This window comes from Pararhodobacter sp. SW119 (genome assembly GCF_017811755.1).
Classification (GTDB): domain Bacteria; phylum Pseudomonadota; class Alphaproteobacteria; order Rhodobacterales; family Rhodobacteraceae; genus Pararhodobacter.
Genome location: NZ_JADDJF010000020.1, coordinates 1 through 57,671, shown reverse-complemented (window position 1 = coordinate 57,671; position 57,671 = coordinate 1). Strand labels below are relative to the sequence as shown.

40 protein-coding genes, 1 tRNA gene and 4 pseudogenes (1 of these 45 running past the window's edge) are annotated in these 57,671 nt (G+C 64.0%); 20 read left to right on the top strand and 25 right to left on the bottom strand.

What is annotated here, in order from left to right; all coding sequences use genetic code 11:
- The 7 genes from IM708_RS12765 to IM708_RS12735 form a co-directional block, all read left to right on the top strand.
- Positions 1–15,072, top strand: the 3' portion of a protein-coding gene (locus IM708_RS12765) for an LEPR-XLL domain-containing protein (RefSeq protein ID WP_209426956.1). 9,879 nt of this gene lie to the left of the window's left edge; only the last 15,072 of its 24,951 coding nucleotides appear in the window; the start codon falls outside the window, past its left edge; it ends in the stop codon at positions 15,070–15,072.
- Between the two features lie 109 nt (positions 15,073–15,181).
- Positions 15,182–15,586 carry a DUF3467 domain-containing protein gene (locus IM708_RS12760; protein ID WP_209426955.1) on the top strand — a complete coding sequence of 135 codons (405 nt, stop codon included), beginning with the start codon at positions 15,182–15,184 and terminating at the stop codon, positions 15,584–15,586.
- Between the two features lie 33 nt (positions 15,587–15,619).
- The gene (locus IM708_RS12755) at positions 15,620–17,518 is read left to right on the top strand and encodes an HlyD family efflux transporter periplasmic adaptor subunit (protein WP_209426954.1); all 1,899 of its coding nucleotides are present in this window, start codon (positions 15,620–15,622) and stop codon (positions 17,516–17,518) included.
- 21 nt (positions 17,519–17,539) lie between these two features.
- Positions 17,540–19,675 (top strand): peptidase M50, encoded by a 2,136-nt coding sequence (locus IM708_RS12750; protein ID WP_245243170.1) that lies wholly within the window; start codon positions 17,540–17,542, stop codon positions 19,673–19,675.
- Complete coding sequence (locus tag IM708_RS12745; protein WP_348524969.1) at positions 19,587–21,668, top strand: preprotein translocase subunit SecA; 2,082 nt, start codon at positions 19,587–19,589, stop codon at positions 21,666–21,668. The genes IM708_RS12750 and IM708_RS12745 overlap by 89 nt, the downstream gene beginning before the upstream one ends.
- Positions 21,669–21,700: 32 nt before the next feature.
- A complete protein-coding gene (locus IM708_RS12740) occupies positions 21,701–22,570 on the top strand; it encodes an efflux RND transporter periplasmic adaptor subunit (RefSeq protein WP_209426952.1) in 870 nt (289 codons plus the stop codon).
- Positions 22,571–23,114: 544 nt separating this feature from the next.
- The gene (locus tag IM708_RS12735; RefSeq protein ID WP_209426951.1) at positions 23,115–23,633 is read left to right on the top strand and encodes a DUF3489 domain-containing protein; all 519 of its coding nucleotides are present in this window, start codon (positions 23,115–23,117) and stop codon (positions 23,631–23,633) included.
- A gap of 49 nt (positions 23,634–23,682) precedes the next feature.
- Here IM708_RS12735 and IM708_RS12730 read toward each other — a convergent pair whose 3' ends face one another.
- Positions 23,683–23,907, bottom strand: a complete 225-nt coding sequence (locus tag IM708_RS12730) for a hypothetical protein (protein WP_209426950.1) — start codon at positions 23,905–23,907, stop codon at positions 23,683–23,685.
- A 53-nt stretch (positions 23,908–23,960) separates the two neighbouring features.
- Between IM708_RS12730 and IM708_RS12725 the strand changes: the two are divergent.
- Together IM708_RS12725 and IM708_RS12720 are read left to right on the top strand one after the other, a co-directional pair.
- Positions 23,961–24,173: pseudogene (locus IM708_RS12725) on the top strand (transcriptional repressor); the annotation flags it as partial.
- A gap of 206 nt (positions 24,174–24,379) precedes the next feature.
- Positions 24,380–24,958: a VPLPA-CTERM sorting domain-containing protein gene (locus tag IM708_RS12720; protein ID WP_209426949.1), complete on the top strand. Its 579-nt coding sequence runs from the start codon at positions 24,380–24,382 to the stop codon at positions 24,956–24,958.
- Positions 24,959–25,096: 138 nt separating this feature from the next.
- On the opposite strand, the gene IM708_RS12715 is transcribed toward IM708_RS12720, so the two are convergent.
- On the bottom strand, positions 25,097–26,473 hold the full coding sequence (locus IM708_RS12715; RefSeq protein ID WP_209426948.1) for a ParB N-terminal domain-containing protein: 1,377 nt from the start codon (positions 26,471–26,473) through the stop codon (positions 25,097–25,099).
- 108 nt (positions 26,474–26,581) lie between these two features.
- Here IM708_RS12715 and IM708_RS12710 point away from each other — a divergent pair, with 108 nt between their 5' ends.
- Positions 26,582–26,872, top strand: a complete 291-nt coding sequence (locus IM708_RS12710; protein ID WP_209426947.1) for a DUF1330 domain-containing protein — start codon at positions 26,582–26,584, stop codon at positions 26,870–26,872.
- Positions 26,873–27,006: 134 nt separating this feature from the next.
- On the opposite strand, the gene IM708_RS12705 is transcribed toward IM708_RS12710, so the two are convergent.
- The 21 genes and pseudogenes from IM708_RS12705 to IM708_RS12605 form a co-directional block, all read right to left on the bottom strand.
- Positions 27,007–27,720: a hypothetical protein gene (locus IM708_RS12705; protein ID WP_209426946.1), complete on the bottom strand. Its 714-nt coding sequence runs from the start codon at positions 27,718–27,720 to the stop codon at positions 27,007–27,009.
- Between the two features lie 150 nt (positions 27,721–27,870).
- A pseudogene (locus IM708_RS12700) lies at positions 27,871–28,024 on the bottom strand (DNA methylase); the annotation flags it as partial.
- 31 nt (positions 28,025–28,055) lie between these two features.
- Positions 28,056–28,937 carry a DMT family transporter gene (locus IM708_RS12695; protein ID WP_209426945.1) on the bottom strand — a complete coding sequence of 294 codons (882 nt, stop codon included), beginning with the start codon at positions 28,935–28,937 and terminating at the stop codon, positions 28,056–28,058.
- 606 nt (positions 28,938–29,543) lie between these two features.
- Positions 29,544–30,332, bottom strand: a complete 789-nt coding sequence (locus tag IM708_RS12690) for an alpha/beta fold hydrolase (RefSeq protein WP_209426944.1) — start codon at positions 30,330–30,332, stop codon at positions 29,544–29,546.
- Positions 30,333–30,435: 103 nt separating this feature from the next.
- Entirely contained in the window at positions 30,436–30,864 is a 429-nt protein-coding gene (locus tag IM708_RS12685; RefSeq protein WP_209426943.1) for a DUF6362 family protein, read from the bottom strand.
- Positions 30,857–31,051: a hypothetical protein gene (locus IM708_RS12680; RefSeq protein WP_209426959.1), complete on the bottom strand. Its 195-nt coding sequence runs from the start codon at positions 31,049–31,051 to the stop codon at positions 30,857–30,859. Before IM708_RS12680 ends, IM708_RS12685 begins: the two co-directional genes overlap by 8 nt.
- Positions 31,052–31,056: 5 nt before the next feature.
- On the bottom strand, positions 31,057–31,578 hold the full coding sequence (locus tag IM708_RS12675; RefSeq protein WP_209426942.1) for a hypothetical protein: 522 nt from the start codon (positions 31,576–31,578) through the stop codon (positions 31,057–31,059).
- A gap of 614 nt (positions 31,579–32,192) precedes the next feature.
- Positions 32,193–34,718 (bottom strand): S8 family peptidase, encoded by a 2,526-nt coding sequence (locus IM708_RS12670; protein ID WP_209426941.1) that lies wholly within the window; start codon positions 34,716–34,718, stop codon positions 32,193–32,195.
- A complete protein-coding gene (locus tag IM708_RS12665; protein WP_209426940.1) occupies positions 34,669–35,700 on the bottom strand; it encodes an ATP-binding protein in 1,032 nt (343 codons plus the stop codon). The genes IM708_RS12670 and IM708_RS12665 overlap by 50 nt, the downstream gene beginning before the upstream one ends.
- A gap of 211 nt (positions 35,701–35,911) precedes the next feature.
- On the bottom strand, positions 35,912–38,500 hold the full coding sequence (locus IM708_RS12660) for a VapE domain-containing protein (RefSeq protein WP_209426939.1): 2,589 nt from the start codon (positions 38,498–38,500) through the stop codon (positions 35,912–35,914).
- A gap of 9 nt (positions 38,501–38,509) precedes the next feature.
- Positions 38,510–39,829 carry an AAA family ATPase gene (locus tag IM708_RS12655; RefSeq protein ID WP_209426938.1) on the bottom strand — a complete coding sequence of 440 codons (1,320 nt, stop codon included), beginning with the start codon at positions 39,827–39,829 and terminating at the stop codon, positions 38,510–38,512.
- Positions 39,830–39,872: 43 nt separating this feature from the next.
- Positions 39,873–40,670, bottom strand: a complete 798-nt coding sequence (locus tag IM708_RS21290; protein ID WP_245243168.1) for a hypothetical protein — start codon at positions 40,668–40,670, stop codon at positions 39,873–39,875.
- Positions 40,667–41,089 (bottom strand): HNH endonuclease signature motif containing protein, encoded by a 423-nt coding sequence (locus IM708_RS12645; RefSeq protein ID WP_209426937.1) that lies wholly within the window; start codon positions 41,087–41,089, stop codon positions 40,667–40,669. Before IM708_RS12645 ends, IM708_RS21290 begins: the two co-directional genes overlap by 4 nt.
- 11 nt (positions 41,090–41,100) lie before the next feature.
- Positions 41,101–41,328 (bottom strand): DUF6511 domain-containing protein, encoded by a 228-nt coding sequence (locus IM708_RS12640; protein WP_209426936.1) that lies wholly within the window; start codon positions 41,326–41,328, stop codon positions 41,101–41,103.
- 152 nt (positions 41,329–41,480) lie between these two features.
- Positions 41,481–41,708, bottom strand: a complete 228-nt coding sequence (locus tag IM708_RS12635; protein ID WP_209426935.1) for a hypothetical protein — start codon at positions 41,706–41,708, stop codon at positions 41,481–41,483.
- Between the two features lie 4 nt (positions 41,709–41,712).
- Complete coding sequence (locus IM708_RS12630) at positions 41,713–42,426, bottom strand: hypothetical protein (protein ID WP_209426934.1); 714 nt, start codon at positions 42,424–42,426, stop codon at positions 41,713–41,715.
- A 20-nt stretch (positions 42,427–42,446) separates the two neighbouring features.
- Positions 42,447–43,307 (bottom strand): ATP-binding protein, encoded by an 861-nt coding sequence (locus IM708_RS12625; protein ID WP_209426933.1) that lies wholly within the window; start codon positions 43,305–43,307, stop codon positions 42,447–42,449.
- A gap of 103 nt (positions 43,308–43,410) precedes the next feature.
- Positions 43,411–43,896, bottom strand: coding sequence for a hypothetical protein (locus IM708_RS12620; protein WP_209426932.1), 486 nt, complete (start codon positions 43,894–43,896; stop codon positions 43,411–43,413).
- Between the two features lie 44 nt (positions 43,897–43,940).
- Positions 43,941–44,294 (bottom strand): hypothetical protein, encoded by a 354-nt coding sequence (locus IM708_RS12615; RefSeq protein ID WP_245243167.1) that lies wholly within the window; start codon positions 44,292–44,294, stop codon positions 43,941–43,943.
- A complete protein-coding gene (locus tag IM708_RS21285) occupies positions 44,285–44,545 on the bottom strand; it encodes a helix-turn-helix domain-containing protein (RefSeq protein WP_245243166.1) in 261 nt (86 codons plus the stop codon). The genes IM708_RS12615 and IM708_RS21285 overlap by 10 nt, the downstream gene beginning before the upstream one ends.
- Positions 44,546–44,715: 170 nt before the next feature.
- Positions 44,716–45,453: a hypothetical protein gene (locus IM708_RS12605; protein WP_209426931.1), complete on the bottom strand. Its 738-nt coding sequence runs from the start codon at positions 45,451–45,453 to the stop codon at positions 44,716–44,718.
- A gap of 389 nt (positions 45,454–45,842) precedes the next feature.
- Here IM708_RS12605 and IM708_RS12600 point away from each other — a divergent pair, with 389 nt between their 5' ends.
- The 3 genes from IM708_RS12600 to IM708_RS12590 are packed head-to-tail and all read left to right on the top strand — an operon-like array spanning position 45,843 to position 48,006.
- Positions 45,843–46,298, top strand: coding sequence for a DUF2924 domain-containing protein (locus IM708_RS12600; RefSeq protein ID WP_209426930.1), 456 nt, complete (start codon positions 45,843–45,845; stop codon positions 46,296–46,298).
- Positions 46,295–47,620: a recombinase family protein gene (locus IM708_RS12595; protein WP_209426929.1), complete on the top strand. Its 1,326-nt coding sequence runs from the start codon at positions 46,295–46,297 to the stop codon at positions 47,618–47,620. Before IM708_RS12600 ends, IM708_RS12595 begins: the two co-directional genes overlap by 4 nt.
- Positions 47,617–48,006 (top strand): hypothetical protein, encoded by a 390-nt coding sequence (locus IM708_RS12590; RefSeq protein ID WP_209426928.1) that lies wholly within the window; start codon positions 47,617–47,619, stop codon positions 48,004–48,006. Before IM708_RS12595 ends, IM708_RS12590 begins: the two co-directional genes overlap by 4 nt.
- Before the next feature lie 15 nt (positions 48,007–48,021).
- Here IM708_RS12590 and IM708_RS12585 read toward each other — a convergent pair whose 3' ends face one another.
- Positions 48,022–48,405 carry a hypothetical protein gene (locus IM708_RS12585; RefSeq protein WP_209426927.1) on the bottom strand — a complete coding sequence of 128 codons (384 nt, stop codon included), beginning with the start codon at positions 48,403–48,405 and terminating at the stop codon, positions 48,022–48,024.
- A 236-nt stretch (positions 48,406–48,641) separates the two neighbouring features.
- Between IM708_RS12585 and IM708_RS12580 the strand changes: the two are divergent.
- The 6 genes and pseudogenes from IM708_RS12580 to IM708_RS12555 form a co-directional block, all read left to right on the top strand.
- Positions 48,642–48,848 (top strand): annotated as a pseudogene (locus IM708_RS12580) (recombinase family protein); the annotation flags it as partial.
- A complete protein-coding gene (locus IM708_RS12575) occupies positions 48,845–49,240 on the top strand; it encodes a hypothetical protein (protein ID WP_209426926.1) in 396 nt (131 codons plus the stop codon). The pseudogene IM708_RS12580 and the gene IM708_RS12575, both read left to right, overlap by 4 nt.
- Before the next feature lie 58 nt (positions 49,241–49,298).
- On the top strand, positions 49,299–52,265 hold the full coding sequence (locus IM708_RS12570) for a type I restriction endonuclease subunit R (RefSeq protein ID WP_209426925.1): 2,967 nt from the start codon (positions 49,299–49,301) through the stop codon (positions 52,263–52,265).
- Positions 52,255–53,433: a restriction endonuclease subunit S gene (locus tag IM708_RS12565; protein ID WP_209426924.1), complete on the top strand. Its 1,179-nt coding sequence runs from the start codon at positions 52,255–52,257 to the stop codon at positions 53,431–53,433. Before IM708_RS12570 ends, IM708_RS12565 begins: the two co-directional genes overlap by 11 nt.
- 3 nt (positions 53,434–53,436) lie before the next feature.
- Entirely contained in the window at positions 53,437–54,576 is a 1,140-nt protein-coding gene (locus IM708_RS12560; protein WP_209426923.1) for a hypothetical protein, read from the top strand.
- Complete coding sequence (locus tag IM708_RS12555; protein ID WP_209426922.1) at positions 54,573–56,207, top strand: type I restriction-modification system subunit M; 1,635 nt, start codon at positions 54,573–54,575, stop codon at positions 56,205–56,207. Before IM708_RS12560 ends, IM708_RS12555 begins: the two co-directional genes overlap by 4 nt.
- Before the next feature lie 356 nt (positions 56,208–56,563).
- Here IM708_RS12555 and IM708_RS12550 read toward each other — a convergent pair.
- A tRNA-Ser gene (locus IM708_RS12550) sits at positions 56,564–56,653 on the bottom strand.
- A 183-nt stretch (positions 56,654–56,836) separates the two neighbouring features.
- Here IM708_RS12550 and IM708_RS12545 point away from each other — a divergent pair.
- Positions 56,837–57,314 (top strand): annotated as a pseudogene (locus IM708_RS12545) (transposase); the annotation flags it as partial.
- Between the last annotated feature and the right edge of the window lie 357 nt (positions 57,315–57,671).

Below are 57,671 nucleotides of genomic sequence, written 5' to 3'. Positions count from 1 at the left end.
TCACTTTACCGGTTCGACAACGTGTCGAAGATCATCGTCGATGGTGGTGCCGGCAACGACGTTATCGATCTCAGCGGCGTCACCCATTCCGGCATTCATGCCATCGTGCGCGGCGGGGCGGGCGACGACACCATCAAGGGCACCGCCAATGCCGATCAGCTGTTCGGCGGCGCCGGAAACAACACCATTCATGGCATCGGCGGCGACAACGAGATCTTCGGTGGTCCCGGCAACGATACCATCCACGCGGGTATCGGAAACGACACGATCTTCTCCGGCGCCGGCAACGACACGATCAATCTGAGCCTCGGCGGCGACAACGTTGTCGATGCCGGTCCCGGCAACAACACCATCACGGGCGGTTCCGACCAGGACGTCTACGACCTCGCCGGCTTCGGCAGCGAAATGGTCATCAATGCAGACGGGACGCTCGACAAGATCGATGCCTCAAAGGTCAGCAAGAACCTCACCTACTTCCTCGTCGGCGACAAGATCTACATCGGTGCCGACCAGACCGGCTCGCTGCCTGCTGATTTCGGCAGCCTTTCGGTGCCATTCCATGAGACAGACCACTTTACAAATGTTTTCGACAGCCGGGTCATCGTCAATAACGCGGGAAGCATCAGCGAGATCATTGGTGGCAGTCTGACCGACGTCTTCCATGTGTTCCAAACGAGTGCCATCAACCTGGATGGCGGCAAGGGCGACGACAGGTATATCTTCTGGCAGGACCACGGGACGATCAACGCCACGGTCGACGACTCCAGCGATACGTGGAATTCCGATCTCATCGAGGTGATGGGCACCGACGGCGGCGACACGTTTACGCTCACCGATTCTGACATCATCTTCGGCTCCAGCACGGTCACCTATGCCCCGCCCGCGGCCGGCGGCAGCATGCTGCAGATCAAGCTCAAGACCCGCGGCGGCGGCGACAACATTACCATCGAGAGCACGGCGGCGACCGTGCCGGTGCGCGTCGACGCGGGCGCCGGCGACGACACGGTCACCGTGGGCACCGGATTGGTCGACAATATCAGGGGCACGTCGCTGCCGGGCGAAAACGCGCCCTTCGGCCTTGGGCCGCTGGTGCTGGTCGGCGGCACCGGCCATGACGCGCTGATCATCGACGACAGCGCCGATACCGTGGCCAACGACGGCAACATCACCGCCTTCATGGAAACGCGGGTCGGCGTCGAAGATCCGGTCGAGGTCGGCGTGGTGAGCGGTCTCGGCATGACGCTCAACGTGTTCGGCGAAGCGATGGAGGGCCGCGTCGAGTTCGAGGGCTTCGGCGCCGTGGACGTGCGCCTCGGCTCCGGCGACGACCTGTTCACCGTCGGCGGCGAGCGCGGCTTTGTGACCGAGACCGAGATCGAGGTCACCACGCAGACCGACGGCGCGAGCGGCACTAACGAGGTCCAGATTGTCCTCATCACCAGCCCCGAGCCGCGCTTCTTCAAGCTGAAATACGGCGAGGAGTCGACGGACCCGATCCTGCACACGGCCCCGGCGGCCGACGTGAAGGCGGCGCTCGTCGATATAGGGATCGACCCGAACGACATCAGCGTGAGCAAGAGCGTCAGCGGGAACGAGATCACCCTTACCGTCACCTTCGAGGGCAATCTTGCAGAAACGGACGTGTCCGAGCTCAGGGCGTTCGATCTCGGCCTGTTCCCGCCCGAGCGGCTGGAGAACATCGGGCCCTTCGTTCACACGATCTCCGGTATGACGATGATTTCCGGCGGCGCCGGCGACGACGAGATCAACATCATCGCCACCAACGAGATCGACAGCGCCATCGAGCTCGCCAACTTCTCGGCCACGTCACTGGAGACGATCGAGAGCGATCTGGTCACCGTCACGACGACCACGGACGGCGTCCGGGGCGTCACGAGCGAGGTCGTAACCCTCCAGATCGACGCCGACATCGGCTACTTCACCCTGCAGTTCGCCGACCCCGACGGCACCGAGACGGTGCCGGGCGCCGAGCAGACGGTGCCCTTGCCCTTCGATGTCTCGGCTGCGGATCTCAAGGCGGCGATCGAGGCACTGAGGCTCGTCGGCAGCGGCTTTATCGACGAGGTGAGCAAGGTCGGTGACGTGTTCACCATCACCTTCAACAATCTGCTCGGCAACCTGCCCGACCTCGTTGCCGTCGACCTGCCGATGTATATCGACGCCGGCGCCGGCAACGACACCTTCAACGTCCAGTCGATCAACGCCCAGACTTTCCTGTTCGGCGGCGAGGGCGACGACACGACCAACCTCAATGTGGAACTCACACCGCTCGGGCGGATCGCCGGCCTCACGACCATCGACCGCATGCCGGGCTCGCGCCCCACGCAGGTCAAACCGGAAGACGGCGGCATCAACGACCTCATCACCATCGACGGCGCCGGCGGCAGCGATCACTATTTCATGTATCTCTTCGGCGGCGACGCCAACTCGCTGATCAACGCCTTCGACAGCGGCGCGGCCAATGACGGCTTCGACACCCTGGAGATCGTCGGCACGCCGGACGCCAACCTGTTCCTGCTGCGCGCCGCGGTGGCCCTCGACGGGCTCGCCTTCGTGTCGATGCTCAAGCCCGCCATCGTCCCCGAGCCGGGCGAAGAGGTGGCAGCTGCCTTGAATCAGCCGCAACACGACGTGGAGCGCATCAACTACGATACCAACCTGGAATCGATCACCATCTTCGCCCTGGGCGGCGACAACCAGTTCATGATCGACGACACCCGCGCCGCCATCACCATCTTCGGCGGCGACGGCGACGACTTCTTCCAGGTTGGCCAGCTCTACAAGTCGCAGCGCACGCCGGCCGCGGGCGTGCCCAACGCCGACGTGTTCGCCACCCTGGAGACGACGCGCGGCTTCCTGTCGAACGGCGTCTCGGCGCCGATGCAGATCTTCGGCGGCGCCGGCGACGACGAGTTCGTCATCTACCACAACCTCGCCCCGCTGCAGCTGTTCGGCGAGGCGGATAACGACTTCTTCCTGATCCGCGCCTTCGCGCTCATCGGTTCCTCCGACAATCTGCGCGAGCGCACCGACGTCAGCACCGGCGCCGGCGCCAACACCGTCATGTACGCCGTCAATGCCCCGGTGAAGATCGACGGCGGCACCGGCTTCAATACGCTGATCGTCATCGGCACCGAGTTCAACGACGACTTCGTCATCACCGAGGACGGCATCTACGGCGCCGGGATCAACGTCGAGTACATCAACATCCAGTCGATCGAGGTCGACGGGGCGGAAGGCGACGACCGCTTCTTCATCCTCGGCACCGCCGAAGGGACCGTGACCAAGATCACCGGCGGACTGGGCAGCGACACCTTCTTCGTCAACGGCGAGACGCCGCCGGTCATCAGCAACGACCTGCTGGGCCACAGCGGCCTGATCTCGCACTACATCGACAGTTTGATTGGCGAGGAGCAGGGCTCGTTCGCCGGCACCAAGGTCAACGGCATTTCGGCCAATGTCGCCGACGACGACGAGCCGGCCATCCGCATCCTCCAGCCGGGCGGGGAGTCGATCGTCTCCCAGGCGCGCGGCGATACCGCCAGCTACCACATCGTGCTCACCCGCAAGCCGGAGAACGATGCCGAGGTGGTGGTCAACGCCGTCGCACCGCAGGGCATCAAGCTGCTCGACAATGGTGATCTAGTCGACGGCCTGGCACTGACCTTTACCGCGGCCAACTGGGATGTTCCCCAGCAGGTGCAGTTCAAGGCCGGCCAGCAGGGCTCCGCCGAAATCGCCACCAGCCGCGATGGCGGCACCGGCGAGACCGAGGTCCAGCTCTTGTCGATCAACGCCACCAAGGGATCGTTCAGCCTCACCTTCGACGGCAACACAACCGGCACCATCATCTTCGATCCCCACAACCTGAACCAGGTCCGGCAGGACATTGAGGATAAACTCAACGGACTGGCGCCGATCAATGTCGAGGTGAGCCGGACGGGCACGACCTTCCGCATCGAGTTCCTCGGAACTGAGGCGACGAACGTCTCGGAACTCGCGGCGAACTTCGAGCTCACGGCGGACGGCAGCTTCGGCCTGTTCGCCTTCGACATCGAGGGCAGCGTCGGCAACTTCATCAGCCATCGCGTCCAGGTCCAGGAAGGCGTGGCAGGGCAGGGCACCGACACCATCGCCGGCCTGTTCGTGGCCGCCGAAGTGCCCGCGGGCGAACGCACGCTGTCGCTGGCGGGGGCCGGGCTGCCCGGCTTCATCCTGGCCCAGGGCGACGACGCGCTGCGCGGCGCGACGGTCAAGATCATCGCCGGCTCCGGCATCGGCCAGACGCGCGTCGTGATCGCAAATGACGGCAACAAGCTCACGGTCAGCGAGTCCTGGTTCACCGGTCTTGACGAGACCAGCCGCATCGAGATCCTGCGCTATGCCGGGGTGATGCTGCCGTCGCTCGCCGTCACCATCGTCGGCGACGACGCGCCCGCCCTAGACGTGCGCGAGACCGGCGGCGGCACCTGGGCCGTCGAGGCCGACGAGATCCATGGGTTCTTCACCGACGGTCAGACGGATGCGCTTCGCCTGGTCGACAGCATCACCGTCTCGCTCGCCGCCGCGCCGACTGGGAACGTTACCGTCGATCTGTCCGCACTGGACGGGTTCGGCACGGAGCAGCTGTACTTCGTCGTGCCGGATGGCGCCAACTTCAACATCGTCGACAGCCTGACCTTCACCTCGACCAACTGGAAAGACGCCCAAACCCTCTATGTCATGGGCGTCGACGATGACCTGACCGAGGGCTTCCACCGTCAGCGCATGACGCTGTCGGCCAGCGGCGGCGGCTACGGCGGCGTCACCTCGTCGCTCGTCGTCGACATCTGGGACAATGAAGTGCCGATGGCGCTGGTGCTGGAGTCGGACGGCTCGACCAATGTCATCGAGACCGGCGACGGCAACTTCGACGGCGCGGGCGCGACGGACGCGCCGCCGGAATGGATCGCCAACGACGACTACCAGGTGGTGCTGACGCGGGCACCAGAGGCGGGCGAGGTCGTGACGGTGGCGCTCATCGCCGACCCTACCCGCACCGACCGCGGCGGCGGCCTGCTCGGCATCCGCAGCCTCACCCAGCAGGTCGAGCTTCGCATCGACGGCGGGGTTTGGGGCTTCATGCAGGAGCTCACGTTCGACATCGACAACTGGTTCACGCCACAGACCGTGCAGGTCCGCGCGGCGGACGACGACCGGGTGGACGGCGGCGATTCGAAGTCGTTCGCTACCCAGCTCGATCTCGCCAACGCCATCCAGGGGCCGCTGATCATCAACGGCGGCCCGAGCGAGGACCGCTCGGCCGATCTTGAGCGCGAGCCGGCGATGCTGCCGGGCGAAACCAACTTCAAGCCATCGATCGGCGAGGTGACCGATGCCTCGTCCTTCACGGTCACCATCGACATGAGCGCAAATGTTGCCGGCACCACGTCGGTGAGTACCGCGGTCCAGGGAGGGTCCGCCGGCAGCGCCAGCGTGACCGAGAACACCAAGGGCGATGCGGGCAGCAACACCGATGAAATCCAGGTGCTCACCGTCGACGCCCGCATCGGAACGTTCAAGCTGCAGGTCGGCTCCGATGCCACTACGCTGACGGGCGAGATCGATTTCGATGCAGATGATCCGGACGGCGTCGCCACGCAGATCGAAGACGAATTGAATGGCCAGTTGACGGGCAACCCCGTCTCCGTCGTGGCCGCCGGCTCGACGTTCTTCATCACCTTCGACTCCAGCCTGGACGATGTGGCGCTGCTTCAGGTCGTCGACAGCAGCCTGCGCAAGGTCAACGCCTATGTGACGACCGAGGAGGAAGGCGGCGCTGGCGACAACGAAATCCAGCACCTGACGATCCGTGGCGCCACCGGAGGCACGTTCAAGCTTGAGTTCGATGGCCAGTTTACAGGGGACATCGCCTTCGACCGCGACGATACCGATACGGTGGCCGCTGCGATCCAAACAGCGCTCGCGGGTCTCGACTTTGGCGAGAGCGAGCCTGGCGTTCCCATCACCGCGTCAGTGGTTGCCGAGGGCACGACCTTCATCATCACGTTCAGCGACACGACCGACGTCAATATTGACCAGCTCACGGTCGACTTCTCGGGGCTGGAGATCAACGAGACGCAGCGCCTGAGGATCGAGGCGAGCTCGGGCACCTTCAAGCTCGCCCTTCAGGACCCGAACATCAACGGCGGCGTCCCGCTGACCACCGGCGAAATCACCTTCAGTCAGGATCTCGGGACGCTCGAAACCAACATCGCCGCGGCGCTGGCGGCGCTTGGCGGCATTACCGCGGGCGACGTGGAGGTGAAGGCGGAAGATGGCGGCGCGCTCGGCGTGTTCGTCGACATCACCTTCATCGGCAGCCTGTCGGACACCAACACTGCCCAGCTCCAGGTGGTCGACTCGTCGCTCGAGCGGACCGTCACGGAGGCCATCGAGGCGAAGTTCGGCAGCGAACTCACGGACGAGACGCTCGACCAGCTCATCGACTTGACGGTGGAAATCACCCAGGGCCCCGGCAAGAACAAGCAGCGCATCATCACCGGGGTCGAAGGCACTGTCGCCGGAGAGATCATTCTGGCACTGGCGCGGCCGTGGGAAGGCGGATTCGTCGTCGACGCACTGCCGATCGGACCGGACAACGAGTTCAATCGGGACCCCAGCCAGTTCACGCTCGAGGCCACCCACCCCAACCTGCTGGTGGACGAGAACGAGGAGACCGATTTCCTCATCCTCAACGATACCGACAGCGTGGTCTCGTTCGACGGCAACCCGGGCGGCGTCGAGCTTCCCGCCGGCGCGCTCACGGTGACGGAAGACCGGCTCTACGGCCTCGGCATGACGGCCGGCGAAGACCAGGTGGCGATCGGGTCGGGTGCCGACCAGATCACCGTCAATGGCGGGATCACCTATTTCGGCCTCGACGAGATCTTCATCAATCTCGGCAGCGGCGACAACCGCATCACCATCGAGGACACCCACGCCGGGTCCACCACGATCAATGCCGGCGACGGCGACGACGAGTTCTTCGTCCATGCCGTCTCGGGCCAGACCTATCTCAATGGCGGGGCGGGCGCCGACGCGTTCACGGTGACAGACGCCGGCCTGGTGTCCGGCATCGGCAATCTGCTCACCATCACTGGCGACATGCCCGAGGTGCGCCCGGTCCATCTGGTCAGGGGTTCCGGCGCCCAAGGCGGTTTCATTGCCCCGATGGAGGATCGCGCCGATCTGATGATCAACGCCACCGGCGGCACGTTCACCCTCTCCTATGACGGCCAGACCACCGGCGACATCGCGGTCGGCAGCAGCGCCGGCTTCATCGAGGGCGAACTCGTTGCCCTTTCCAATATCACTGCGGGCCAGGTGGTGGTCGAGCGCATCGCCAACGACATCTACCGCATCCATTTCGAAGGCGGCCTGGCCGGAACCGGCGCCGAAGCGCTGCTGGAGATAGACGACACCAAGGTCACCGGCGCCTTCGTCGACCCGGTCGACGCCATCCAGAGCTTCACCGTCGAGGCGACCGGCGGAAGCTTCGAGATCGGCTTCACTGACCCGACGACCGGCATCGTGCAGTTCACCAACAGCTTGGACTTCAACGTGAGTGCCGAATACGTTCGGCTGGCGCTCGAGGATCTGGATGATATCAAGGTTGGCGACGTTGAGGTCGAGCGTTTCGGCAGCACCTACCGCGTCACGTTCATGAACAACCTCGGCAGCCAGGCGATCGCGCTGCTCCAGTTCAACGGCCACAAGCTCACGTCCGAAGGCCCGGTTGACACCCTCACCGTCGACGACAGCGCCAATCCGGACGACACCACCATGCTGCTGACCAGCTCGTCAATCACCGGGCTGGGCATGCCGGGCGTCAACGAGATCCAGACGCTGCGGCTCAACGCCACCGAGGGCGATTTCGAGCTGTCCTTCACCGGCGCCGAGGTGACGACGCTGCGCGACGGACTTCCTGGCCAGAACGAGGTGCAGCAGCTCTCGATCATTGCACAGAACGGCACCTTCTCGCTGAGTCTCAATGGAGTTGGCGACACCAGCAACATTTCCTTCGACGCGAGCGATCCCACTACGGTCGCCTCGGGGATCGAAGTCGCTCTCAACAGCCTTCTGGGCGCGGACTCCGTGGCTGTAGAGGCGCTGGACGCCTTTACCTTCCTCATCACCTTCCTCGACCCCGCCGAGACCGACGTTGCGCAGTTCCAGGTGGACGGCAGCGGGCTCATCAACAAGACTGCTTCGCTCGCCCACGACATCAGCGGCGCGGAGCTGCAGGCGGCGCTCGAGGGTCTCGCCGGCATCGGAACCGGCAATGTGCGTGTGGACCACAACGACGACGTTCACGTCATCCGCTTCCGGGGAATTCTCGCCAACACCGATGTGCCGGAGCTGGTGGTTTCGAACCATACACTGGCGCGCACCGTCGAGCTTGCTGGCGGGGCGCTGGCGTCGCAATCAGATGGCCTTATCGAGGTCGCGACGCGCCAGCAGGGCATCACCGCCCTGGCGCTGAACGAAATCCAGCGGCTGACCATCGACGCAACCGGCGGCACCTTCACCCTCGCCTTCGGCGATGCGGTGACCGGTCCGCTGGCCCATGACATCAGCGGCGGCCAGCTCCAGCTGGCGCTGGAAGCGCTCGACGGCATCAATGCCGGCGACGTGTCTATCTCGGTGCGCGACGACGTTGGTTCGGGCGTGTTCGACATCGAATTCGTGCGCGGGCTGTCGTCGACAGATCTGAATGCGCTGATCGTCGACTCCACAAACCTGACCGGCGGCAGTGCACAAGCAGCCATCCAGACTCTCCAGAACGGCGGCGACACCGGGGTCAACCAGGTCCAGGTGCTCACAGTCGAGGCCACGGCCGGCAGCTTCACGCTGACCCTCGAGGTGCCGGGGCTGGCGGGGCCGTTCATTACCGGCGACATCGCCTTCGACGCCAGTGCCGACGAGGTGCGCCGCGCCCTGCAGCACGCGCTCGCTTCCGCGCTCACCGATGCGGAGGACGTGACGACGGTTCCGGAGGCGTTCAAGAGCGACTTCGCCGTGTCGCGGGTCAACAACACCTACCTCATCTCCTTCCAGGGCAAGGCGCGCACGCTCGACGGCGGGCCGGGCGTCAGCTTCCTGGTGGTGGACGGCGATGCGGCGTTCAGTGCTAGCGGCGGGGCGACGGTGGTCACCCGCACCGACGGCATCAACTATTACGGCATCGAGCAGCTCAACATCATCACCGGCTCGGGCGACAACATCATCAACGTGCAGGGCACCAGCACCGGCAGCTACTTGGACACCGAGACCACCCTGGCCGCGACCAACATCACGCTGGGCAGCGGCGACGACCGGGTCTTCGTGTCGTCGAACGCCGATCTCGACCACAATACGGTGTTCGCCACCGATGGCACTGCCGACGTGTTCGAGTTCCTCACCGGCAACCTCGACGACATTCGCGGTAATCTCAATTTCGACTTCGGCGATGGCCGCCACCGGCTGCTGATCAGCGACGAGGCCCAGACCGAGAACAAGACGGTCACCATCTCCGATCAAATCGACCCGTCGACCAAGGACGGCGAGAGCCTCAGCGACGTCAGCGCGGCCGAAATCCAGATCAAGGGCCTGGCCATCGGCGACATCACCTACGGCGCCGCGGCAACCGGGAACTTCTACGACGGCATCGGCTACTGGACCGGCTGGGGCGACGACGTCGTCGGAATCGACGGCACGCATCTGCGCGCCGGCGAGCGCACCACGACGATGCTCAACACCGGCCTGGGCGACGATCACGTGACCGTGGATCTGCAGGCGGATGAGGACGGCTTCTTCGTGCTCAATACCGCGGGCGGTCGAGCGTCGGCCAATCCGCAGGACTTCGTCGATGAAAACGGCAACCTCATCGACGGGCGGACCGACCACGACACGGTGCGGGCAGCAGCGTCGACCCTGCCGCTGATCATCTTCGGCGGGTTCGGGCATGACGACATCATCGCCGGGCAAGGCGACGACGTGGTGTTCGGCGACTTCGGGCGGGTGCAGTATGTCGCAGAAGCGACCGACACGCCGCAGAGCGAGCCGCTGATCGCGGTGTTCGGCTTCGGCGGGCGCGGCGACATGATCTCGAGCGACATCGTCGACCCGCGCTGGATCATCTCGCGTCACCTGACCCTCGGCGAGACCAACATCATCGAGGGTCAGGGCGGCGACGATGTGCTGGTCGGCGGTGCCAAGGGCGACTTCATCGACGGCGGTTATGGCCGCGACCTGATCTTCGGCGACGCGGTCGAGCTGTTCCGCCGCGACGTCGTCGTCGGCGCAATGCCGCTATCGGCCATCACCGACCCGCGTTTCCGGGCGCTGCTGGGCCAGGTGATCTACAGCCGCAACGACATTCCGGCGTCCCTCCAAGGGCTCGCCGCACTGCCGGACGACCAGTACGATACCGGCGAGGTGCTGGTCGACGGCGTGGCGCAAGCGCCGCGCTATCTCAATCCTGGCCTGCTGCCCGACTGGGCCGAGTACCAGATCATCGAGCTGTTCCACTCCTTCGACATCGAGGCGAGCGACGATGGCACCTTCGGCGACGACTACATTGCCGGCGGCCCGGGCGAGAACACGATCTTCGGCCAGCTCGGCGACGACATCATCCAGGGCAATGGCTCGATCGCCGGCGCGGTGGGAGAAAACGTCCTCAACCGCATCCTCAACTTCTCGGCCGCCATTGAACTGGAGACCGCAACCTTTGGTGAAGGCGATCGCTTCCAGGCGCTCGATGTCAGCGACATTCCGCTCAACGGCACGACCGTCGACGGGGGGTCGAATACGATCCTGCTGAGCGAGCACAGCTTCGTCGAAGGCCAGCGGATCGCCTATTGGGGGAGCGACATCGGCGGGCTGAAGAGCGGCGGGCTCTATGCCGTCCACGTCATTGACCAGAACACGATACAGCTCTCCGCCCCGGTGGGCGCGGCGCGCATCGTCAACGGTCAGATCGAGCTGACCCCGGACCAGTTCGTCGACCAGTACCTGCTCGCCATCACGCCGTCCTTCGAGGCGGTCACCGACGACGACAGCGTTATCGAGGGCGGTGGCGGCAGTGACATGATCTTCGGCAATCTGGGCCAGAACGACATCATCGGCGGCTCCTCGTCGTTGTACTCGCTCGGCGAACGCGAGCAGCGGCCCGACGGCACCAACTTCATCTTCGGCGGCGCCGGCACCCGCATCGACCGCAACCACTTCGTCACCGCCGACAACAACACCGACGAGCACGGCAACATCGTCATCGATCTCGACCAGGTGCATGCGCGCAACGCCAGCGCGATCGCCGGCAACAACGCCAACATCTACCGACTGGTTGGCGTCAATGGCGAGGACGGCGGCTCGTTCCTGCGCTTCAACTACGACAACCCCGACCTGCCCGGCTATTCGCAGGATCTGTGGATCATCCCGCGCGCGGTGGAGCTGCTTGACTACACGCCGGGCGGGCCGGACTTCGATGCCGACAGCGCGGCGAGCGACATCGGCCCGGATAAGGACGACGCGCGCGGCAACGAGATCCACGGCGAGTCGGGCGACGACTACATCTACGGCATGGCCGGCAACGCCATCATCTTCGGCGGGGCGGGCGATGACAGGATCATCGGTGGCTGGGGCAGCGACTGGATCTCCGGCGGCACCGGCAATGATGGTATCCTCGGCGACGACGGCCGCCTGTTCACGGCGCGCTATACCGCGGCCAGCACCACCATCAATCCCGCTGACCCCAACAGCTATGCCGAACTTCTGAATGGCGTCCTGAAGGTCGACGAACTCGACAAGCTGATCAGCACGCCGGGCAACATCCTGCAGGCGGTGATCAACAAGTCTCTCGTGGGCTATCCGGATATCGGGCGGCTGTACTACGCGGCCGATCTGACGCCGTTCAACGTCGATTCCAATACAGACATGCAGGATCCGAACTTCGAGCCGCTATTCTCCAACGACATCATCTATGCCGGTCTCGGCAACAGCTTTGTCCATGGCGGCGCCGGCGACGATGCGATGATGGGCGCGGAGGCGCTGCAGACGTTCTACGACGCGCCCATCAACCCCGGCGACGTGCTGCACTTCGATAACACGTCTCAGGAATTCGCCGACTATGATGAGTACGAGCCCCGCGTCGCGATCGAACCCTTCCTGCTGAACTTCGAGACGATGCAGGAAATCCTCGCACTTACGCCGAACATCCTGCCGGATTATCTCGCCCTCGAGATGGGGCTTGCCGCCGGGACGACAGTTGCCGACATCGAACGGGACGAACACGGCATGCCAGTGAACGATGTCAGCATCGCCGAGACGGCGATGTTCGGCGACCTCGGCAACGACTGGATGGTCGGCGGGCCAGACAACAACGTGCTGTTCGGCGGTTTCGGCCACGACCTGCTCAATGTCGACAACGACCACGGCACCAATGGCGGCCTGAACGATCAGGAAGATCCGCTGAACATCAATATCCAGGACTTCGCCTTTGGCGGCGGCGGGCGCGACGTGCTGATCGCCAACTCCAGCGGCGATCGGCTGGTCGACTGGATCGGCGAGTTCAACAGCTTCATCGTGCCGTTTGCACCCTTCGGTGCGTTCACCGTCACCCGCGCGCCGTCGCCGGGTATCGTTCAGTTCCTGTACGACTATTCCGAAGCCCTTGGCGCCGACCCGACCCGGGCCGACGACATGGGAACCGACCATGATCGCAACGGCGAGCCGCACGGCGAGCTTGGCCTGGTCACTCAGAGGGACGGCAGTCTGTGGCGGGATCAAAGCGGTGCGCCGAGTGATCCGCAGCCCGGAAATATCCCGGGCGGTCAGCGCCTCAGCCTGCGCGGCGTCGACTTCACCAGCAGCACCAGCTCGCAGGCCTTCGCCATCGACAGCGGCGAATGGCAGGTGGCGCAGGGGCAATACCAAGTGTCGCCGGAACAGAGCGTCGGTGACGCTTTCAACATCCAGAGGCATCGCTTCAGCCAGGGTGATGCGGTGGTCTACAGCCACGACGGCGGGACCGCCATCGGCGGACTGGTCGACGGTGAGACGTACTATGTCATCAACCTGGACAATCATAACCTGATGCTGGCGGCGAGCGCGGCGGATGCCGTGGCCGGAACGGCGATCAATCTTACCAACTTGGGCAGCGGCAGCAAGCATGCGCTTTCCGCCAACAAGCGCTCCGTCACATTTGATCCCGCGTCCGCCCTCGAAGTCAGCAGCAACGGCGATGCGGCCGCGGTCATGCACGTGGGCGAGTACATCCCGAACTACTTCGAGGTGCTGGCCACGATCAGCGCCTCCAAGCCCCTCGCCGGGGTCAAGGCGAACGGCTACGTCATCTTCGACTATGTCAGCCCGACCGACTTCAAGTTTGCCGGCATCAATGTATCGACCAACAAGCTCGAAATCGGAGTGCGCACTGTCGAAGGCTGGACCGTACTGAGCCAGTCTAACATGCGGTTGTTGGAGAACACGAACTACGACTTGCTGCTGTCCGTCAACGGCACGACGGCGACGCTGATCGTCGATGGCGGCAGGCCGTTGAGCTACAGCTTCGACGCGCGGACCAATTCGGACGGGTTCACCTACGGGCTGAACTACGGCATGGTCGGGCTCGGCGCCGACAACTCGGTCAGCAGCATCAACAGCATGGTCGTCCAGCGGCTGATGCCGGAGACGACATTGTCACTGGCCGATGACTTCGAGGACGGTTCGGCCGACGATTTCGCTGCGCCGCTCGCCGGCGACTGGACCGTCGTCGATGGGCGCTACGTGGGTAACCCGGATGCCACGGGCCTGGCGGCAGTGCCCTATGATCTGGTAATCAGGCCGAATTCGTCGATCGAGCTCACCGGCACCTTTACGGCGGCCGGGCTGGGCGGCTTCATCTTCGATCACTACAGCAACAACGAGTACAAATTCGCGGGCATCTTCGGCGACAGCAAGCATGTCGTCATCGGCCACGTGGCCAAGAACGGCAAGGTCACCTACGACGCGGTTGCAACGGTCAGCTTCTTGCCGAGCGATGTGGATCAATTCGACCTGCGCATCACGCTCAAGGGCGCGACGGTGAGCGTCGCCCTCGGCGTCGAGGACGGTTCGGGCAACATGGTCTACCACGAAGTCGTGGGGCACGTGTTCAACGCCGTGGTGGTCGACGGCCAGTTCGGCCTGCTCGGATTGAACGGCACCGTGTCGTTTGACAGGGTCGCGATGGCCACCGACGATCCGGAATATCTCTATGTTTCGGACCCCATGCTCGGCGCCGCAACGCCAGCCTGGACCGATGCGGTCCCGGCCGCCCTCACAGCTGCCGACGTGGTGCTGGTTCTCGGCGCGGCAGTCGACCGGCTGGTCATGGCGCTCGATCTCGACGGGTCGACCGCTGCGTGGCTGCTCGATGTCGAGATCCGCATCGCCGACCTGCCGGAGCTGATGCTCGGCACATTCTCCGACGGCACTATCATTCTCGACGTCGATGCCGCCGGCCATGGCTGGTTCGTCGATCCGACGCCGTATGACGACACCGAATATCGAGCGACTTCAGATGGCTTGCGAGCGCTGCCCAACAGCAAAGCGGAAGGCCGCATGGACCTGCTCACAGTCGTCATGCACGAGCTCGGGCATCTGGTCGGCATTGAGCATGACTACGGCGGGTTCATGTCCGACACCCTGGAGGCCGGCATCCGGCTTGCCCCACCGACCTGCGGGGCGGCGAAGATGCCGGTTGGCGACGCTCGGGTGTTGATCTTCGACGAAGAGAGTGCCCAGCTTGTCGAGCGCGACGAGGCCCGGCCCCTTAGCAATCTAGGTAAAGGCCAGTCCAGATCTGTGCCCGACGACGACGACTTGCTGCTCGAAGTCTCATCGAGCGATTATCAGGGCCGGGGCAACGGCAAAGGTAACGGTAGTATCGGTAATGGCAGTGGCAAGGCGTTGGAGAGCCTGATCGGCAAGCAGGTGATCGACTGGAACAAAAGCTTCATGGGCTTCCAGCCGGCTTCTGACGGCGCTTGAATAGAAAGCTGAACAACCGCGAATAGCAACAAACGCGGTCGACAAAAGCAATGAGGTATGGTCTTCTCATTGGCGTTTTTCATGACCTTGAGTGAAGGAGTTATAGAGCATGTCTGATAGCGAGGATCGGCTGGGTGTTGATGCGGGGAAACCTGCGGCTCCGGTAGTGAACTGGGATGATACCCAGATGAAAACGTCGTACGCCAACGTCGTGAACGCTTCCAGTACCCGTGAGGAGGTCGCGCTTTTCTTTGGTACCAACCTCACTTGGAATCCTGGTGAGCGGCGGGAGTTCAACGTGCGCCTCAATGACCGGGTGGTGCTCAGCCCCTTTGCCGCCAAGCGCTTATGGATCCTGCTCGGAGCAATTCTGCGCGAGTACGAGTCGCGGTTTGGGCAGCTGGGCATCGACGCCGGAGCGGACACAGCTGGAGCCGAGAGCACGCAGCGCAAGCCCACTGGACAGAACTCGGGCGGCACCGCGGCGAGTAGCCCAGGTCCGACCAGTTCCTGAGTTTTGCTAAGGGTGTAATCGAGGGGAGAAGTCATGGCCGCCAGTGGTGACAGTTCGGCGGCAAACACCGGTAACGCACGCCCCTCCGAAGGTGCGCGCGTTTCGATTTTCGACCAGGCGCTTTGGAAACAGTTCGGCGAAGCTTCGGGAACCGATGAATTTGTCAGCGCTTGGCTGGCACTGCAATGTCGTCTCATTGGCGGCGTCGTTCGCGGAGTGGTGGTACTCGGCGAGTCCGAAAACGGACCTTATTCCCCCGCCGCCACGTGGCCCGATGCGAGGGCGCCCGGCAAGGAACTCGCGGAGATAGCCGAACTGGCGCTCGCAGAACGTCGTGGAGTGGTTCAGGGTCTCCGCGACGAGCCGGGGCTGCCCGGTCCCGATGCAAACTGCCGCGTTGCCTATCCCTTTCTCGTTGATGACCTGCTTCTCGGCGTGGTGGCGCTGGAATTGGAAGACGTCACCCGCAGCGACGTCCGCTCGGTCATGCGCCAGCTGCAGTGGGGGGCCGGCTGGCTTGAAGTGATGATGCGGCGCGAGGAGTCGCGCAGCAAGGAGGCGGCGGGAAAGCGCACGGCGATGGCTTTCGACCTGGTGGCCAGCGCACTGGAGCATGAGCGTTTCACGGCGGCATGCGTCACCCTGGTAGGAGAGCTTGCGACACAGCTTGACTGCGATCAGGTGAGCCTCGGCTTTCGGCAACGCCGGCACGTCGTGGTTGCCGCTCTTTCCGATGCAGCCTTGTTCGGCAAGCGCATGAATTTGGTGCGCGACCTCGGTGCAGCGATGGACGAAGCGGTCGATCAGGGCTCGGTTCTCCTGTATCCGCAACGACCCGACTGGGAGTACCGGGTCGTTCGTTCCCATGCCGAACTGGCCAGTCGACATGGCGCCGGGACGATCCTGACGATTCCTCTCCATTCGGCAGGCCGGTTCTGCGGCGCGGTATCGTTCGAACGCGGCGCCGACCGCCCGTTCACTGACGATGAGATCGAGCTGTGCGATTGCATCGCGACCGCCCTGGGGCCGATTCTCGAGGAGAAGAGGCGCAACGACCGGCTGATCCTGTGGAAGCTACTGGAGTCGGTGCGCTTGCAGTTGGTGCGGCTTTTCGGACCCCGCCATGTCGGCCGCAAGATCGCCACCGCTGCGGCGCTCGGATTAATCGCGTTCTTCTCGTTCGCTACCGGCGAGTACAACCTGAGCGCACCGGCCAAACTGGAGGGCAAGACACAGCGCACGCTGGTTGCGCCGTTCGACGGCTATCTGGCGGCCGAATACGCCCGGCCGGGTGCGATTGTCAGCCAGGGCGACCTTCTGGTGAGCCTCGACAATCGCGACCTGATGCTGGAGCGCTTGCGCTGGAGCGCCCGGCGCCAGGAGAGCCTGACGACCTTCGACCGCGCGCATGCCCGCGGCGAACGTGCCGAGGCCAGGATCGTTGAAAGTCAGATCGCCGAAGCCGATGCCCAGATCGACCTACTCGGCAGCCAGTTGGAGCGCAGCCAGGTCATGGCGCCATTCGACGGAATCGTGATTTCGGGCGATCTGAGCCAGCGCGTAGGCACGGCGGTAGCGCGGGGCGATTCCCTGTTTGTGCTGGCGCCCCTCGATTCTTACCGCGTCGTGCTCGAGGTTGACGAGCGCGACATCAGCGACGTGCAGCCGGGGCAATCAGGCCGTCTCGTCCTCGCTTCGCTGCCGGAGGACGTCTTTCCCTATGTGGTTGAACGCACAACTCCGATCGCTGAGGCGAGGGAAGGCCGCAACGCATATCGGGTAGAAGCGCACCTCAATGCCGTCGATCCCAGGCTCAAGCCTGGCATGGGCGGCGTGGGAAAGATTTATGTCGAGGACCGTTTGCTGATCCTCGTGTGGACCGCCCGCCTGGTCGACTGGATGCGGCTCACCGTCTGGAAGTGGCTGCCCTGAGGTCTGGCCGTGGATAGTTCATTGCACAGCAGTTCCTGGTATCGCGTCGCTGACCTTCGCGTCCGACTGCGAAGCCACATCCGCATCTATCGCCAACACTTCCGGGGCGAACTCTGGTACGTGTTGCAGGATCGAGCTTCAGGCCGTTTCCACCGCTTTACTCCGGCCGCCTACCTCGTCATTTCCATGATGGACGGTAAACGCACCGTCGGTGAGATCTGGAACATGGCGTGCGACATTCTCGGCGACGATGCTCTGACCCAGGATGGTACTATCCGCCTGATTGCCCAGCTTCATCAGGCCGACGTGCTGCATACCGATTCCTCTGCCGATATTGATGAGATCTCTCAGCGCATAGCCAAGCAGAAGCGGCGAAAGCTGGTGATGAGTTTCGCTAATCCGATGGCAATCCGCCTGCCGGTGCTCGATCCCGACGAGTTCCTGCGTGCCACGCTACCACTCGTGAAGCCGCTTCTCTCCTGGTTCGGGGGCGTGCTCATCACAACCCTCATAGTGGCGGCGCTGGTACTGGCGGCGATGCACTGGTCCGACCTCACAGAGAACATCGCCGGCCGAGTTCTCGTGATGGAGAACCTGCTTTTGCTGTTCATCACCTATCCCTTCATGAAGGCCCTGCACGAACTTGGTCACGGCTACGCCGTGAAGAAGTGGGGCGGGGAAGTGCATGAAATGGGCATAATGTTTCTGGTGTTCATGCCGGTGCCCTATGTGGACGCCTCTGCCTCGGCCGGTTTTCAGAACAAGTGGCGGCGCGCCTTGGTTGGAGCGGCCGGGATCATAGTGGAATTGCTCCTCGCGGCCATCGCGCTATTCGTCTGGCTCAGCATCGAGGACGGTTTCGTGCGCGCGCTGGCGTTCAACGTCATGCTGATCGGCGGCGTTTCGACCCTGCTGTTCAACGGCAACCCGCTCTTGCGCTTCGACGGCTATTACGTGCTCTCCGATTTGATCGAGATCCCCAATCTCGGCAATCGGTCCAACAAATACATCGGCTATCTGGTCCAGCGCTACGCCTTCGGCGTTCCTGACCCCACCAATCCGGCCACTGCGCCCGGTGAACCTGCATGGTTCGTAACCTACGGCATCGCAGCGTTCTGCTACCGAATGTTTATCGCCAGCGTGATCATAATGTTCGTCGCCGGCCAGTTCTTCATCATCGGCGTGCTGCTGGCCATCTGGGCGGGCATAATGATGTTGGGGCTGCCGCTCGCCAAGTCGATCTGGTTTTTGCTCACCAGCCCCGTGCTGCGGCGACGGCGCGGCTTCGCGATGAGTGTCGTTTCGCTCAGCGCCGCTGCCGTGGCGGGGGTTCTGTTCTGGGTGCCGCTTCCACATTCCACATTGGTCGAAGGTGTGGTGTGGTCGCCGGGCGAGGCCATGTTGAGAAGCAATGTCGACGGATCGGTGGCTGAGATCCTGCACCCGCCGAATGCTCATGTTGCGAAAGGTGAGCCCCTGATGCGCCTTGAAGATCCCTACATGGATGCCCAGGTCCGCGCCCTCGACGCCAGGGCGGCGGGCGTCAGGCAACGTTACGAGATGGCTCGCGTGAACGACCCGGCGGAAGCAAACATCCTCGCCCAGCATCTGGAATTCGCGGAGGCCGACCTTGAGCACTATCGCCAGCGCCAGTCGGACCTCATCATCCGAAGCCCCGCTGAAGGTCAGTTCGTCCTTTCCGTGCCCTCAGACTTGGTGGGGCGGTTCCTGCGGAAAGGAGAGCTTCTCGGCTATGTCATCAATTTTGACTCCCCGGTGGTGCGGGTAATCGTACCGGAAGCCTCTGCGGATCTGGTGCGCCAACGCGCAAACAGCGTCGAAGCGCGCTTTGCCGACGACACCACCAAGGTTGTGCCGATGGTGGTGGTACGCGAGTTTCCGGCGCTGGCCGAGGAACTGCCGAGCGTCGCCCTGAGCACCATCGGCGGCGGCTCCATCCATATCGATCCTTCTGACCGCGAGCAGATCAGGGCGCTCGGCACCTTGATGCAACTCGAGCTCGCCTTCGACGATCCGATCTCGGTGCAGGCTATGGGCGGGCGCATTCATGTGCGCTTCCAGCACGGCAACGAAGCCGTGGCAAAGCGGCTCTATCGGTCGCTCAGACAGCTCTTTCTTCGGCATTTCAATGTCTAGTCAAACACTGGTCGCCGCCGCCACCTTCGGTCGGTCGCCACAACCTATCATCTATCCGATCCGGGCCGATCGCCCGGCAGCGTGGCGAGAGCGTGTCGAAACAGCGCTCACCGGCGCACCAGTGCGGGGATTGTCGTTGTGGATGCGCCGGCGCTTTGCTCGCATGGCAGGGCGTATAGAGGTGCGCTCGCAGGTGCTCGCACAGATGAGCGATCCCGCCCTGAGAGCAGAGGCCGACGCGCTTCGCGAGGCGATGACACTTCATGGCTTCAAGGATCAACTGGTTGTAAGATCCTTTGCCCTGATCCGGGAGGTGGCTCGACGTACGATCGGTCTCAGTCACTATCATACTCAGCTGATGGGCGGCTTGGCCCTGCTCAGGGGCATGGTAGCCGAAATGGATACGGGCGAAGGAAAGACCCTGACTGCGACCCTCGCATCGGGAACTGCAGCTCTGGCGGGATGCCGGGTGCATATCATCACGGTGAATGACTATCTCGCCACGCGCGATGCCAAGGATATGGAACCGATCTATCACTGGCTCGGGTTAAGTGTAGGCATTGTTGTGGCCGGTACCGGCCCCGAGCAGCGCCGGCAGGCATATGCAAGCGAGATCACCTATTGCTGCAACAAGGAGGTCGCGTTCGATTATCTCCGGGATCGCCTTGTGCTGGGCAAGGTGCCCGGAAACCTCCACCTAAAGCTTGAGCGCCTTAGCGGAAGCGACAGCCGCTGCAACCGACTCATCATGCGCGGCCTGCCGTTCGCCATCGTCGACGAGGTCGACAGCGTTTTGGTCGACGAGGCGCGCACCCCCCTCATCATATCGGGCGAGACGCAGCCTGAGGACGAGCGGCGTTGGGCCGAGGAGGCGATGGGACTGGCCGCCTCACTGGAGGGGCCAGCCTACTATCGGATGCTGAGCGAGGATCGTCAGGTGGAACTCACCAAGGCCGGGCGGAGAAAACTGAGCCAGCTGGTCCAGGCCCTCGACGAAAATTGGCACAGCCGCATCTGGCGCGAAGAATCCGTACGCCAGGCGCTCAGCGCCATTCACCTGTTCCAGCGCGACGAGCATTACCTGGTGCGCGATGGAAAAATACAGATTATCGACGAATACACCGGCCGCATCATGCCTGACCGCACTTGGAGTGGCGGCTTGCACCAGCTCATTGAGGCTAAGGAAGGATGCGAGATCACCGGCCGCAAGGTGACACTTGCCCGCACCTCCTATCAAAAATTCTTCCGGCGTTATAATCGGCTGGCGGGGATGACAGGCACAGCCCGCGAAGTCGTCGCAGAGCTATGGGACGTCTACCGTCTGCCCGTGGTGACCATTCCGACGTTCCGGCCGTCTCGGAGGCGCGGCGGCCGGGCCCGAATGTGCTCCACTCTGGAGGCGAAGTGGGACGCCATTGCCGAGCGCATCCGCAGTCTGCAGGCTTCCGGACGGCCGGTCTTGGTCGGGACACGGTCGGTCGCGGCTTCGGAGGTGCTGAGCCAGCGGTTGCAGACCTTTGGCATCCCGCACGTGGTTCTCAGCGCCGCGCAAGACCGCGAAGAGGCCGCTGTCATCGCGCGCGCCGGTGAGCCGAACGCCGTTACGGTCGCGACCAACATGGCCGGACGTGGCGTCGACATCCGGCTGGCAGATGGCGTGGCCAAACGGGGCGGCTTGCACGTGATCCTGACTGAACGCCATGATGCCGGGCGCATCGACCGGCAGCTTGCCGGGCGCTGCGGGCGTCAGGGCGATCCCGGCAGCTACGAGTTCATCCTGTCGCTGGAGGACCCTTTGCTGGAGGTGATGAGTGCCCCGCTCCGGCAGCTCATGGCGGCGTTCCCCGGCCCGATACGACATACGCTTGCGCCGCTAGCGTTTGCCATCGCGCAACGCGGCGCGGAGCGGGCGCACTCGCGGGCGCGGCGAGAGTTGCTGCGATCCGATCAGCAGCTTGGCATGGTTCTGGCATTTACGGGGGAAAGCGAGTGAACGTGGTTTGGCCTTCTGCACGATTTCTCATGATGTTCGGCACATCGCTTGTGATTGGTGCGGTAGCCGCATCGCCTTCGGCGGCCCAAGCCGCCGACTCCTACAACTGCGTTGCGCGGCCCAGGGCGGTGGTGGAGCTCGGCAGTTCCGATCAGGGCATCATCACTGCACTCAAGGTCGATCGTGGCGATGTCGTCGAGGAGGGCATGGTCGTCGCCCAACTCGATTCAGAGCTTCAGGCGCTGAATGCCGATCTTGCCAGGCTCAGAGCAGAAAGCGATGTCGAAATCCGCTCCGCCGAGGCTCGCATTGTATTCCGAGCGGCCGAAATGCAGCGCGCACGGACCCTCTTCGATCGGGAGGTCGTTTCGACGACGGCACTCGAAGAAGCCGAAATCGAAGGGCACCTTGCTGATCTGGCGCTGGAGACCTCTCGTCTGCAGCAGCAGATCGCCGAGGTCGAATTCGCACAAGCCCGCGTGCTCCACGACCGGCGCTCAGTTCAAAGCCCTGTTGCGGGTGTCGTGGTCGAACTGATGGCGGCGGCCGGGGAATACTATTACGAACAAAGGCACCTCATGCGGATCGCCCAGATCGATCCGCTGCATGTCGAGACCTATCTGCCGGTTTCGGAGTACGGCGAGATCAAGGTCGGCAGCCTTGCCCTGGTCACGATGGATGAGCCGATCGGAGGCACCTACACTGCAACCGTGACCGTCGTCGATCGGGTTTTCGATCCTGAGAGCCGCACCTTCGGCGTGCGACTGGAATTGCCCAATTCTGACTTTGCTTTGCCGGCGGGGATGATTTGTACCGTGCGCTTTCTCTACGAGGATACCGCCGAGATCGATGAGGCGGAGATCGACTCGGAGATCGATATGGACCTTGAAACCGGCCAATAAGTCGTTGAGAAGGCCTCTTCCGTTCCTTCTTCAGCCGGATGCCATCCTCGACCAAAGTGGAATCGACGCACAGCAAATGTTGGCCAAGAATGTTCGCGATGCGTGTCGCGCACCGCGCTGAGCGCCGCCTCGGGCCAGGCTTCAGTTTCGGCTTGGGCGTTCGCCGCGTCTTCGCCGGATCGGTCGTCTCAGCCCGCCGCCGGTCGGAAGCCTCGGCGTCGATGGAGCCGTCGGGGAACAACACCAGCCGCTCGGCTGTCTTCGCCTTCTGGATCGCGCCGCGCGAGAGGCCGGCATGCGCAGCGTACTGGCGCTCGCTCATGCCCTTCATCGCCGACCTCTATTATCATTCCGATTCATGTGCTTATCGAGTTGATAAGCCCGCCGTGTGGAGCGAACCTCCATTCACAAGGACGATTCAACTCACTCCGGAGACGCCTGACCACTGACGCTCCGCATTCCCGCCGCCGCGTCTCCCCGAGGGAGCGCGGCTCGGGGTGGTAGGAGGCACGCATCCCGCGGGCCCCGACCACGGAGACCAGTCATGACCCAGATCCAGCTTTCCGACACCCAAGCCGTCATTCTGTCCGCCGCCTGCGCACGCGAGGACGGGATGGTGTTCCCCGTCACCGCCGGTCTCAAGGGCGGTGCCGTCGGCAACGTCTGCAAGAGCCTGCTGAAGCGCGGGCTCATCGAGGAGATCGCCGCCACCGATCTCAACACCGTCTGGCGGCACGACGAGGAACGCGGGCCCATCACACTGCGCGCCACGCCGCTCGCCTACAGCACCCTCGGGATCGGCGATGCACCGAAAGCCGCCGCCCCCACCGAGCCCGCACCGGAACCCATTCGCCGCCGCATCGGCACCAAGCAGGAGGCGCTGATCGCGATGCTGCGCGCCGAGGGCGGCGCCACCATAGAGGAGATCGCGGCTGCCTTGGACTGGAGACCACACACGGTGAGGGGTGCCCTCGCCGGGGCGCTGAACAAGAAACTCGGGCTCGAGGTGACCTCGGAGAAGGTCGAGAACCGGGGGCGCGTGTACAAACTCCCCGCCGCCTGACACGCCCGATCCGACGAGTTCATGGCCGCCGCCCCGGGGCGGCGGCCATTCATTTGGCGCTCCGCATCCGGATGGCCTCGAACAGCCGCCGCAGGACGTAGGACCGCGCGATGCTCACCACTGTGAACACCGCGCCCATCTTCAGGTTCTGCGCCACCGTCGTGTGCAGGCCAAAGACCGGGAAGATCAGGATCTGGGTCACGACGGCGACGCCGTAGCCGACGATCACGTTGACGACGGACTCGGCCATCGACATGACGCGCGACTGCTTCATCCCGCTGCCTCATCCATCGGCCAGCAATTGAGCTGCAAGAGTTCGGACCGCATGCGGGCCTGATGCAGGAAGTGACGGTCGAGGGGACGAAAAGCTTTTTCGACACCCGGATGGACGATCACCCGCATTTCTACTGGGAAGACACCGCCGAACTGACCGACCCGCCGGCCGACCAGCTGGGAATCGCCCGCCTGCCGCGCGCCCCGCGCGAGGCCGAGGTGACGCGCGTCGACGTGGTGATCCGGCTGCGGCGCTGCGCCGGTTGATTCGCGCGCGGTACTTGTCGCGAATTTTTGCAACCGCCGCCTCCTGAACCTCGTCGCTCTTGCCGCCAGGGGTTGCAGTGGTGGCGGCGCGCGCCCCTTTGCCCGGGAGATAACGGCGGATTCCACCAGGATCGGGCAGTTTTCGTTGTCCGTCGCAGGGTTCTGTGATCTATTTTTATCCGGACGTGGACGCCGGAGATAGTATCATGAAGCCGCCTCTCATTCACACAGCCGCTGCCGCAGCCCTCCTTGCCTTCATGCCCTTGACGGCCCTGTCTTCAACGCTCGACGGCCAAACAGTCCGGATCGACCATCTGTGGCAGCCTTCCTCGGACTTGATCGTGGTCGACACATCGGGGAACGTGATCGTCGGGTCAGGGGTCGAGTATACATACACGGATGTTTTCTCGAGAGATACCTATACAGTAGATATCGACGATACCCTTGTGACAGTGGCCTTCCTTCCGGATTCGACAGGGCTCTCGGAAGCAGATTTCAATGGCTTCCGGATTACCGATGTTCTTGGTGTCATTCCCGACTTCACGAGCTTCGATATCCTGTCGGCCGGCCCAAGCTTTACCAACGCCCTCGCAACGTTTGACGCCGACAACCTTTACCTCAACTTCGCGGGCGCTATGTTCGTTGCCGGCCAAGAGATCCAGCTGAGGGTCGGCTTCGACACGCCCTTTGCCCCGATCCCTCTGCCGGCAGGTCTGCCATTTCTGCTGACCGGGCTGTTCGGGCTGGGCGCAGTGGCCATGCGACGGCGGCGCGTCGCCTCATGAGCGCCTCGCGTTGCACGGGCGGGGAACAACCCTGCCGGGTGATGGAGTGGATGCCTCCCTCCCTGACGACATCGCGATGTGCCAAGCTTGGGTGTTGTGGCCCAAGAGACGGAGGAAGGTAAAGCCAGGTCATACATGTCACGCGGCTGTCTTGCGCTTTCGCGCGGGTTCGGGGGCGGCGCCCGTGACCTGAGTATCGGCCGGGGTTTCGTTCGCGTCGCCGAGCCGCTCGGCCTTTACCTGCGCGAAGGTCCGTCCGTCGACGTCCAGGAACGCCTCACGACCGGTCTCGGCCTGCCAGCGTTCCACGGCGACATCGACATAGGCCGGGCTGATTTCCATCGCGAAGACGCGACGACAGTTGGCTTCGCCCGCCATGATCTGCGAGCCGGAGCCACAGAACGGCTCGTAGCAGAGCCCGCCGCGCGCGACGTGCTGGCGCATCGGGATCCCGAAGGCATCGAGCGGCTTCGGCGTTGGATGGTCGGGGCGTTCGTCCTTGGCGAAGCTCGGCAGCGCCCATGTGGACGGCAGCGTTTCCTCGGCCACCTTCGGCGGGCGTTTCGGGCGCCGCCAGCCCATGAAGCAGGGCTCGTGCTTCCAGAGGTAATGGGAGCGGGTCAGGACGCCGCGGTCCTTCACCCAGATGATTTGCTGGTGCACGAAGGCCCCGGCCTTCTCCCAGCAGGCCTCCAGCATCGCCTGCCGGCGCGAGGCATGCCAGCAGTACCAGGCGGCATCCTCGGTGATGGCCTCGGCCACCGCGGCTGCGATGAAACCGTCGTAGAGCTCAGCCCCCTGTGAACTGTCATCCCAGGTCACGCCGTAGCTCTGGCTCCAGTCCTTGTTCCGCGTCGGATGGTTCGAGCCGTCGTAATCGACGAGATAGGGCGGGTCGGTGGCAAACAGCACCGCGCGCTCGCCGTTCATCAGGCGACGCACATCGGCAGCGCTGGTGCTGTCGCCGCAGAGCAGCCGGTGATCGCCGAGAATCCACAGGTCGCCCATGCGCGATGCCGGGTTGCGCGGCGGCTCGGGGATGGTCACCGGCGGAACGGAGCCCCCGGCGCCACCTTCTTCTCCGTCCCCCTCCGGCACAAAGGCCAGCAGCTTGTCCAGTTCGCCGTCGGAGAACCCGACGAGCGAGAGGTCGAAATCGTCGGCCAGCAGATCCTGAAGCTCGGCCGACAGTAGGGCGTCATCCCATGTCCCGAGCTCCGTCAGCTTGTTGTCTGCGATGCGATAGGCCCGGCGCTGCGCCTCGGTCAGATGCCCGAGCACGATCACTGGGGCCTCGGTCAGCCCGAGCTGCGTTGCGGCCAGCACCCGGCCATGGCCGGCGATCAGCTCGCCGTCCTCGGCGACGAGGCAAGGCACCGTCCAGCCGAACTCGGCCATGCTGGCGGCGAGCTTCGCGACCTGGTCGGCCCCGTGCACCTTCGCGTTCTTCGCGTAGGGCTGCAGGCGCGCAAGCGGCCAGTGCTCGATCCGGTCGGGGGCGAAGGCGAGGGTCATGGGCAGAATGTCCTGATGAAGTAAGTCGATGCTGGCCGAAGCCATTTCCCGCTGCGTGTCCCTCGGCCTGCATGGTACACTTTCCGTGTTCAGCTAGGGGAGGAGCAGATGCCGAAGGCATATCTCGTGGCCCACATCCGGGTGCACGACCGCGAAGCGTTCGAGGAGTTCAGGAAGTTGAGCGGCACCGCGATCGCCGACCATGGCGGCCGCGTTCTCGTGCGCAACCCGGAGGCCGATCACCGTGAGGGTGGGCTGCGCGGCACTGTGATGGTGATCGAGTTCGACGACATGGAGGCCGCGAGGCGCTTCTACGAGTCGGACGCTTACTCGGCCGCCCGACGGGTTCGCGAACGTGCGGCAGAGACCGACTTGCTCCTGGTTGAGGGCGTGGCCTGAATCAACTTTTGGCGGGGGCGCACATTGCCCGAAGCCCGCCGCGGGCGCGGGTTACAGGCGGACTGATTTCGCGCCGTGTTCCAGCGCACCAGATTACGGATGAATTCCGCTACAGTCCCGAAGCCATTGCATCCTCAGTGATGGTAGCTGCTGCGCGAAAAGCGCGACGGCGACGGCTTTCGGCCCGCCTCAAGCGATTTCCAGAACCAAGGGTCTGAGAGGACGTCCAACAGGCCGAAGCCGGCGCCGACCAGAGGATTCACCATTCCATAGGCCTTCGCCAGTTCGGCGAATGGCCGCGGCTCGAAGCGCGCCATTCTGTGGAACGGGCTGGGCACCATGCCCGATAGCATCACACCCGAGCGTGTTTTGGCAATCACGCCGAGCACTGCGTCGGCGCGATCAAGTGTGTCTGGGGGGCTCACCGCGTTGCTGGGCGTACCGTCTTTCGAGCAGGACATGGCCACTGGCGCGGCAATGCTGCGGGCATGTACCACTGCGCTAGTGACCAAGCTGGCCACATCGACAAAATCGCCGGGAGAAACACCGTCCCGCAGCATCCTCTCAACCCGCGGTACCGATCCGGCAACGAACGCGATCCCGTCGATCAGCGGAGCCTGCTTCGGGAAGAGCGCCAGAGCGGCCGCCCGGCTCAGCGTGGTCAGGCGCCCTGTCAGATCCCCAAGGCGATCGTTTCGATACGCGCGGGCACCAACAAGGACATCGGGGCGAGTATCGGGCGTCGCCACAACTAGTGCGGGTTGCCGCAGCGTGCCCTCATCTACCGCGGTCGTCACCAGCCGGGTCGCCGGTCCGGGAGAGGGCCGCTTTGTGGACTGGATGATCATCGGTGCCCCCTCACGGCTTCACCGCCTCGCACGTACCGGCGCGTCGTCGGCTGCGCTCTGGGGCGAAAATAGTCGAAAAGCAGCAGCAGCGCGAGCGAGAATGCAGCAGCCGCCCCGCGGGCGCTTTCCGGAGCTTGCCGCCGGTTCACCAGCGAAAAGCGCCGGCACGGTCCAGCCGAACTCGGCCATGCCGGCGGCGAGCTTTGCGACCTGGTCGGCCCAGTGCACCTTCGCGTTCTTCGCGTAGGGCTGCAGGCGCAAGCGGCCACTGCTCGATCCGCTCGGGGGCGAAGGCGAGGGTCATTGCACCAGCCCCCGGCCGTGCAAGCGGCAGGTCACTGCGACGCGGCAGCCTCCCGCAGGACGATGATGATGCCGCTCGCCACGATGATCAGCGCCCCGACGATGGTCCAGAAGGCCAACAGGTCGCCCCAGATCAGCCAGCCCAGCGCCGCCGCCCAGACCAGCGCCGTATAGTCGAAGGGCGCGACCACCGCTGCCGGCGCCAGGCGGAACGCCTGTCCGATCAGCGTGATCCCGAGGCTGCCGAAGATCGCGATGGCAATGAACAACCATAAGTCGTCCGCTTGCACAGGAACCCACACCGCCAGCGCGAAGGGGGCGGCATAGATCAGCGGGAACAGGACGACGAACAGCATCATCGTCCATATCCCTTCGCCCGGGCCGATCCACCGGGCGGTGATCATGAACAGCGAATAGAGAAACGCCGCCCCCACCGGCAGCAGCGCGGCGGGCTGGAATCCCGCAGCGCCCGGTTGCACCACGATCAGCACCCCGATGAAGCCGAGAATGACCGCCCCCCAGCGCCGCCAGCCCACCGCCTCGCCGAGCAGCGGCACGGAGAGCGCGGTGATGAAGATCGGCGCCGAGAAGATCAGCGCCGTTGCCTCCGCGAGAGGCATGAAGCTCAGGCTCGTGAAGTAGAGATAGGCGCCGATCAGCATCAGCAGGCCGCGCGCCGCGTGCAGCCCCAGGTGCCGCGTCCGCAGGGCATGCGTCCCCCGCAACAACACCACCGCCGAAGCGATCATCGGCACCGCGATCAGATTGCGCAGGAAGATGATCTGGATCGGATCGTATCGGTCCGTCAGCACCTTGGCGATGGCGTCGTTCAGAACGAGGAAGGCCACGCCCGCGCAGATCGTCAGGATCCCGCGGGAGATCTGCTTCGGCTCGGTCTGTGACTCCACGCTCATTCGCGATCCCGCCGGCGATCCCTGCGGGTCCAGCTACCAGATGCGCAGGATGGTTGCGAGCGACGGCAAGCGACATGTGGTTGACCTCCTGATTGTCGATGATCGCCGCTTGGGCAGTGTGGCCTCGCGACCGGCGTCACGCGCTCGGGTGGCGCGTGCCCCCGTGGACTCCGCCATGGTGGAGTCCAGTGGCTTCCAACTGGACTCCGGAGTCCAGGGGATCCACCCCGGAATCCACCCGGCAAGATACTGTTATTGCTTGGTTATTCAGGCTTCAGGGGTGGATTCAACGCGGGGTGGACTCCCAAAAAAATCGCTCTGTCGCTGGCGATATTGCGCGCTGCGCCCCCCAGCATACGTTCCGGCCCGGAAAGGAATCATAAAACAATGATTTGCCGGGTGAACCTCAAGTAGAGACTGAAGCGGGAACGAGTTACCACCCCAAAGATCGGCGTTGGTTCTTTCGCCCACACGACCCCGAGCCTATCGAACTTTTAACCTCTGGCTCGCGATCCGTCTCGCCTTGCGGTTTCTCACCGAAAAATGTCTCACGAACTCGATTTCGCTTGACGGCCAGTCGGGGAATCTCATCGGCAGTGATGTCGCTCACCCACGGCTCTTGCCCGTTTCGTCGAGGATGAGCTGAACAGTTTCTTCCGGCTGATCCCACATCGGGAAATGACCGCATTTCGCGAACCAGTGCAACTTCGCAGACGGAAAAGCCTCCTGTGCCCGCGCGGCTTGGCGCGGCAGACACAATCGATCCTGGCGGCCCCATCCGATGACGACGGGTCGGGAGGTCTCTGCCGCCGGTCCCTCCTGCTCCGGAGCGGTGGCGAGGTCGCGCACCAGCGCATCGAAGGTCGTGGTCGCGGCAAAGCTCTTCAGCTCGGTCGCCACGATGTCGCCGTCCAGCTTCCAGGGACGTGCCGACAGCTGCGCCAGAAGCATGCTGCGGGTCACGGCAGACTGTGAGAGGCTCGGCAGTGCAGGACCGAGTCCGCGGACCAGCCGGATCGACGCGGTGAGCGTGGCGCGGAAGTATGTTCGCTCCCAACCGCGCCAGAAGCCGCCGGGATCAAGCGCGATCGTCGCGCCGACTTTCCCGCGGCGCGCCATCTCGAGCACGATCCTCGCCCCGAGCGAGCTGCCGACAATGTCGATGCCGTCGAGGCCCTGAGCGTCAATGAACTTCTCTACGCTGTCGGCGAGCCCCGTGAATGTGTCGCTGTTGGCAGCCGCTGGTGTATCGCCGTGCCCCGGTAGGTCCAGAACCATGACCTCGCGGGTCTCGGAGAGCGTAGGCAGGATCGTGGCCCAGGATCGCCACGATCCCCCGAGGCCGTGCACGAGGAGGAGCGGAGGGCCTGCTCCTTGACGAATGAAATTCAGCATCGTTGCTCTTCTCCGTCCCAAGCCGGGTGCAGAAGGCGCACCGTCGGTCGCCTTCCGGGTATCGAGGGCAACGCGCGGGTCGGTCTTTCGATCCTCAGGCAACTCACGCGACCTGCGCCCGCTGGATCACATGGCTCATCGACCGCCTTCCCGGCGCCCGCTTCCCGTTGAGCCGCCAGACGATGACCGCGATGCCGTATTGCCAGTGGCGGTTGGCGGCCGGGCGACTGAGCCCGACCTCCCAGCAGATCTTCTTCCAAGGCTTGCGGTTGGCGCGCAGCCAGACGATCCGTGCGTCGTCCTTCTCGAGCCAGCGCAGCCAGAGAAGCGCCTCCTCGGCCTCAGTGATCATGCGCGGCGATGGCAAGGGTCGACGCATGCGGGGCTCCTGGCCCACCTGATCGCCGAAGCTGTGGAAATACTCCGGCCAGGCGGAGAAGTGTCCCTGCGGGCGCACCGAGGGCAGCCGCGCGAACACGTCCGCGGCGAGTTCGAGCCGGTCCGCCACCTGCGTCGTCGTCCACTCACCCATGACGCGCCTCCCGTTCCCGCTTGCCGTAGAGCCGCTCGCCGAGCTGGCGGACGAGTTCGCGCTCTGGCCAGGTCAACCTGTCGTCGTCGATGGCGACAGCCAGCACCCCCTGTTCCTTCCAGCCGTCGCGCTTGACCTCGTCGGGGTTGCGCCGGTCGCCGCCGTAGCCTTTCGGCATGAACCGCATGCCTTTCATGCCACGCCTCCCGCGGTGTCGATCGCCCAGATGAGGATCGCGATGGCATCGGACTCGTTGTCGTCGGCAGGGCTGAACCCGCGCGCGCGGGCCGCCGCCATCATGGCATCCTTGTTGGCGTTGCCCTTGCCGGTGGCGTGGCGCTTGATCGTTCCGACCGGGACACCCTGATAGGGCACGCGCGCGGTTTCGGCCCATGCCGTCAGCGTTGCGAGCAGCCCGCCATAGACATGGGCTGCGTCCGTTGCCGCATGCCGGCGCACTTCTTCGTAGTGGATGGCGCCGATGGGACCGGCGTCCGCGGCCAGCCGTTCGAGCCAGGCGCGGAAGCGGACATAGCGCATGCCGCCGCCATCATAGCGGCTCGGGCGGAACGACACCGTGCCGCTGGTGATCAGCCCGTCATGGCTGCGAAGGGCCCACCCGGTCGCGGTGCCGAGATCGAGGGCGAGGATACAGGAAATAGAGATCGCCGCCGGCTCCGGGCGAGCGTCCAGTGTCGAGAACTGCGTATTCATCGTGAAGGCTCACAGGCTGTGGGCCTTCGGCTTCGGTCACCGCAAGATTTCGCATGCGGCGGGCCTGCGCCAAAGCGAAAACGAGCACGGACGCGGTGGCGGGCGCTGATCGGCGCTCCGCTCGCCCCGGTCCCAACCTCCGACGGCGTGGTCCCAACCTCCATAGAGGTTGGGACAGGGTATTATATATTTGCGCCAATGACTTGTCCTGATGTGGTCCCAACCTCGGTGTCCCCAACGGGGGTCCTACTCTTTTCGTATAGAAATGTATGTCCCCGACGTCTTTGGTTCTCCCACATGAATGTATGGAAAAAGGTTGGGACCACGGAGTGAGGTTGGGGACACCGTTGTTTTTGCACGCCTTTTCGTGTCCCCAACCCCCTCTGGAGGTTGGGACAGGGTTGGGACCACAGGAGAGGTTGGGACGCCACCCAATGACGAGAGCCAGGACGTTACCGAAAACTGAGGACCGGCAGCGGAGGGAAGAATGCTGTCTTTCAATTCTCGGCTGGCGACCTCGTCACCCATACATCTGCTATGCCGTCAAGCTGCCGCGCGCTGCTACCGGCGGGAGCGGGGCGTTATACGGCAACCGTCTGTGCCACGTTGTAGCGTCAAGTCCCTGCGGCGGGACGCGCTTGGACTGGCGGTGCGACGCGAGCACGCACCTCGTCGTAGATGCCGATTTCACCCGGCATTGAAATTGTCACAGCTAATCCAAACGGTATCGCCTCATCAACTGGCGCGCCTTGATCGGGATCGCGCTGCACCACCAAGGGTATCGTCATGTTGGGCGTGACGACGGGGGCATTTGCTCCGCTCCAGCGCCGCGAGCTGACTGTCCCGCGATTGCTTTGGTTCTCGTCTGGGTGCCAACGCTCTGTCGAAACGGCGAGTGCGTCGAGTTCTGCCGGCGTGAGGATCTTCAGTCGACAGCTGCGATAGCTCTTGCGACCCGGCACGACCGGCGAAAACCACGCAACGGTCGCTGACAGGTTATGCGGTTTTGCCTTGCCGCCGATTGCAATCGGAACCGGCACGTCGATGGTTGCGATGCGATCGGCCCTCAGGACTCCTGTCGCGAAGAACGTGGCCCGATCCGCTGCGCAGGCGAGCGCGTCATCAGCATCGACATAGCCGTACCCGAGGAAGCGCCGAATATTGTCCTTCTGCTTCGATGCTTGGCCGCGACCAGTAGGCCCAAGTGTGGACTTGATGAGTTCGGCAGTCTCCCGCGGCCACTGCGCCGGATGGACCAGAAGGGCCTTCAGCAGCACCGCGCGTTGTACGGGTGGGATCCGCAGAAACGCCTCGCCATAGGCCGTCTCAAGGGCATCGTGAATGCGGTGACAGGTGCGCGATGCAAGCGCCGCTGCTGCGCTGGTGCCATTCGAATATCCGTCAAGGTTCTCCCGACCCGCACGTGGTGGGGCCGCGACCTTGAGACCAGCGCCGCGCGAGGCCCCTGCCGGACGGACGTCGATGTGCCTGTGATTGCCGACACAGGTCATGTGTTCCTTGGCGCCGGGCATCAGAATATCCGGCTTGACCGATCTGGCGAAGCCCGGTCCCAGACTGCTCGAGGGGTTCGCCGCGACGTGTGCCGGAAAGGGATCGATCAAGGCTCGCGCCAGTGCGCGATCCGCAGGACCGACAGCGTCGATGTTTCCGGCCGCGACGGTGATGCCGTTCACGGTTTCTGCCGGCGATAGCAGGCGACGGTCCGCCATGACGCCGTGCAGCGTAGCGACCATTGATCTCGCGCGGCTTGCCGCGTCTGCAGCCTCGTAGTCTCGGCTGGTTGCATAGCCCGGCATGCCGAACGGGAAGACTTGATTGCCGGCGCTCACCACAAAGAGCAGGCCGAAACGATAGGCCAGGCGGTCGAGTAGGCGAGCCCAGGGCGAAAGGTGGTTGTGGAATGGCCGATAGCGATTGCCGAGGGAGAGATTGACGATCACAATCCCGGGGCGCTGTTCGCGGAGCCTGGTGACCGCGAGGTAGATAATGTCGACAATAAGCCTGCCGGGAGGGAAGGCATCATTGCTCCCCAAGACCGGGATCATGTGGATCTTTCGCGGCACTGGGGCCTCGCCGCGATTGAGGTCCCCGTGAATGACGAGGGACGCCATCGCCGTTCCATGCGCCCGGGACGCTACGAGGGCATCCGGCTCAAGATCGAAAGGATCGTCGAGGTCGATGTGGGCAGCTAAGCGCCTGTGGCCGCTGACAGGGACGCCGTCGAGCACCGCAAGAATCGGCTCACCGAGTTCCTCGATCTGCTCCCCGACCTGTGGGCTGTCTTCAGGATCGCCGATCTCGACGGTCGTGGCCTCGGACTGCGGACGGATGTGCATGACCGCATCCAAGCCAGCGATCCCTTCGATCTGCCGTTCGATGATTTCGCGCACGGCCCAAGCCGGGAGATCGGCAAGGAGTGCATGGTAGGAAATATCGGGCAAGCGGCAGCGAGACAGGGCCAGGCCGCCTCGGGCCACCAGTGCCTGTGTCGTCTCCTCTTCGCTGAGTCGAGCGGCTGCCTCATTGGCCCTGAAAACCAGTTCGATCTCCAGTCGGATCAGATCGTTGTCCCGGTGGCCGTCGAGAATTGCGGAGAGAACGGTCCGATCTGATGGTTGAACGCGGTCTTCCGGCCCCCACGCGCGCAGGTCCCGGAGGTGTTCGAACACAGTCGCCCACGGTGTTTCCCCTCTGACCAGTTGTCCGGCTTGCCAGCGCCGCCACAGCGACTCCAGATTTCGCAAAGCCACCATGTCGGGGACCAGAAGGTAGGCGACGGGTTGCTTGTCTTCGTCGTCGCTATCGAGTTCTTCCTCATCCACCAGTTCCAGCCCGCCCACCTGACGGATGGACGCGGCAAACGAACTGATGGCGCCGCGGACTTCGAAGACCAAGAGCCGTTCCGGCGCGAGGCCGGCAGGGTCCGCGCGCAGCTCAAGCGCCCCATCCCCACGCGCCAGAATTTCGGCGAGGCGCGCGAACTTTGGGCCGAATGCACCGGTCTGACGATCGCGGGGGAAGGCTTCTGGCAGCGGAGGGTGTTTTGCCTTGCCCTTTGGGCGGGGCTGATCAGCGCTCGGCGTCAGTCTCAGGAGGGGTTTTGTTGGATCGCTCGGCATTTATGAACTCCGGCGTGACGCGCGAAGTCCAAAGATCCAGTTCGGCGCGCAATGCCTCATCAACCGAAACCTCTCCTAAACCAAGAATCTGTCGCCGCCTGACATTCTGGCAGAAGTCGAGCGCCTCTGCGTAACTCACATTTCCAAGGCGGCCGGCAAGCCGGCTGAGCGCCATTTTTGGTGCATCTGGCCAGCCGGAAATGATCCGGTCCAAAAAAACGACAATCTCGTTCTTCTTGGGGGCCGGAAACGCCAACCGCATTTGGAAACGGCGCCAGACAGCGCGATCAAGCAGCTCGCCATGATTGGTAGCCGCGACCACGATGACGTAGCTGGGCAACTGGTCGAGTTGCATGAGCAGGAAAGAGACAACCCGTTTGATCTCTCCTGTTTCATGTGTGTCGCCGCGTTCCTTGCCAATGGCATCGAACTCGTCGAAAAACAGAACGCTCGGTGTAGTTCGTACATAGTCAAAGAGCTTGCGGAGCCGCGCGTTCGTCTCACCGAGGTAACTGCCGATCAAGGCGTCATATCTGACAACGAAGAAGGGCAGACCTAGGCCCTCTGCGACTGCTTCGGCGAACGACGTCTTGCCATTGCCCGGGGGACCCGACAGCAAGACTCGGTGCCGTGGTTCATAACCGTTCGCGCGCAGGACATCCGCTCTGCGATGCTCTTCAAGAAGCTGGCGGCCACTCTCTCTTGCTGGCAGAGGAAGCAGAATGTCGTCGAGTTGGAGCTGCGGCGTGACCTCGAGTATGGCCTCGCGCCCGTTCGGGTCCGCCAAGTGAGGCGAGCTTGCCGTAAGGGCAGGAGGTGTGATCGGGACAGCCGATAAGGCTCGCTGCATGCGGTCGGCCACGATGAAATGCTTCTTGGCGCGCTCTTCCGCGACCATCGCTTCAGTGGTTGAGCGCAGCATCTCTCGATCGCCGGTCGCACCCGCGCGAATCAAGGACACAAGAAGATCGCTCCGCGCCATGTCAGACCCTACGCACCACGGTGCACCACCTTTTCCGTCGGGCCCACAACAAAGACGGCATTCCTACTCCCGAAAAACGAGCGCCAGAAGCAGCCCAAAAGACACATCAACAATTTGCACGTTAGCACCCGATTGCCCGACAAGGAATCCCCCTTGACACCCACCGTGCATGCAACCGCCGAGATGTGACATCGGCTCCATGCGCACAAGCCTACCACGCAGCCCTCCGATACCGCCACTCCCGCGTCGCCTCGCGCCCACCTTCGTCACGCTTCCGATACCGTTCCCAACCGCTAGCCTTGAGGTAGGCTGAGACACGCATCTGATCGCCGCGGGTCCATCGCGCGGGTTCAAGTCCGATAGCCTCTTCGAGGATCTCGCCCACAGACACGTCGGCCAGCGGCTCCGGGCGCGGCACACTCTCGGTGCGGGCATTGCCGTAGTCGGGATAGCCGTCGGAGACGGTGCGGCTTTCGTGGGTAAGCCAGTGTTCCATCAGATCGTCCCAGGCGTCGGACTGATAACGGCGATCCTGCGCCTCGCGAGCCTCCGCCAGCAGCGCCGGGTCGTCGAGCCACCAGATCGCGCCGGCGCGGAAGCGCTGGACGGCTTCGGCCCAGAGCTGGTCCCGGTCGCGGGCGAGCGCGGCAATGTCGATGTTCCCGCAGCGCAGAGGCCAGAAACGGCGGTTGCCGGTTTCGTCGCGCAGATAGGTATCGGGGTTCACGGTGCCAGCGAAGACGCACTGCCGCGGCACCTCGACGGTGTAGCGACCATAGGGTGGGCGGAAGCGGTCGGTGGTGCGGGTCAGGAACGCCTTGATGCGCGAGACCTCGGCGCGGCCGATGGCATCGAGTTCGGCGATTTCGACGATCCAGACGCCCTGCATGTGCAGTGCCGCATCCTTCGAGCCGAGTTCCGGCAACTCGTCGGTGAACCACGCCTCGCCCGCCAGGACCTTGATCGCGGTCGACTTGCGCGCGCCCTGCGGACCTTCGAGGATCAGCATGTGATCGGCCTTGACGCCGGGCCGGTAGATACGGGCCACAGCAGAAATCAGCCAGAGCGCGCCGATGGTGTGGTGGAACGCGGTGGCTTCTGCGCCGAGATAGGTGCCGGTCCAGGTCTCGATCCGCGGTGTGCCGTCCCACTTGAGGGTGTCCAGCCAGTCGCGGACGGGGTGGATGCGCAGCTCGCGCGCGACGGCGCCGACGGCGCGGCCGACGACGACGGGGGCCACGTTGATGCCGCGCAGCTGCAGCCATTCGGCGGTGCGGACGTCGTCTGTGTCCTCCCAGGGGCGTGGCAGCGTCATGACGGCGGTATCCCATGGCAGCGGCTGGCGCACGACGATCTCCTGACCGAACTCGTCGAAGGCCAAGGCACCGGCGAAGGCCGGGTCGGAGTTGAGCGCGATGATGACATTGGCCTCGTTGCGCTCCGGAGTGCCGGCGAGGTCGAGCCGCAGGCGGTTGAACCACGCGGGCTTCGGGATCCGGGCGTGGGGATCGCCGGTGACGTTGACGCGGCGGCGCAGCTCAGCCAGCTGCTTGTCGAGGATCGCGACGGCAATGCCTGTGGCTGACTTGATGCGGGCGAGGATCTGGCGTTCGGGCAGTGGATCGAGCCGGGCCAGCGCCATGCGGCCGAGCAGCGTGGACAAGGCTTCAAGTTCGGGCGGGTTCGTCAACGCCTCGGCTGCGGCGAGAAGCGTGGCAGCGTCATCGGTAGACGGGACTATGGGCGTCGCGGGCTCCGGCTCTACGGGTTCGGCATTCCCTGACACGGCTGCGGCTGCGGCCTGCCTCTCGTAATCCTCGCCCCGCGCCCCGCGCAGCAGGTCGTCGTTGAAATCGTCACCATGCAGCGGGACCACGATCCGGTTCGAAATATCCGCCCGGTTCAGGCGATCCGAGAGCGTCGCTGCTGCCTGGCGGCCGGCATCGCCGGCGTCGGCGTAGATGGTGACGTGCTGCGTGCCTCCGGGCCATTTGAACCGTGCGAGCCCGTTGGCCGAGAGTGCGGCCCAGACCGGCGCGCCGAAGAGCTGATGCGCGGCCAATGCGGTCTCGATGCCTTCCGCGACCGCAAGTCGGCCATCCTCGGTCATCGGAAACAGCCGCACCGCCGCCTCGGCGATGGAGCCCAGCATCTTCTTGCCTGCCGGTGCTCTGCAGCTGCCATCCTCGTGCAGAAATGTGCGATGAATGCCGCCGACCGCTTCGCCATTCGCAAGGCGCGGGATGGCCACCATGCCGGGCCAGCCACAGCGGGTCTCGTAATCGGTCAGATCCGGATGAAAGAGCAGGTCCGGCGATCCCGGATCCTCGAGCGCGCGCGCGCGCAGGTAAGTCTCGGCCACGCTGCCGGCGAGGGGTTTGCACTCGTCCAGGATGCGACGGATTTCCAGACCGTGGTCCGGCCGTGCAGGTGGCGCCGAGCGGCGCCGCAAGGCAAGGTCGCACTCAATCCGGGCGAGCCGCGCGGCCTCATCGAAGAGCCCGGCATCCGTCATGCCGGTGGCGTGGTAGATCAGATCGATCGGTCCGGCGCGCTCGCCAGTGGCGAAGTCAAACCCCCAGCCGGCATATGGCCCGTCCAGATGCAGAATGCAGGAACCCTCGCCGCGCGCACGGCGTCCGGACAGATCCGCACATCGCAGAGCACGACGATCATGCGTCAGCTGCGCCTCGGGAAAGAGGGGCGGCAGCCATTCGCGGGCCGTGTCCGCAAGCCGGGCCTTGATCGCGCGCAGATCATGGCGGGCGTGCGGCGCCCAGACATCGTTCAGGTCGATCATCGCGCTGCCTCAGGCGAGCAGGACGAGGCCGCGCTCGGCGCGGGTGATGGCCGTGTAGAGCCAGCGACGACGATCAAGATCGCTGCGCCCGAGCCCATCGTCCCAGACGATCACGTTCTCCCACTGCGAGCCCTGCGCCTTGTGGGCGGTGATCGCCCAACCGAAAGTCGCTTCGGTCAGGAGGCGCTTTTCCTTCCAGTCCCGGTCGTGCCGTTTCGCATCATAGTCGAGATGATCGACGAAATGACCGTTGTAGATGCGCAGGCGCCCGGGGCGCCCGTCGCGGTCGGGCGGCCCGACCCGGCGTCCGTCCTCGTCCGTCACCACGGCCGAGAAGTAGAGGCTGCCCTCGTCGACGATGTCCTCGAGCGTCACGAACATGCCGTTGATGAGCCCGAGATCGTTCTGGTTCTTCAGGCAGACGATCTTCTCGGCGGCCCCCGTCGGCAACCAGCTGCCCCCGAGCCCCGCGGCGGCGCGCATCGCGTTGTTGATCTGCAGCCGTGTCGCGTTGAGCCCGCAGATGAGCTGGCCGCCGCGCAGCGCCTGCTCCGGCGTGATGTCGCCCTTGCGGAGTTTTGCCACATGGGCGTCGTAGATGCCGAATCCGATCGGTTCGCCCATGCGTGCCATGGTGGCGAGGCGGATGATCGCGCTTTCGGCGGCCTGGCGGTGGATCTCGGTCAGCATGACGTCGGGCGCGTCGCGGGTGAAGGCGCCTTCGCCCTTGATCGGCGGAAGCTGTCCGGGATCGCCAAGCACGAGGATGGGCTTGCCGAAGCTCATCAGATCGCGGGCCATTTCCTCGCCGACCATCGATACCTCGTCGAGCACGATCAGCCGGGCGTCGGCAGCATCGCTTCGGGGGTTCAGCGCAAAGCGGGGGTGTTTCATCGCCGAGAGGGCCTGGCGCATGGCCTCGATCGCGGCTTCTGCCGTGGTGCGGTCGAAGCCGTTCAGGCGACGCGCGTCGAGCTCCGCCTCCCGGATGCGTTTCGCCGCCGCCTCGATTTCTTCCTCGGTCGCATCGATCACCGAATAGATCAGACTGTGAATGGTGCGCGCGGGCGTGCCCTTTCGGGTCAGCACCAGTGCGGCCTTGCCGGTGAAGGTGGCGGTGACGACACCCGGCGTGCATTTGCCGTCCTTGGCGCTGCGGTGGGGCGCGAGGCCGAGTTCGTCGAGGGCGAATTTCAGCACCGTGCTCTTGCCCGACCCCGCATAGCCGAAGAGGCGGAACACCTGCTGCTCGCGGGTCCGGCCCTCGAACCATTCCCTGATCTCGCGAATTGCTGCGGCCTGCGTGGACGAGGGGGTGAAGGTGGTCATGCCGCTTTTCCTTTCACGATGGAATCCTTGACCACCTCCGGGATCATGATCTCGTCCCCCAGCAACGTCGCGCCCACGCACAAGGCGGATGCCAGTGTCCGGCCGCCATGCCGCCTTTGCAGACAACGGAGGTCGGTTCCGCCGCCTCGCGCGGCAGCCATTCCCGAGCGTCGGACGCCCGAACCACCGCCACAGCGCGATCGCTCATTCGCTGTGCGAGCGCTGCATCGAAGGGGATCAGTTCCGCGTAGATTTCCAGCGTGTCGCGATTGAGCGCGGTAAAGAGTGCAGGGTTGGGCAGGTCCATATAGGCCTGATAGAGCGCGACCTGCGCCGCATAGACGGGCTTGGCGATCGTCACCCCGCGCTTGACCGTGTCCTTCCAGCTCGACGCGCCGAGCGCCTTGCTCTCCCACAGCGCGGGATAGGACATCGCCACCGGGCCGCCCACCAGGCAGCCGTCGATATGCCCCTTGAACCGGCCAGCGAGAGCCGAGAACCCGAACTGTCGTCCATCCGGGCGCTCGGTGCGCAGATCGAACCCGGCAAGGCGCAGCCAATTCGCCACCATATCCTCGCCGCGATGTCCGGCCTCGAATATCCGCAAGGTCCTGGGGGCGAATTCCTGCCCCTCGTCCTTCGGCACGGCCAGGAAATCATACTGGATCTGACGCAGGCAGGCGCGGCCCAGCCCCGAGGAGCTGACATAGTTGCGGGGACGCTCGTGCCCCTGTCGAGCCGCGAGGCCGGTGTCGATGGCGGCACAAACCGCCGCGGTGATGTCGGGTAGGGTCTGGGGCGGCAGATACTGCGCGCCCGACCCATGGTTCAGGTCGATCATGACCGTGCCCTCCGCCGTTTGGCAATGGCGCCGGGGTGACGGTCGCCGGTCCTTCCGCGGCAGTACTCCAGGAACCCGGGCGCATTCAGGTTTTCGCGCTGGGTCCCCCATGCCAGGTTGTCGGCGCGGCTGTTCGCGGCATTCTCGTCAAGATGCATGACGACCGCTCCGTCGAATGGAGCCGCACCGTGGAACGCTTCTGCGACGAGCCGCGCGACCTTGTAGGTCTTCCCTCGCAACACGAAGATGAAGCGAGCATCCTGCTTGTTCCAGGCACCGAAGGTCGGCGTTCCGCCGTAGGGCCTCTCGCTGCCATTCGGCATCGGGCCGCGATACGGTGTCAGCATCACGCGTCCTTCACTGCTCACGAGCACTTCGGGGACGCTGGGGTTCATTCTCCAAACTTCACCATTGGTCATGTCGCCTTCCTCTAGAACGGCAGAGGGTCGTTGAGGACCGCACCTTCGCGCTCCTTGCGCGCGGCCTGGCCTTGCATGCTGTCGATGTAGCCGGTCACCGCGGCCTCGATGAGCCGATCGATCTCGACGGCTGACCGGTCGAAGAATGGCGCCATCAGGCCGAGTTCGGTCAGCGCTTCGGCAAAATTCTTGCGCGCGTCGCGGATGGCCTGCGCCTCTCGGGCAGTCTTGTCGATCATTCCGTGGTTCCTCCGGGCGAGGTCCGCGCCGATGTCCTGGCACCGGCGCGAACAGAATGTGTAGGAGGGGAAGTGCTGCCGCTTCAGGTGCAGGCAAAACCCGAACCCGCAGGCTTCGCGCGCGCAGATGGCGCAGACGCCGGGCTCCGGGCTCAGCCCATGAGCAGGTCTTCGAGATCCGCGTGCTGCCCCGGCGCCTCCCGGATCTTGTGCGACGCGAGAACGACGAAGCGGCTGATGGCCACCGAGGCCATGGCCTCGAGATCGGACAGCCCGAGACTTGCGATGGGCCGATCCAGTCGCCCGCGGGCCTCGAGCCATGTTCCGATCTCCTGTGCTGCCGCGCGTGTGACATGCGCCTGCCATTCATCCGGCGTCATGGGCTCAGCTGTTCAGCCAGGCCGGTGCGCCACCGGGTGTGGCAGGGGCCGCGGAGGGCGCGCCGGGTTGCGCAGGTGTCGCCGGGGCCTGGGGCGTGCTGGCCCAACCGCTGTGCGCCGGTGCACTCCAGGCCGCCGGCGTCTGCGCGGGCGCCTTGCGCGGCGGGGCATTGACCGGCTCCGGCGCGATCTGTTCGCCGCGCATGATCGCGGCATGGGCGGGCTCAATGGGCAGCACGACATTCGCGATCTTGTTGCTGTCGCGGTAATTCGGGTTCTCCGAGCTCTCCACCATGATACGCGCGGCAAAAGTGATCCCGTCGAGCTGCTTCAGGCCCCCGATCACCCGCTTTTCCCGGGCGGCCTGGCTGACATCGTTCGGATCGAGGCCAAGCGCGCTGTCCACCATCGCCCGGAAGGTGCTTTTCGAGATGTTCCAGCCCTTGGACTGGCCCTTCTCGTCGAGCTTGCCGCCCGCCACGGTGAAGTTCTGCCAGAACTTGCGCCGCGCAAAGGGTCCGTCGATCACGGTGAATTCGCAATCGAGCATCTTTGCATCGCTGTGCGGCGAGACCTTCAGAAGGCCCGCATCCATCGGCGTTGCGCCGTTCGTGCCGCCCGGACGCAGCTTCATCATCACCTTGGCGAAGGTGCCGTCGGGGATCAGCTCCCCCATCGGGGCCATCTGCGGGGCCGCGTCGTTCAGATCGTAACTCATCGGTCAGGTCCTTTCCGGGATCACGTGGTCGTGGTGGCGGTGGAGGGCGCGCTGCGCCCGTCGATCTTGGCCAGCAGTGCAGCCAGATCGGGCGGCTCGGTCACCTCAAGGCGACCGGAGCGATCCTTGGCCGGCAGTCCCCAGGGGTTTCCGGCCCTGCAGACGAGGCGGCGTTCGGTCGATTTCTCGTCGAGCGTCCAGGCGCCCTTCGCATCCTGGCCGAAGAGCTGCATCGAGATGACCTGATCGACGATGCCGGGCAGTTCGCGGCCCGCCTTCGTGCCTTCCATCTGTGGAAGCCAGGCCGATATGCCGAACTCGTCTGTCACCTTTTCCAGCACGCCCACGAAGATCACGGTCTTGCCGCGGGCATGCTGGAGGTGTTTCAGCGCCTGAATGACTTCTCGGCCGAGCAATCCGTAGGCGCCGCGCACATCCGGCTTGCCCGTACGCTCGGAGAACGCCTCCGCCTGCTGCCTGGCGTAGGCCATGGCCTGGCGCGTCAGGTCGGTGATCGAGTCGACGAAGATGATCGAGCGGTCCTTGAGGAAACCTTCGAGCCCGCTTTCAGCGTATTGCGCCTGCACATGGGCGTGGTAGCGGGCGCCATAGTAGCTTTCGGGATGCTGGGCCGGATCCGGCCCGCCGATCAGGATCACCAGATCGCGGAAATCCGGGAAACTGCGGATCGGGATGCTGGGGCCGCGCCAGTCCTGGACGGATTTCATGCCGGCTTCGAGATCGAAGCACACGGCCCGGTCCTCGGGCAGCGTCTTGATCAGGGTGGTCTTGCCGACGCCGGGCGGGCCGAAGATCGCAAGCGATGTCTTGTTCTCTGCGGCCGACAATCGTTCGTCAGCGGTGATGATGCGCAATGTCATGGCGCTCTCCTCGATGAGGTTGGGTTCAACAGCGGCGGGGGGTGACCGGGCGCCGAAGGGGAGCCTGCCCAGCCTTGCGATCAGGGCGTCCCCGCCGCTGTATTCAGGAGGTCTCGGTGGGTTCGAGATGGAAACTGGGTTTGCCGTGGCCGACCGTGCGCGCGGGCTCGAAATCCATGCGGATCACATCGGGCCAGGCGGCATACTTGCGCTCCGGCACCTTGAAGGCGATGTCGACATACTGCGTCGGATCGCCCCCGGCCGTCCGGATGTACTCGACCATTTCGGCGAGCCGGTCCTGATCCCAATCGACCCGCTTCGGCAGATCGGCGACCACGGTGAAATCGCCATCGACAATGCGCACCGTGCCGGTATCCCTGCCGCAGGCGCGGCGGGCCTCTGCGGCGCGGGTGGCGTAGCGGATCTCGAGCGCGGCGTTGAAGCGCGCGGTGACCGCCTTCATCTGCCGCGCCGCCGCATCGATCTCGCGCTGCATGGCAGCCAAAAGATCGACCGGCAGCTGAGCAATCTCGCCCGCGGGCAGGTTGACCAGGTCGTCGACGCTGGGGGTGTTCTGTGGGAATGGCATGCAGGGATCTCCATGATTGGCAGGATGGGACTGGACCGCCGGCATCAGGCGGCCTCTCGCTCGGCCAACAGACACGCGGAGAGCGAGGCGGCGGCGGCCTTGGGTTTCGGGCGGGCGACGGCGAGATAGGCGAAGCGATCCGGACCCAGCCGCAGCTGAACGAGGTGGACCAGATCGGCATCGAAGGCGTGAAGCGCGGCGCTGGCCAGTGCGGCCACGCGGCGGCGGTCGGGTTCGGGGAGCATCGAAATCGCGGCCGTCGAGTCGATCCCGAGAAAGCCGCGGTGATACTCGAGCCGGTCGCCGGGCGCGGCCTGCGCCACCCAAGCGCAGAATTCGATGGCGCCAAGAGGAGAGGCGGCGCGCGCCATGCTCGACGTGCCTCGACTCATCGGCATGCCCGGCGCTCCGCGGGCGGCGTCGCGGTCAGCCGGCGCACCTGCGCCGCCGCGGGCCCGGGCAGAGCGCGCGCCTGCAGCCGCCTCTGCGCGAGTTCGAACGCGTCCACATCCACGAGGCGATAGAGCACCCGACCGCCGAGCTTCAGATAGGCCGGACCGCTGCCGGCCGACCGCCAGCGCTCGAGCGTGCGGTGGGAAATCTTCCATCGCTTCGCCAGTTCGAACTGATCGAGATGCGGGACCGCCATGCTGACCTCCGGGATGCGGCTGCGTTGCATCCCGAAAAGCATGTTCCGGTGGGGGCTGTCGTGGGGATCGGAAGGGGATCGGAGGGGGATGGAAACCCGCCCGGCGGGGGATCGGGTGGGGGAGCCAGCGGGGGATGGTGTGGGATCGCGCGCCCCCCGCCGCGCTGCAACTAGCTGACCTGCTCGGGTTTTTTCCGGGGGGCGCGCGCCGGTTTCGGCGCTGTGTCGCGCAGCGTGAGGCGATAGTTGCCGCGCCGGTCGGAATCGATCAGCACCCGCCAGTCCTTCTGCGACTTGAAGAGGTCCGACATCCGGTGGCAATGCGCGCCCGCGTCGGCGAGAAGGACCTTTCCGGCACACCAGGGCTTGCCGGCGGCATGCGCGCGGTGAAGCTGGCGCACCACCCGCGCCTGGACCTGGCCGAAGCTGAAGGCGATGGAGCCGAACCGCACCTGCCGATAATCGTCGAACTGCTGCAGCTCCGGCGCCGCCTGGCCGGTCCGCCGGGCGAGATCCTGCCTCCGCTCGACCCGCTGCCGCTCCTCGACGCGCACCAGCAGATCCTCGAACCGGACCACGATGCAGGGTGTCGGATCGATCAGGACGGCATAACCGCAATCCTGTGCGTGGAACTCCGTCACCGTTGCCGCACCATCGCGGAATACCCGGTAGGCGTCGCATTCGGTGAGATCCATGAGCCCGCTGAAGATGTGCCGGTCGCGCGGGGTACGAATGCGCGCCCCGGTCTCGGATTCCCCTTGGCAGCCCCGCTTGATCGAGGCGTTGAACACCCGAACCGACACCCGAAGCAGGCCGTTCTCGGCGAGATAGGCGAGATCGCGCTTCGGCAACTGCCAGTTATCCGACATCTCCTCGATCGTGAAGTACAGCTTGTTGGCAAGAGCCATGTGGAAACTCGCACAGCCACAGGTTGAGATTCGGCGCTGGAATAGGAAGAACTCCGGCGCGCCGCAACTGGCAATCTTGCACCGATCACGGTTTGCTTCTCACCGCCCCGCAAGGCTACGCAATCACGCGACAAGCCATTGAATCCGCTGTCACCTGGAGATCCCGTGCGGCATTTTGACGGGACGGAGGATGCCGCCATGAATCCACTGCACCCTGACCACATGACGCCGGCGGAGCGCCGCGACCAACTCTGCCGCCTGCTCGCGGCTGGGTTGTGTCGCTTGCGCCAGCGCGAGCACGGCGAAGCATCGGGTGATATGAGAGAAATTCGCCTACACTATCCGCCCGACCAATGCCGTCATGCAACTCCGACTCACCGGAGAATCCCATGACGACGCACGATCCCATCCCCGCGCGCCTGGCGGCGCTGAAGACCACCCCTACGCTGGAACTGAAGCAGAAATGGCGCGAGCTGTTCGACAGCGAACCGCCGCCGTTCAACCGGCACTACCTGGAGAGCCGGTTGGCGTATCGCATCCAGGAGCTGGCCTATGGCGGGCTGAAGCTTGAGACCATCCGGCGGCTGGAGCGGCTGGGTGAGGAACTGGACGGCGGCGATAGGAGAAAGCGCAGCATTCGCGCCGACCGCGACCGCCCCATCATCGGCACGCGGCTCGTGCGCGAGTGGCAGGGGGTCGAGCAGGTCGTCACCGTCACCGCCGAGGGGTTCGAATGGCAGGGGCGGCCGTACAAGTCGCTGTCCGCCATCGCGCGCGCGATCACCGGCACGCGCTGGAACGGCTGGGTATTCTTCGGGCTCAAGAACCACAGGGGGCGGACATGACGAAGCCGCCCGAAAAATCAAAGTTCGTCCGCAAGTTGCGGTGTGCCGTCTACACTCGGAAATCTTCCGAGGAGGGACTCGAGCAGGAGTTCAACTCGCTGCATGCCCAGCGCGAGGCCTGCGAGGCCTACATCGCCAGCCAACGGTCCGAGGGCTGGGTGCTGATCCGCGATCAGTACGACGACGGCGGCATCTCGGGCGGCACACTGGAGCGCCCCGCGCTGAAGCGCCTGCTCGCCGATATCGAGGACGGGCTGATCGACGTGGTCGTGGTCTACAAGATCGACCGGCTGTCGCGCTCGCTGATGGATTTCTCGAAGCTGGTCGAGGTCTTCGACCGCAACGGCGTCACCTTCGTCTCGGTCACGCAGTCGTTCAACACCACGACCTCGATGGGGCGGCTGACGCTCAACATCCTGCTCTCGTTCGCCCAGTTCGAGCGCGAGGTGACCGCCGAGCGCATCCGCGACAAGATCCGCGCGAGCCGCATGAAGGGCATGTGGATGGGGGGTAACCCGCCGCTGGGCTACGACGTGAAGGACCGCAAGCTGGTGGTGAACGAGGCAGAGGCCGAGCAGGTGCGCTGGATCTTCACCCGCTTCGTCGAGATCGGGTCGGGTACGGTGCTGCTGCGCGAGGTTACCGCACGTGGTATCACCAAGAAGCGTGGCAAGCCGGTCGACAAGCAGTATCTCTACCGAATCCTGCATAACCGGGTCTATATCGGCGAGGCCGTGCACAAGGGCGAGAACTATCCCGGCGAGCACGAGGCGATCATCGACGCCGCGACATGGGCGAAGGTCCACACGATCCTGCAGATCAGCCCGCGCAAGCGCGCCGCGCGCACTCGCGCCGACACGCCCGCGCTGCTGAAGGGGCTGCTCTTCGGACCCGACGGCGCGGCTTTCTCTCCCACGCATACGCGCAAGGGCGGCAGGCTCTACCGCTACTATGTCAGCCAGACGGTGCTGAAGCACGGCGCCGGGTCTTGCCCGGTCGGGCGCGTTCCCGCGGGTGAGATCGAGGCTGCGGTCATCGACCAGCTGCGCGCCGTGTTCCGCCAGCCGGAGATCGTTGCGGGGACCTCGAAGGCGGCGCGCACCCACGCCGACGGCATCACCGAAGCCGACGCCCGCGCGGCCCTGCAGCAACTCGATCCGCTGTGGGAGGAGTTGTTCCCCGCCGAGCAGGCGCGCATTGTGGCGCTGCTGGTCGAACGGGTCGACATCGGCACCGAGGGCCTGAATGTCCGGCTCCGTGTCGACGGGCTCAGCGGGCTCATACGCGAGATGACAGACGGCGAGATGGGGCGGGCGGCATGAGCCGCGGGACGCCGATCCCTGAGACGGTGACGCTCCGCGTCACGTTCCGGATCGTGAAGCGTGGCGGGCGGAAGGAAATGCGGCTGCCGGAGGGCGCCGCGGCGCCTCGGCAGCTGGAAAATGCGCTGGTCAAGGCGCTCGCGCGCGCGTTCCGCTGGAAGCGGATGCTGGATTCGGGCGAGTTCACCACCATCGCCGAACTGGCGCAGCACGAGGGGATCGCGGTTTCCTACGTCACCCGCGTCCTGCGCCTCACGCTGCTGGCGCCGGACATCGTCGAGGCGATCCTGGACGGGAAGCAGGGGCCACAGGTGACGCTCGCGAGGCTGCGGGAGCCGTTTGCCGAATACTGGCGGAAGCAGCAGGCTGACTTTTCACACGAATAGCTGGCCTGCCATGCACTACACGAGGCGATGCCAAGCCTCACGAAATTCTGGCCTATCGTAGTTCTTCGCCTCAAGCCAGTAAGCTTGGTTCGGGCCCTTGTCTCTCGAAGCCAGTTCCCTCACTTCGTCCAACGTGAGAATATAGCATACCGGATTGTCGCTGTTCACCCCGAGCGTGATGATCCACCATCGAGACCTCAATCGTTCCAGATTGGTACCCAATGGCACTGCCGCCCGCCTAGACAGTGCCTTGGATTGGATCGCGATCACCGAATTTTCGCCATCGACCGGAGCAGCATACAAATCAGCGCCCCGAGCGTTGCGTACGGTCGGCATGACATTCCATCCACGACGGGAGAGTTCCCATGCAACATGAAATATGCCGGCATTGCCGGTCATCTGGTGTCTCACCTAGCACTCCACAACAGATCACACCTTGCAAAATGACGGCGCGAGATGACCGACGCCCGTCACCACCTTTGTCGGAGGTACAACACGCAACGGCTGTTGGCTACACTTGGCGCTGACACGGCACTGGCGGTGGCGATTTAGCCTTGGCTACTAGACCCAGCTCTACGCCGACTTTCCTTAGTCGAACGAGCACATAGAAGGTGTAGTGCGAGGGTGCTGTCGAGATCGCCGAGGCGGACGCCCGCGCCGTCCTCCTGCAGTTCGACCAACTGTGGGACGAACTCTTTCCGGCGGAGCAGGCGCGCATCGTGGCGCTGCTGGTCGAACGGGTCGACATCGGCGCAGACCGGCTGAACGTGCGGCTGCGCGTCGATGGGCTCACAGGGCTCGTGCGCAAGATGCCCGACGGCGAGATGGGGCGCGCGGCATGACCCGCGGCGCGCCGATCCCCAAAACCATGACGCTCCACGTTCCGTTTCGCATCGTGAAACGGGGCGGGCGGAAGGAGATGCAGCTGCCGACCGAGGCGTCACTGCCGCGCCAGGCCGACAACGCGCTCGTCAAGGCGCTGGCTCGGGCGTTTCGCTGGAAACGCATGCTGGACTCAGGCGAGTTCACCACCATCGCCGAACTGGCCGAGCGCGAGGGGATCGCGGTGTCTTATCTGACCCGCGTCCTGCGCCTGACCCTGCTGGCGCCGGACATCGTCGAGGCGATCCTGGACGGGAAGCAGGGGCCGGAAGTGACGCTGGCGAGGCTGATGGACGGGTTCCCGGAGGAGTGGGCAAGGCAGCATCTCGACACCTTCAGCGAACGAGGCTAGTAATCGGACGATTTTCCCGCCGAATGCATGAAGGTGCTGCCGCAAGATGGCGGAACGAATGACAAAAGAAGCTGAGATCGAGCAGGATCTGATTTCAAAGCTGGCAAGCTTGAACTACACGCGGCGTGACGACCTTAGGGATCGTGATGCATTGGAGCGCAATTTCCGCCAGAAATTCGAATCCCTCAACCGGGTAAGGCTGACCGACAGCGAGTTCGAACGGCTGCTCACCGAGATCGTGACGCCGGATGTATTCGCCAATGCGGAGCGGCTCCGGAATTGGAACACTTTCGAGCGAGAAGATGGGACGCCGCTTCATTATCAGCTCGTGAACCTGAAGGACTGGTGCAGGAACACCTTCGAGGTAGCGAGTCAGCTGCGCATGAACACGCGCAGCAGCCATCACCGGTATGATGTGATTATTCTGCTTAACGGCCTGCCGGTGGTGCAAATCGAGCTCAAATCGCTCCGGGTTTCGCCCAGAAAGGCGATGCAGCAGATCGTCGAATACAAGAACGATCCGGGAAACGGCTACGGCAACAGCCTTCTGTGTTTCCTGCAGCTGTTCATCGTCAGTAATCGAAGTCAGACTTGGTATTTCGCCAACAACAACAACGAACATTTCTTGTTCAACGTCGAAGAGCGCTTCCTGCCAGTCTATCGTTGGGCGGCGCGCGACAACAGGAAGGTTGAGCATCTGGCGGACTTCGCCGAGCAGTTCCTCGCCAAATGCACGCTCGCCGAGATGATCAGCCGATACATGGTGTTGATCCAGAACGAGCGAAAGCTCGTCATGATGCGCCCCTATCAGGTCTATGCCGTCAAGGCCGTCATCGATTGCATCCACGAAAACCGAGGAAACGGCTACATCTGGCACACCACCGGCTCGGGCAAGACACTGACGTCGTTCAAGGCCTCCACACTGTTGAAAGACAATCCCGACATCGAGAAATGCCTCTTCGTCGTCGACCGCAAGGATCTCGACAAGCAGACGCGAGAGGAGTTCAACCGCTTCCAGCCCGGTTGCGTCGAGGAGAACACGAATACCGAAACCCTCGTTAAGCGGCTGCTTTCCGATGACTACCGCAACAAGGTGATCGTCACCACCATCCAGAAGCTCGGCCTTGCGCTCGACGGCACGAACAAGCGGCAATACCGCGAGCGCCTTGAACCGCTGCGGGACAAGCGCATCGTCTTCATCTTCGACGAATGCCACCGCTCGCAATTCGGCGAGAACCACCAGGCGATCCGCGAATTCTTCCCCAACGCCCAGCTCTTCGGCTTCACCGGCACGCCGATCTTTCCGCAGAACGCCGGCTACAGCCGGATCGAGGGGCGCGAGGCCAGTCTCGTCACGACGAAGGATATCTTCGACAAGGACCTTCACACCTACACCATCACCCACGCCATCGACGACGGCAACGTGCTGCGCTTCCATGTCGATTACTTCCGGCCCGACGGCGCCCCCGTTAAACCCGGCGAAACCCCGGCCAAACGCGCGGTGGTCGAGGCGATCCTCGACAAGCACGACGCGGCAACCAACCAGCGCAAGTTCAACGCGCTCTTCGCCACCGCCTCGATTGACGACGCCATCGAATACTACCGGCTGTTCCACGACATCCAGGCCGCTTGCGCGGCGCAGGATCCGGAGTTCATGCCGCTCAACATCGCCTGCGTCTTTTCGCCCCCGGCCGAGGGCAACCGCGATGTTGCCCAGCTTCAGGAAGACCTGCCGCAGGAGCTCGAGGACAACCGCAAGGACCCCGGCCGCAAAAAGGCCGCGCTGGCCGAGATCATCGCCGACTACAACGCGCGCTACGGCACCAATCACGATCTGGCGAATTTCGACAGCTACTATCAGGACATCCAGAGCCGCATCAAGGATCAGAAATACCCCAATGCCGACCTGCCTCGGGCGCGGAAGATCGACATCACCATCGTCGTGGACATGCTGCTGACCGGCTTCGACTCGGCCTATCTGAACACGCTCTATGTCGACAAGAACCTGAAATACCACAGCTTGATCCAGGCCTTTTCGCGAACCAACCGGGTGCTGAACGACGCCAAACCCTACGGCAACATCCTCGACTTCCGCGCCCAGCGGGCGGCGGTGGACGAGGCCATCGCGCTCTTCTCGGGCGAGGCGCCGGAACGCGCCAAGGAGGTCTGGCTGGTCGATCCCGCGCCGAAGGTGATCGAACGGCTGGCCGAGGCCACGCGCAACCTGACCGAGTTCATGGCCGGCCACGGCCTTCCCCCCCGCCCCGAGGAGGTGAGCAACCTCAAGGGCGATGCAGCACGCGCGGGCTTCATCGAACGCTTCAAGGAGGTCCGGCGGCTCGGCACCCAGCTCGAGCAATACACCGACCTCGCGCCCGAACAAAAGGCGCAGATCCAGGCGCTGATCCGCCGCGACGACCTGCGCGCCTTTTCTGCCCGGTATCTGGAGCTGGCAAAACAGCTTCAGGACAAGGCCCGCAAGACAGACGACCCGGCCGACCCCGCCGCACAGCTCGATTTCGAATTCGTGCTCTTCGACAGCGCGCTGATCGATTACGACTACATCATGGGCCTGATCGCCCGCTTCAGCCAAGCCGCGCCGAAACGGCAGACGATGACGCGCACGGAACTGATGCGCCTGCTCGCCTCCTCTGCCCGGCTGATGGACGAGCGCGAGGACCTCGAGGCCTATGTCACCACGCTGACCGAGGGCGAGGGCCTCGGCGAGGACGAGATCCGCAAGGGCTATGCCCGCTTCAAGGCCGCGCGCCAGGCCGGGGAGCTTGCCCGCATCGCCGAACGCCACGGGCTGACCGCCGAGGCCCTGCAGGGCTTCGTCGATCTGATCCTCAGCCGGATGGTCTTCGACCCCGACGCGCTGACCGACCTGTTCCGCCCCCGGGGTCTCGGCTGGAAGGCGCGGGCGCAGGCGGAACTGGCGCTGATGGAGGACCTGATCCTGTGGCTGCGCCGCAATGCCGAGGGACGCGAGATTTCGGGGCTCGAGGTCTACGATGTCCGTTGACGGCCCCACCCCCCGCCTGCGCTTTCCCGAATTCCGCGACGCCGGCCCGTGGGAGGTGAAGCGGCTGGGGGATCTGGTCACCACGATCACGCCGCCGAAAAAGCTCCAGACGACGGAGTATCAGCCGAGTGGGCAATTCCCGATCATCGACCAGTCGCCGAACGACATTTGCGGATGGACCGACGACGAGTCCGCGCTTGTCGAGGCCGATTTTCCGGTTGTGATCTTCGGGGATCACTCCTGCGTCGTGAAACTGGCGGAGTCCTCGTTTGCTCAAGGCGCGGACGGTATCAAGATCCTTTTACCGGCAGATGACATCGACGGGCGGTTCCTCTTTCTGTCTCTCGAAGCAAATTCTGTCGAGCAACAGGGCTACAACCGCCATTTTTCCGATCTCAAGGAAAAGCTAATTCCGTTTCCACTCAAGGCTTCAGGCGAACAACAGAAAATCGCCGATTGCCTGGCCTCGCTCTACGATCTGATCCGGGCCGAGGGCGAGCGGCTGGGGGCGTTGAAGGGCCACAAGCGCGGGCTGATGCAGCGCCTCTTCCCCCGCCCCGGCGAGACCACCCCCCGCCTGCGCTTCCCCGACTTCCGCGACGCGGGGCCGTGGGAGGTGAAGCGGCTGGGGGATGATGGCGTTGCCAATTTCGTCCGTGATCGAATAGCCCCCGAGGACATCCCTTCGGGTCACTACGTCAGCACAGTAAATTTGCTTTCTGACTTCAACGGGCTGGCGCAAAAACCTGAGACACCACCTTCTGGCAGCGCCATCGCATTCCGCGCAGGCGACATTCTCATGTCGAACATTCGTCCGTATCTGCGCAAGATTTGGGTGGCCGACCGATCAGGTGGCGCGTCAAACGATGTCATTGTCGCTCGCCCCGGAAAGAGAATCGTGCAAACGCTTCTCGGACATTTGCTTATGTCGGACCGTTTCATCTCATACATAATGGATGGCGCCAAGGGCGTGAAAATGCCTCGTGGGGACCTTGAGCAAATCCAAGGTTTTGAGGTGCCGGTGTGCACCAACCACGAACAACAAAAAATAGCCGACTGCCTCACAGCCCTCGACGACCTGATCCGGGCGCAGGGCGAACGGATCGAGGCGCTCAGGGCCCACAAGCGCGGGCTCATGCAGCAGCTTTTCCCGCAGGACATGGGGTAAACCATGCCCGACGCCGGACCCTTCGCCACGCTGGACGCTCTCGCAGCCCATCTGCGCCAGCAGATCGCGGCGCAGAACAAGAAATGCACCCTGATCTTCGCCCATAACGGCACCGGCAAGACGCGCCTGTCGATGGCCTTCAAGGAACAGGGCAAGACCCGCGACGCGGATGGGGCCGTCACGGCCCGCGACACGCTCTATTTCAACGCCTACACCGAAGACCTGTTCAGCTGGGACAACGACCTGGCCAACGACCGCGACCGGGTGCTGCGCATGAACACGGCCTCCGCCTTCTTCGACGGTCTGGCAGAGCTGGAGATGGAAAATCGCATCCGCCCGATCTTGCAAAGATACTGCGATTTCGATTTCTCAATCAATTATGCTGAGGGCATAATCACCTTCTTTCGAGAGGAGCGCGTTTTGAAGGAGGACGGTTCTTTCGGGACCATTCGTTGCGACAACACCAAGATCTCGCGCGGCGAAGAGAACATCTTCATCTGGTGCTTCTTCCTGGTCGTGGCCGAGCTCGCCATCGACGGGCAAGAGGCCTATGACTGGGTGCAATATCTCTACATCGACGATCCCATCTCGTCGCTCGACGAGAACAACGCCATTGCCGTGGCCGCCCATCTGGCACGAATGCTGAAGGGGCAGGAGCGGCTGAAGGCCATCATCTCCTCCCACCACACGCTGTTCTTCAACGTGCTGTGCAACGAGTTGAACAAGCCCTGGCAGTTCTACCTTAGCCGCGAGGCGGCGGGCTGGGTGCTGCGCGACACGGGGCACACCCCCCGCTTCTACCACGTCGCCATGTTGAAGGAACTGCACGAGGCCGCGCAGGCGGGCAGGCTCTACACCTATCACTTCACGATCCTGCGCAGCATCATGGAGAAGACCGCCACCTTTCACGGGTTCAATAATCTCGCTGACATTCTGAAGCGCGACCCGGAAGACGAGGACGGCACGCTGCATTTCCGCTATGTCCAGCTTCTCAGCCACGGCGGCTATTCCCTGTTCGAGCCGGCCGAGATGCTGCCGGAGAACAAGGACATCTTCCGCAGGATCCTTGCGAACTTCATGGCCGATTACCGTTTCAACCCGGCGCTGTTTCCGCAGCCCGCGCCAGAGGGAGTCAACCCATGACCGAACAGGACCAGATCCGGCTTGGCCGAACCCTCTGGGCCATCGCCGACGAGCTGCGCGGCGCGATGAACGCGGACGACTTCCGCGACTACATGCTGTCGTTCCTGTTCCTGCGCTATCTGTCCAGCAACTACGAAGACGCCGCCCGGGCCGAGCTCGGTGCCGACTGGCCCACCCTTCCAGCAGGCGACCAGCGGTCGCCCCTGGCCGTCTGGTATGCCAACAACCCCGAGGACACGGCAGAATTCGAGACGGTCATGCGCCGCAAGGTGCATTACGTCATCAAGCCCGAATTCCTCTGGACCTCCATCGCTGAGATGGCCCGGACGCAGAGCGACGCGTTGCTCCGCACCCTGCAGGCGGGTTTCCGGTTCATCGAGACCGAGTCCTTCTCCTCGAACTTCCAGGGCCTCTTCTCCGAGATCAACCTCGACTCGGACAAGCTGGGCCGGACCTATCCGCAGCGCAATGCGCGGCTGTGTACGATCATCCGGAAGATCGCCGAGCGGCTTGCCGAATTCCCCAGCGACCGCGACCTTCTGGGCGACGCCTACGAATACCTGATCGGCCAGTTCGCCGCCGGTTCGGGCAAGAAGGCCGGCGAATTCTACACCCCGCAGAAGATTTCCGACATCCTGTCGCGCATCGTGACGCTCGACAGCCAGGACCCGGCCCTCGGCAAGCGGGCGAAGCTGCACCGCGTCTACGACTTCGCCTGCGGATCGGGCTCGCTTCTGCTGAACGTGCGGCGGCACATGGACAAGCACGGGATCGGCAAGATCTACGGGCAGGAAAAGAACATCACCACCTACAACCTCGCCCGGATGAACATGCTCCTGCACGGGATGCGGGACACAGAGTTCGACATTCACCATGGCGACAGTCTGGAAAACGACTGGGACATCCTGCGCGAGCCAAACCCGGCGAAGAAGATCGAGTTCGACGCGGTCATCGCCAATCCGCCCTTCAGCTACCGCTGGAGCCCGACCGAGGAGATGGAAAAGGACTTCCGCTTCAAGGATTACGGGCTAGCGCCCAAGTCGGCGGCCGATTTCGCCTTCCTGCTGCACGGGTTCCACTTCCTCGCCAAGGACGGCACCATGGCGATCATCCTGCCGCACGGTGTGCTGTTCCGAGGCGGGGCGGAGAAGAAGATCCGCACCAAGCTTCTGAAGGACGGCAACATCGATACCGTGATCGGCCTGCCGGCCAAGCTTTTCTATTCGACGGGCATACCGGTCTGCGTCATGGTGCTCAAGAAGTGCAAGCGCACCGATGATGTTCTGTTCATCAACGCGGCTGAGCATTATCAGCCGGGGAAGCGCCAGAACGCGCTCCTGCCCGAGCATATCGACAAGATCGTCGATACCTACAGCCAGCGGAGGGAAGAGGATCGCTATTCTCGGGTCGTGAGCCTCGATGAGATCGAGAGGGAACACGACTTCAATCTGAACATTTCCAGATATGTGAGCACGGCCGAAGCCGAGCTGGAACTCGATCTCGGGCTGGTGCATCGCCAGCTTGCCGATCTTCAGGAGCGCGCTCAGTCGGCGGCAGTTAGACATAACGGCTTTCTAGAGGAGCTTGGCCTGCCGCCCTTGCCTCTCGGAGCGACAGGTCGGCCGGAATAATCGTGCTACATGCAGGACATGCCGATGCTGAAGGAGGCGGCGCCAAGTCTCTGCAGCCGGCGAGGCGCGTGCAAGCTGCGGTGACCGGCGAAGGTTCGATCCAGGTCGCATCTCCGACCGTGCCACCGGCATCGAAGTGTTCAGCCCGAACCACTTGTTTTGCAAATAAAATCAATATTGTGAGAAGAATTCACCAAATCTGTGCAGTCAACAGGTCCGGAGAATATCGGCCCGGAGAGACCGCGTTCGGGCCTTCCAGCGCCGGGGCCGGTGCTCAGCCCCTCCCGCATAACCCTCGAAAACAACGAGAAAATCCGGCCGGAGCCGGATGCGGAGAAACTTTTCAACGGGTTATCTGGCGGAGAGACAGGGATTCGAACCCTGGGTGGGGTCACCCCCACAACGGTTTTCGAGACCGCCCCGTTCGACCGCTCCGGCACCTCTCCGTCCATACGCCGGTTATTGCATGCAAAACTGTAAGACAAAAGAGCTATTGACGGAAAATAACGATACACACCCTATGATAGCGCCGACGAGAAACGCGCGAAAGTTGGTGATGCCCTGAGGGGCGGCATATCATGGCGGTGTTCAGACGCCGTCAATTCTCTGCCGAGAAAGGGATATGCCAGATGCAAGAGACTACCATCACCCAGCTGCCTGATCCATCGGGATTTGGCTCCGACGCGTTCACCGATGTCCTCCGCGATGGCGCGCGCAAACTGATCAAACAGGCGCTCCAGGCCGAGCTGGCCACGCTCATGGCCGCTTTTTCCAAGGAAAGGCTCGATGACGGGCGGGCACGCTTGGTCCGTCATGGTCACCTGCCTGAACGCGAGGTGCTGACTGGCATCGGTCCGGTGCCGGTGAAGGTGCCGCGCGTGCGTGATCGCGGTGCTGGTGACGACAAGATCACCTTCACGCCCAGCATCCTGCCGCGCTATCTGCGCAAGACGAAGTCGGTCGAAGAGCTGCTGCCGTGGCTTTACCTCAAGGGCGTGTCCACGGGCGATTTCACCGAGGCGCTGGAGGCGGTCGGCCATTGATGGCGCCATTGGTTCGAGCAAGGGCTTGTCTGCCAAGACCGTCGCGCGGCTGAAGGCAGACTGGTGATCGAACGCAGCCTCCATGCGAGGATCGCCGCCGCGCGCCTGATCGAACGTAGGCAAGGCGCCGTCAGTTCCCTGGCGGCGCCTTGCCTTAGTTTTTGAGTGGCTGGAACGCGCCGCTCTTCGGCTGCGTCCTGGGCGGTGCCGCTCGCCTGCCGCTGCCATAACCAGAACAAAACCGCTGCGGAAGGCAGGTGACGCTTGATCCGTCCGCTCCTGCGACCACGATGGATTTCGCGGTCGGTGACTGGGTCCTGATGGAGCCTGAAAGCCAAACAATCGTGCGTAGGCTGGAGCGCCGCACGCTGCTGCAACGCCGGCCCGAGAACGCCCAAGCCCACCAATTGATCGCAGCGAA

Excerpts from the sequence above, each read along its gene's own strand:
- IM708_RS12625 (WP_209426933.1), bottom strand. The coding sequence starts at position 43,307 with ATGACATTGCGCATCATCACCGCTGACGAACGATTGTCGGCCGCAGAG.
- IM708_RS12730 (WP_209426950.1), bottom strand. The coding sequence starts at position 23,907 with ATGAAGCAGTCGCGCGTCATGTCGATGGCCGAGTCCGTCGTCAACGTG.
- IM708_RS12590 (WP_209426928.1), top strand. The coding sequence starts at position 47,617 with ATGAGCCGCGGGACGCCGATCCCTGAGACGGTGACGCTCCGCGTCACG.
- IM708_RS12735 (WP_209426951.1), top strand. The coding sequence starts at position 23,115 with ATGACCCAGATCCAGCTTTCCGACACCCAAGCCGTCATTCTGTCCGCC.
- IM708_RS12635 (WP_209426935.1), bottom strand. The coding sequence starts at position 41,708 with ATGACGCCGGATGAATGGCAGGCGCATGTCACACGCGCGGCAGCACAG.
- IM708_RS12745 (WP_348524969.1), top strand. The coding sequence starts at position 19,587 with ATGTGCGCTTCCAGCACGGCAACGAAGCCGTGGCAAAGCGGCTCTATC.
- IM708_RS12600 (WP_209426930.1), top strand. The coding sequence starts at position 45,843 with ATGACGACGCACGATCCCATCCCCGCGCGCCTGGCGGCGCTGAAGACC.
- IM708_RS12685 (WP_209426943.1), bottom strand. The coding sequence starts at position 30,864 with ATGGGTGAGTGGACGACGACGCAGGTGGCGGACCGGCTCGAACTCGCC.
- IM708_RS12715 (WP_209426948.1), bottom strand. The coding sequence starts at position 26,473 with ATGACCCTCGCCTTCGCCCCCGACCGGATCGAGCACTGGCCGCTTGCG.
- IM708_RS12740 (WP_209426952.1), top strand. The coding sequence starts at position 21,701 with ATGTTCGGCACATCGCTTGTGATTGGTGCGGTAGCCGCATCGCCTTCG.
- IM708_RS12585 (WP_209426927.1), bottom strand. The coding sequence starts at position 48,405 with ATGACCGGCAATGCCGGCATATTTCATGTTGCATGGGAACTCTCCCGT.
- IM708_RS12675 (WP_209426942.1), bottom strand. The coding sequence starts at position 31,578 with ATGAATACGCAGTTCTCGACACTGGACGCTCGCCCGGAGCCGGCGGCG.
- IM708_RS12670 (WP_209426941.1), bottom strand. The coding sequence starts at position 34,718 with ATGCCGAGCGATCCAACAAAACCCCTCCTGAGACTGACGCCGAGCGCT.
- IM708_RS12620 (WP_209426932.1), bottom strand. The coding sequence starts at position 43,896 with ATGCCATTCCCACAGAACACCCCCAGCGTCGACGACCTGGTCAACCTG.
- IM708_RS12605 (WP_209426931.1), bottom strand. The coding sequence starts at position 45,453 with ATGGCTCTTGCCAACAAGCTGTACTTCACGATCGAGGAGATGTCGGAT.
- IM708_RS12720 (WP_209426949.1), top strand. The coding sequence starts at position 24,380 with ATGAAGCCGCCTCTCATTCACACAGCCGCTGCCGCAGCCCTCCTTGCC.
- IM708_RS12660 (WP_209426939.1), bottom strand. The coding sequence starts at position 38,500 with ATGATCGACCTGAACGATGTCTGGGCGCCGCACGCCCGCCATGATCTG.
- IM708_RS12595 (WP_209426929.1), top strand. The coding sequence starts at position 46,295 with ATGACGAAGCCGCCCGAAAAATCAAAGTTCGTCCGCAAGTTGCGGTGT.
- IM708_RS12555 (WP_209426922.1), top strand. The coding sequence starts at position 54,573 with ATGACCGAACAGGACCAGATCCGGCTTGGCCGAACCCTCTGGGCCATC.
- IM708_RS12615 (WP_245243167.1), bottom strand. The coding sequence starts at position 44,294 with ATGCCGATGAGTCGAGGCACGTCGAGCATGGCGCGCGCCGCCTCTCCT.
- IM708_RS12570 (WP_209426925.1), top strand. The coding sequence starts at position 49,299 with ATGACAAAAGAAGCTGAGATCGAGCAGGATCTGATTTCAAAGCTGGCA.
- IM708_RS12645 (WP_209426937.1), bottom strand. The coding sequence starts at position 41,089 with ATGACCAATGGTGAAGTTTGGAGAATGAACCCCAGCGTCCCCGAAGTG.
- IM708_RS21285 (WP_245243166.1), bottom strand. The coding sequence starts at position 44,545 with ATGGCGGTCCCGCATCTCGATCAGTTCGAACTGGCGAAGCGATGGAAG.
- IM708_RS12575 (WP_209426926.1), top strand. The coding sequence starts at position 48,845 with ATGACCCGCGGCGCGCCGATCCCCAAAACCATGACGCTCCACGTTCCG.
- IM708_RS12710 (WP_209426947.1), top strand. The coding sequence starts at position 26,582 with ATGCCGAAGGCATATCTCGTGGCCCACATCCGGGTGCACGACCGCGAA.
- IM708_RS12640 (WP_209426936.1), bottom strand. The coding sequence starts at position 41,328 with ATGATCGACAAGACTGCCCGAGAGGCGCAGGCCATCCGCGACGCGCGC.
- IM708_RS12755 (WP_209426954.1), top strand. The coding sequence starts at position 15,620 with ATGGCCGCCAGTGGTGACAGTTCGGCGGCAAACACCGGTAACGCACGC.
- IM708_RS12655 (WP_209426938.1), bottom strand. The coding sequence starts at position 39,829 with ATGACCACCTTCACCCCCTCGTCCACGCAGGCCGCAGCAATTCGCGAG.
- IM708_RS12630 (WP_209426934.1), bottom strand. The coding sequence starts at position 42,426 with ATGAGTTACGATCTGAACGACGCGGCCCCGCAGATGGCCCCGATGGGG.
- IM708_RS12690 (WP_209426944.1), bottom strand. The coding sequence starts at position 30,332 with ATGCTGAATTTCATTCGTCAAGGAGCAGGCCCTCCGCTCCTCCTCGTG.
- IM708_RS21290 (WP_245243168.1), bottom strand. The coding sequence starts at position 40,670 with ATGATCGACCTGAACCATGGGTCGGGCGCGCAGTATCTGCCGCCCCAG.
- IM708_RS12665 (WP_209426940.1), bottom strand. The coding sequence starts at position 35,700 with ATGGCGCGGAGCGATCTTCTTGTGTCCTTGATTCGCGCGGGTGCGACC.
- IM708_RS12565 (WP_209426924.1), top strand. The coding sequence starts at position 52,255 with ATGTCCGTTGACGGCCCCACCCCCCGCCTGCGCTTTCCCGAATTCCGC.
- IM708_RS12680 (WP_209426959.1), bottom strand. The coding sequence starts at position 31,051 with ATGCGGTTCATGCCGAAAGGCTACGGCGGCGACCGGCGCAACCCCGAC.
- IM708_RS12560 (WP_209426923.1), top strand. The coding sequence starts at position 53,437 with ATGCCCGACGCCGGACCCTTCGCCACGCTGGACGCTCTCGCAGCCCAT.
- IM708_RS12705 (WP_209426946.1), bottom strand. The coding sequence starts at position 27,720 with ATGATCATCCAGTCCACAAAGCGGCCCTCTCCCGGACCGGCGACCCGG.
- IM708_RS12695 (WP_209426945.1), bottom strand. The coding sequence starts at position 28,937 with ATGAGCGTGGAGTCACAGACCGAGCCGAAGCAGATCTCCCGCGGGATC.
- IM708_RS12760 (WP_209426955.1), top strand. The coding sequence starts at position 15,182 with ATGTCTGATAGCGAGGATCGGCTGGGTGTTGATGCGGGGAAACCTGCG.